Here is a 57,671-nt window from a genome sequence, read left to right as displayed (position 1 = left end):
GGTCGAGAGGCCCTCCTCGGCGCTGCCGGAGATGTCCACGAGCATCACGATGTTCGTCCGGCCGCCGGTCGCGTTGCCCATCCTGACCGGGAGCATCGCGGCGATGGGCGACTCACCGTAGCCGCCCTCCTGGTAGGCGTTCTCGCCGCCGACGGTCACGAGCCCGCCGCCGTCGATGACGTGTTCCTGCAGGGCGCTGACGTTCCCGAGCTGCCCCGCGGGCGTGTCCTGGACCACGACGGCCGCGTAGTCGTCGAGGTCGGCGGGCACCGAGGTGGCGTTGGTCACGTCGTACAGCGACGCGAGGTAGCCCCGCAGCGGGTACTCGCCCTGGGCGACGTACAGCAGCCGCGGCTTCTCGACGACGCGCACGTCGTGGTAGAAGGCGTCGTTGCGCTCGTAGATGTCTTGCCCGTCCACCCTGGCGGTCACCCGGTGGGCGCCGACCGCGTCGAAGGTGTGGTTGACCGCCAGCGACTCCCCCTCGGCAAGCCGCCCCGTCTGAACTTCCTCGCCGTCGATCTCGACGGTGACCGGGACGGCGTCGTCGGCCTCGACGCCCGAGAGCGAGACGACGAACTCCGTCGGGAGGCCGACGCTCGCCGTCGACGGGCCGGCCACCGAGACGGCCCGCTCGGTCCGGTCGGGCGAGAATTCGACGGCGCTGACGGTCGCGTTGAGCGCCCGGGCGTCCTCGGCGGCGACCGCGAGGCTGCGCCCGCCGGTCACCTGGCCGTCCGAGGCGACGACAACGGTACCGTTCTCCTGCAGGTTGGCGGCGATGCCGTCGCCGAGCCGCGAATCCGCCCCGCTGCCGACGGTCGCGCTCGTCACCGGGACCCCCGCCGCCTCGATGTCGTCGACGAGGTCGTCGGTCGCGTTCGGGAACACCCCCATGCTCGCCGACTCGTCGGTCAACAGCGTCACGCGCGGCTCGCCCGGCGTCTCCCGCGTCTGAACCGTGTACGGCCCCATCGCCCCGACGACCAGCAGGAGGACGACGAGCAGCCGACTGGCAAAGAGCAGGCGCCGGCTCCGTGCGGAGGCCGACCGGGCCCCTGCCTCGCCGCGGAAGATCAGGTACGCGAGCAGGGCCGCGGCGACCGGCAGCGCCGCGACCGGCCAGAGGTGCTCGACGCCGACCGTCAGTCCGTCCAGCGAGTAGGAGACCGCACCCGGGAGCGAGGCGACTTCGATCATCACAGCTCACCCCGCCGGCGCAGGTAGCCGATCTCCAGGAGGACCACGAGCAAGGCCCCGAGCGCGACGAACTCGGTGACCCGCTGCGGGACCGTTCTGGTCTCGGTGCGCGTGACGTTGCCGGTCGGCCCGGACCGCTCGGTCAGGGCGGCCGCGTCGACGGTCGACTCCCGCTCGGACAGCAGCGCCGCGCTCTCGGCGGTCCCGCCGGCGGTGTAGACCCCCGCCTCGCGGACGGTGACCGTCGGTCCCCGCAGTTGTCCGGACGGCCCCTCGACCCGCTCGGCGCCGAACTGGACGGTGTCGCCCGTCTCGTGGTTCAGCGCCGACAGCGGCTCCCGCCCCGCGAGGTGGAAGACCGCGCGCTTCCAGAAGACGGGGTACTGGTAGTTGTACTTGAAACTGGAGCGCTCTTCGATGTAGCCGTAGTACAGCAGCCGGCCGCCGTCGCGGCTGTCGGTCGCGATCAGCGGCGTCCCGTCGCGCAGCTCGACGAGCGCCTCGCCCGACCGCAGCGACCCGGTCAGGTACTCGTCGGGCGCCTGGAAGTCGATGCCCGCGGTCAGGTCTGTCTCGGTCGTCTGCCTGACCGTCGGCGCCGACCCGATCGACCCCGGGTCGATCAGCATGAGGTCCCGCAGTCGCTCGGGCGGGCTCTCCTGGGCCTGGACGGCGACGCCGCCGCCCGCGGCGAGCGTGTCCCGGCCCGCCTGGACGTTGCCGGGCAGCAGCGAGTCACTGTCGACGTTGCTGTAGACGATCACGTCGTAGTCGCCCTCGACGGTCGTCGGGGGACTGTCGACCGTCAGGTCGACCTGGTCGACCAGCGAGAGCGCCGTCGTCAGGTAGCGGTTGCGGTCGTTGGTGAGCACGAGCGTGTCGACGGTCGGGTCCGCGGGCGCGACGACGGGGACGGCGTCGTCGGTCGCGAAGTCGTCTCCGGGCGAGAGCCGCGCCTCGCTCGCCCCCGCGGGCACCGGGAACGTCACCGTCGCCACGTCGCCGCCAGCCAGTTCGAGTTCGCGCTCGCGGTCGCCAAGCGAGACGGTCCGCGCCACCGACTCCTCGCCGAAGTTCTTCACCGAGAGGGTCACCTCCGAGCCGCCGAACCGGCGGTCGACGAACCCCACGTTGTCCGCCCCGCCGCCGGCGAACTGCCGGAGGCTGACGCTCACGTCGCGGGCCCGCAGGCCCCGGACGGCGTCGACCCACTCCTCGCCCTGGAAGTCGCTCAGGACGACCACGCGCACGTCCTCGTCGGCGAGCGCCCGCGCCTGGGCGACGGCGCCCCGGAGGTCGCCGGGCGCGTCCGTCGCCGCGAGGTCGCCGAGCGCGTCGCGGGCGGCGCTCGGTGGTTCGCGCCGGACAGTCACACGTCCGCCGCCGGCGGTCGTCACCACGGAGGTCCGGGTCGTCACCTCCTCGCGGGCGGCTGCGACGGCCCGGTCCAGCCGCGTCCGGTCGCCGTCGGTCGTCGCCATGCTCGCGCTCGTGTCGACGACCAGCACCGTCTCCTCGACGACTGCCCGCTCCTGGACGGGGACGTACGGCGCGGCGAGCGACCCCGCCAGCAGCAGGACGGCGAGGATCTGGATCAGCAACAGGAGGCTGCGGGAGATCCGCTCCAGTAGCGGCGTGACCGAGCGCTGGCGCTGTTCGTCGGCGACGAAGCGGAACGTGGGGAGCTCGACGCGCTCGGGGTCGGGCCGGATCAGGTACAGGAGGACGATGGGAACCGCGACCAGGGCGGCGGCGAGCCCGAGCGGTGCGAGGAACACGTCGGAGAGGGCCATTCGTGTGAGGGGCACACCCGGAAACCCTATCCGTCTTTTGCCGGGGGTCCGGCCGGACCCAGCCCGACCCGACGCGCTCGGGCGACCACCCCGCTCAAAACTCCGTGACGACCTCGACGCCGACGGTGTCGAACTCGCTCATCGCCGCCAGCCGGTCGGGCACGTCGGCGAGGGCGACGCGGTCGGTCACCAGGGCTCCGGGGTCGACCTGCCCGGCGGCGACCATCGCGAAGATGTCGTCGTAGCGGCGCGGGGGCATCCCGCGCGAGCCGGCGACGGTCAGGTCCGCCTGGACGATCCTGTCGACCGGCAGCGGGACCTCGCCGCGGTCGTCGTCGCCGGTCAGCCCCACCTGGACGTGCGTGGCGCCGCTCCCCAGCGAGTCGACGGCCGTCCGGAACGTCTCCGCGGATCCGAGCGCGTCGACCGACACGTCGGCACCGCCGAACCGCTCGCGGACCCGCGCGGGCACGTCGACCTCCTCGGCGTTCAGCGTCGCCGCGGCGCCCGTCTTGGCGGCCAGCTCCAGCGGTGCCTCGCGCACGTCGATGGCGACGGGCGTCGCCCCGAGCGCCGCGGCTATCTGGACGGCCGAGAGCCCGACGCCGCCGCAGCCGACGACGGCGACCACGTCGCCACCGCCGGCGTCGGCGGTCGCGTCCAGCGCCTCGAAGGCGGTGACGAACCGACAGCCCATGCTCGCGGCGGCGACCGCCGAGACGCCGTCGGGGAGCGGGACCGCGTTCACGTCCGCCGCGGGGACGTGGAACCGCTCGGCGAACGCGCCCGGCGCCTCGGGGCCGAACCCCAGCGCGGTCGCGCCCTCGCAGTAGTTCTGTCGCCCCGCCCGGCAGGCCGGGCAGGTGCCGTCGGCGAGGCTGAACGGGACGACCACGCGGTCGCCGACCGCGACCGTCTCCACGTCCGCGCCGACCTCGCGGACCGTTCCCACGGGCTCGTGCCCGAGGACCTGTCCCGTCGGCACGCGGTCGTCGACCCAGTCGCCGTGGCCCTGCCAGGCGTGCCAGTCGCTCCGGCAGATCCCGCAGGCCTCCGTCTCGACGACGGCGCCGTCGGGGTCGACATCGGGTTCCGGTACGTCGCGGAGTTCGAGCGGTTCGCCGTGCTCGGCGAGGACGACTGCGCGCATGGTCACTCGGGGTACAGTTCCCGCTCGCGGTCGATGTCGTCGATGCGTTCGACCTCCGCGGGCGAAAGCTCCAGCGACCGCGCCGCCAGGTTCGCCCGCAGGTGCTCCGCCGAGGAGGCCTTCGGGATAGTCACGACGCTCTCGTGGGCGAGCGCCCACGCGATGGCCACCGCCGCCGGCGAGGTGTCGTGGCGCTCGGCGATCTCGGTCAGCACGGGGTCGTCGAACGCCTCGCCGCCGATCAGCGGCGAGTAGGCAACTACCGGGTAGCCGTGTTCCTGTGCGTCCGCCAGTAGGTCGCGGTTCCCGAAGTAGGGGTGAAACTCGATCTGGTGGGCGGCGACCGGCGCGTCGAGCACCTCGCGGGCGCGCTGCAGCTGGTCGGGCTCGAAGTTCGAGAGGCCGACGCCCTCGACGAGGCCGTCGTCGACGAGTTCGTCCAGCGCGGGCAGGGTCCGTTCGGGGTCGTAGTCGCCGCGGGGCCGGTGGACGTACAGCAGGTCGACCGCGTCGACGCCGAGCCGGTCCAGGCTCGCCGCCGCGCTGGGCCGCACGTCTTCGGCCCCCAGCGAATCGACCCAGAGTTTCGTCGCGACCGTGAGGTCCTCGCGGGGGGTATCGCTCGCCGCGATCCCGTCGCCGACGACCGTCTCGTTGCCGTAGATCTGTGCCGTGTCGAGGTGGCGATAGCCCTCGTCGACCGCCGTCTCGACCGTCCCGGGGTCGTCGATCCCCATTGTGCCGAGTCCGACCGGTGGGAGGTCCATAGCGAACCCTGCGGCGGGACACAGTTGGCTTTAGCGATGACACGCGTCGGGACAGCCGATCCGCGCCGTTCAACCGTACGCGTACCGCAGGACCGTCTCGCCGTCGCGCGTGACGACCACCGTGTCGCCGCCGTTGTTCCAGACCGCCGAGTCGCTGCCCCAGTAGAGGGTGTCTGCGGTGTCGCTGCCCGAGCCGGTGCGGAGCGTCACCGTCTCGCCCGGGGCGAGCGAGAAACCGTCGGGGAACGTGTAGGTGTGGTCGGCCTCGTCGCTGACCGTCCAGCCGCCCAGGTCCAGCGCCGCTTCGCCGTCGTTGCCGAAGACCACGAACTCGTCGTTCAGGTTCTCGTGGTCGTTGCCCGCCGCGTCGGCGTGGACCCGCTCGACGGCCAGCCCCGCCGAGGAGGTGGCGACCGGGCCGCCGGTGTCGGCGGTCACGTTCGCGTCCGGGTCCCGGCAGCGCCACAGCCCGCGCCGTTCGGCCTGCGCGTCGTCCTCGGCGGTGTAGTACCGGTCGGACCGCTGGAACGTGCTGTCGTAGACGCGGGCGTGACCGGTCGCGACCAGCCGGTAATTGAAGTCCGTGCTGTTGACCGTGGTCGTGGTACTCGTCGTCGCGGTGGCGTTCGTCGTGGTTGTCCCGGCGAGTGACCCATTCATACCGCCCGTGTCCCTGCCGCTCGCGTTTACGTGGACGTACGCGAGCAGCCGGCCGTAGCTGCCCCGCCGGTCGGCCGCCGGGTCGGTGACCAGGGTCACTCGCTCACCGGCCAGCCACCGCTCGGCGAACGCTGTGGCGTCCTCGCCCGCGGATTCGAGGCAGGCGCGGCCCGTCTCGTTGTTCGGTACCCCCTCGAACTCGGCGGGGTCGTTGTCGGCGTACACCTCCGGCGTGTCCACGCCCAGCAGCCGCACCGTGTCCGTCGACCCGTTGGCGTACCGCACGTCGATGGTGTCCCCGTCGACCACCCCGACCACGGTTGCCGCCGTCCCGTTCGCGACCTCGGGCGCCGCGGCGGTCGGTCCCGTGGCGGTCTCCTCGCCCACCGACAGCGAGAACCCGGCGCAGCCGCTCAGGACTGCCAGAAGGGCCACTGTGAGGACTACGGTGAGGCGGGCGTGTCGACCGCTCATATCCCCTGTCGGGCCGCCAGTCGCAAGAGCGTTGGCACCTCGAACGTGAGCGTGTTCTGTGGGTGTTGCTCGTTGAGTAGTGGTTTCTGTTCTAGTGTGGAAGAGACCGGCACGACAGCGATTGGAGTGGACAGCAGGTGATGAAAGCCCTCGGCGCGCTCGGGGTCGCTGAGGCGGGATATCCGCGCTCTCGGCACCGCCCGCTCACGGCACAGCCGTTCGCTTCGAGGCGCACAGCGCCTCGCACCGCGCGGACACGTTGCCCGCTCAGGTGACTCTCGGCGCGAGCGCACTTCGCCCGTTCAGTCCACCGGGAGAGCGTGCTCTCCCGGGCCCGCGCTCACACGTTCGCGCGGACGCCAGGACAGCACCGCGACCGCACCCGCCCTGCACAGCACCGCAGACGGCCACGACCCTCCCCAGCCGATTCGCTCCTGTCGTCGCTCATCCACCGTCGGAGCAAGCTCCGACGAGCCTTCACACAGTTCACGAAGACCTCGCGCGGCCCTCGTCGCGCGCATGAAAGCGCGTGACAGCACGCGCCGACCACACCGCGACCGCTCACCGCAACAGCTACTGCCCGTACTGAGCATCCGGAGCGGAGCGCCGGTTCGCTGCCAGAGCTTGCTCTGACGAGCGTGCGGTCGTTCGCGGTACTCACTCCCGCAGATGCCGGACGCGAGCGAACGGAGTGAGCGAGTCGGCCGACAGTTCTTCCGGGTTTTGCGAGAGGGGCTCCTCGCAGTCGGGCAGGCGACCGAGGAAGTCCCTCCGCAAAAAAGGGGGCTCTACTGGAACCCGATGCGGCCGCCCGAGCGGGGGCCCTGCCGGCTCTGGCCGCCGCTCTGGAACTCGTCTTCCATCTGCTCGTAGTAGTCGCGGATGTCGTCAGTGATGGTCGGCCGGACGTTGTCCAGCGCCTGCCGGAAGTGGCCCATGTCGACGACGTCGGCGTCCTCGTCCTCCCGCAGCGCCTCGATGGCCGCCTCGCGGCCGATCGATTCGAGGTCCGAGCCGACGTAGCCGTCGGTGATCTCCGCGATCTCCCGGAGGCTCACGTCCGCGGCGAGGGGCTGGTCCTCGGTGTGGATGCGGAGGATCTGCTCGCGGCCCTCGGTGTCGGGTTCGCCGATCATCACGAGGCGGTCGAACCGGCCCGAGCGGATGAGCGCGGGGTCGATCATGTCCGGGCGGTTGGTCGCGCCGATGACCATCACGTCCTCCATGTCCTCCAGCCCGTCGAGCTCCGTGAGGAGCTGGTTGACGACGCGCTCGGAGACGTTACTGCCCACGTCGCCGCCGCGGCCGGGCGCCAGCGAGTCCAGCTCGTCGAAGAAGATGACGGTGGGCGCGACCTGCTTGGCTTTCCGGAACGTCTGGCGGATGGCTTTCTCGGACTCGCCGACCCACTTGCTGAGCAGTTGCGGGCCACGCACCGAGATGAAGTTGGCGTCGGTCTCGTTGGCGACGGCCTTGGCCATCAGCGTCTTCCCGGTGCCCGGCGGGCCGTACAGCAGGACGCCGCTGGGCGGGTCGATGCCCATCCGCTGGAACTTCTCGGGCTTGTTCAGCGGCCACTCGACGGACTCCTGGACCTTGCCTTTCGCCTCTTCGAGGCCGCCCACGTCGTCCCACGACACCTTGGGCAACTCGACGAGGACCTCCCGCATGGCGCTCGGACTCACCTCGTTGAGGGCGCCGCGGAAGTCCTCCCGTTTGATGATCATCCGGTCGATGAGGCTCGGCGGGATGTCCTCCTCGTCCAGGTCGATCTCGGGGAGGTACCGCCGCAGGGCCTTCATCGCGGCCTCCTTCGTGAGGCTCTCGATGTCGGCACCGACGAAGCCGTGGGTCTCGTCGGCCAGGCGACCGAGCGCCACGTCGTCGGACAGCGGCATGCCGCGGGTGTGGATCTGGAGGATCTCTTCTCGACCCATCTCGTCGGGGACGCCGATCTCGATCTCGCGGTCGAACCGACCCGGCCGCCGAAGGGCGGGGTCGACGCTGTCGACGCGGTTGGTCGCGGCGATGACGATGACCTGGCCGCGGGATTCGAGGCCGTCCATCATCGTCAGCAGCTGAGCGACGACGCGCCGCTCGACCTCGCCGGTCACGTCCTCGCGCTTCGGTGCGATGGAGTCGAGTTCGTCGATGAAGATGATCGAGGGCGCCTCCTCGCTGGCGTCCTCGAAGATCTCGCGTAACTGCTGTTCGGACTCGCCGTAGTACTTCGAGATGATCTCCGGGCCGGCAATAGAGAAGAAACTGGCGGAGGTCTCGTTGGCGACGGCCTTGGCGAGCAGCGTCTTCCCGGTGCCCGGCGGGCCGTGCAGCAGGACCCCCTGGGGCGGCTCGATGCCCAGTTTCTTGAAGATCTGGGGGTGTTTCATCGGGAGCTCGACCATCTCCCGGACGCGCTGGATCTCGTTTTGCAGGCCACCGATGTCCTCGTAGGTGATCCCGCCGCCGGTCTTCTCGAAGCCGGAGATGGGCTCCTCGCGGAGTTCGACCTCGGTGTCCTCGGTGATGAGACAGACGCCCTCGGGTTCGGTCTCGACGGCGATCAGCGGGATCGCCTGGCCGGGCGAGCGCATGAAGGGGTGGTTCGTCGAGGACATCACCGGGACGATGTCGCGCTCGACGACCGGCCGCTTGAGGATCTGCCGCTTGACCATGCCGGCGGCGTCGGAGCCGAACTGGACCGAGGCCTCCTCCGGCGGCGCCAGCACCAGCTTGTCGGCCTTCTCGGCCTCGGCCTTCCGTATCTCGACGCGCTCGCCGATGCCCACGTCGGCGTTCTGGCGCGTGAACCCGTCGATGCGGACGGTGTCGGTGTTCCAGTCCTGGCGGTCCGCGCGCCAGACCTTCGCGGCGGTCACCTCGCTGCCCTCGATCTCGATGATGTCGCCGGGAGAGAGCTTGAGGTGGAGGAGCGTGTCGGGATCCAGCCGGGCGATGCCGCGCCCCGAGTCGTTCGGGTACGCTTTCGCCACTTCTAGTTGCACTTCGTTCATAGGTGGGTGGGAGTGTGTCTCACTCGGGTACCCCCGCGGATATGCTTTTTGCTCCCGGCGGTCCCCTCGGTCGATCGACACCGATTCAGGGGTCGCTTCGCGGCCGACGACCCGTTCGCGATCGGGCGATTAGGGGAGATCGCTGCCGAGCACCGAACGCCGGTCACTGGCGATCCCGCCGCACCGCCGCGGGAGCCGCGCTCGCGCACCGGGCGACCGGACCGTTTTTGCCGCCGCCGCGCGCCCGTTGTGGTGTATGCGAACCCTCGCGTTCGACGGTCGGCTGGGCGCCAGCGGCGACATGCTCCTGGGCGCGCTCGTGGCTGCCGGCGCCGACCCGGCGGCCCTGGACCGCGTCGAGGAGGCCCTGCCGGTCCGCTACGAGGTCCGGTCGGTCACGAAGAACGGCATCGCCGCCACCGCCGTCGACGTGCGCCACGCCGACGCGGCCGGGGAGAGTGACGACCGCAACCACGGCGAGTGCGACGACGACGGGGAGGACGACCACGGCGATGCGGACAGTACCGGACACGGTCACGACGGACACAGCCACAGCCACGACGACCAGGGACACGGCGATCAGGAACACGGTGACGACCAGAGCCACGACCACGAGCACACCCACGCGGAGGGCGCGGGGCCGAACCGGACCTACGCGGAGGTCGTCGACCTCGTCGAGTCGATGGACCTCCCGTCGGGGGTCGAGCGGGACGCGCTCGACGTGTTCGAGTTGCTCGGCGAGGCGGAGGCGAGCGTCCACGGCACCGACATCGACGACACGCACTTCCACGAGGTGGGCGCCGACGACGCCATCGCCGACGTGGTCGGCGTCGCCCTCCTGGTGGACGACCTGGGCGTCGAGCGGGTGGTGACGACACCGCTCGCGGCGGGCGGCGGCGAGGTAGAGATGAGCCACGGCACGTACCCGGTCCCCGCGCCGGCGGTCGTCGAACTCGCCGAGCGCGCCGACTGGTCGCTGACGGGCGGCCCGGTCGAGCGGGAACTGCTGACCCCCACGGGCGCGGCGCTGCTGGCCCACTACGCCGACGGCGTCGAGGCGCTGCCGGACTTGGACGTGTCGGCCTCGGGCTACGGCGCCGGCGGCTACGACCTCGCCGAGTACCCCAACGTCCTCCGGGCCATCGTCGGCGAGTCCCGGGGCGGCCTCTCGCGGGACGCGATCACCGTACTGGAGACGAACCTCGACGACGCGACGCCGGAGGTGCTCGGGGGCCTCCAGGAGTCGCTGGCCGAGGCGGGCGCGCGGGACGTGTCGATACTGCCGGCGACGATGAAGAAGTCCCGGCCGGGCCACCTCGTGAAGGTCGTCACCAAGCCGGAGGACGCCCAGCGGGTCGCGCGGCGGCTGGCCGAGGAGACAGGCACCCTGGGCGTCCGCGAGCACGGCGCCGGCCACCGCTGGATCGCCGACCGCGAGGTCCGCACGGTCGAGGTCGAGGTCGACGGGGCGACCCACGAGGTGGCGGTCAAGATCGGCACGGACAGCGAAGGGGAGATATTCGACGTGAGCGCCGAGTACGACGACGCCGCGGCGGTCGCCCGTGAGACGGACCTGCCGGTGCGCGAGATCGCCCGCCGCGCGGAGGCGGCGGCCCGCGAATGACCGAGACCGTCCTCGTCGTCGGCGCGAGCGGCTACCTCGGCCGGTCGGTCGTCTACCGGCTCCGGCATCCGCGCGACGACCGTGAGAACGAGGGCGACCGGACGGACACGGCCGGCCGGGATGCACCGGACGACCGGGAGGATCGCCGCGTCCTCGGGACCTACTGCTCGGAGCCGGGGCCGACCGCCGGGGTCCAGTTCGACTTCTGGACGGACGACGTGGGGGAACTGGTCGACGAGCACGACGTGGACACGGTGGTCTTCGCCGCGGCCGTCGAGTACGGCGGCGACGCGGACACGGGCGAGTCGGGGGCCGACGCGACCTTCGCCGAGCGCGCCGAGCGGTTCGCCGCAGGGGTCGCCGACACGCGTATCGTCTACGTCTCCAGCGCGTCGGTGTTCGACGGGACAGGCTCGCGGTACACGGAGTCGGACCCGCGCGCTCCCCGGGACGACTACGGCCGACGACTCGTCACGTTCGAGGACGCCGTCGACGCCCACTGCGACGACGCGGCGGTGTTGCGGACGAGCTACCTGTTCGGCTTCTCGACGGGGCGACTCGACGACCGGCTGGCGCGGACCCGCGACCACCTCGACCGCGGCGAGTCGGTCGCGTACTTCACGGACATGTACAAGAGCCCGGTGCTCGTCACCGAGGCCGCCGACGCGGTCGCCGCGCTGGTCGACGGCGACGCGACCGGCGTCGTCCACGTCCCGACCCCGCGGATCAGCGTCTACGACTTCCACTGCGAGGCGATGGCAGCGCTCGGGTACGACCCCTCCCCCGTCGAGCGCGACGCGATCCCCGAGGCGATGGACGTGGCCCCCGACACCTCCCTGGCCTCCGAGCGGTTCGACTCGCTGGTCGACTTCGAGCCGTCCGCAGTCGGCGAGGGACTGCGTTCGCAGGTCGACGCCGGCGAGGCCGAGTAGGCGGTCGGGGCGCCGGCCACGGGACTGTCACTCCTCGTCCTCGCGGTGTTCGGCGAGCGCCTCGTCCATCGTCAACTCGCCGACGGCGACGCGCCGCGCGAGGTTCTCGTCGATGGCGCGGTTGGCATCGCCCGCCTCCCGGGACCGTTCCTTGATCCGCTGGAGTTCGCCCGTCGTCGGTTCGATCGTCCGTGACTCGACGCGCTCGCCGGAGAGCCGCGCGATGTTGACGGCGGCGAGCACGTCGCCCATGCCGCGGGCGCCGGTGCCGAGGTAGGGGGTCGTCCCCGTCTCGTCGACGAGTTCGACCGGCACGTCCTCCAGGTCGTCGATGATCTTCGCGCCCTGGAGGCGGGCGCCGTCGCCGATGCGGACCACGGGGTCGACGGCGTCGTCGACCTCCTCGCGGACGACCTCTGCGGCGTCGGCCAGCGGGACGTGGAACGTGGCGACGACCATCTCCCCCGAGAGGACCGCGATCCCCGGTCGCTCGCCGGGGTCGACGCCGACGACGGTGCGGCCGCTGCCCCCGCGGAGGATGGCGACCACCTCGTCGACGGCGTGGCGGGGGTCGTCGGGGTCGGCGCGGACCACCGGCACGTCGTCGGGGTTGGGCGGCTCCTCGCCCGCCGCGCTGACGACGACCGTCGCCCGCTCGGGGAGGTCGTCGTCGAGTTCGATCGTTGTGAACGTGACGCCGCGGTCGCGCAGTTCGTTGACGACGCCGTGGTAGACCTCGAAGTCCGCCGTCGCGACGACTATCACGGTCGCACTTCGCGGCCCTCCCACCTAAGTGTTCGACGTATGGCCGGGTGCAGGCCGGGCACGGGCGTCACCCCGCCCCGTCCAGCCGGACGAGCCGGCGACACCGGGCGCGCCCGTTTGCGAGCGTTTTTGTCGGGAGCCGACCAACTCCCGGGCGTGAGCGAGCGTATCCCGACCGGCTGCGAGGCCATCGACGACCTGCTGGGCGGCGGGTTCGAGCGCGGCGCGGTCACGCAGGTCTACGGCCCGCCCGCCGCCGGCAAGACGAACATCGTCCTCTCGGCCGCGACGGAACTGGCCGCCGCCGGCGACTCGGCGCTGCTCGTCGACACCGAGGGCCTCTCCGTCGACCGCATGGAGCAACTCGCCGGCGCCGGCGGCCGCGACGCCGACGACGTGGCCTCACGGCTCATCATCACCGAGGCGTACACCTTCGAGGAACAGGAGGAGGCCGTCCGCGACGTCGAGGAGTTCGTCGACGCCGTCGATCTCGTCGCCGTCGACAGCGCGACCGGTTTCTACCGGCTCCAGCGCACCGAACAGGAGGAGGGCGAGGCGCTGCGCGCAGTCGGACGACAGCTCGCCCATCTGCTCTCGCTCGCCCGGAAACACGACATCGCCGTCGCGTTCACCAACCAGGTGTACACCGACCCCGACTCCGAGCAGGCCCGCGCGCTTGGCGGCCACACGCTCAACCACTGGTCGGCGACCATCCTCCGGGTCGACCGCTTCCGGGGCGGGAATCGGCGTGCGACCCTGGAGAAACACCGGGCGAAGGCGGCCGGCGAGAAGGCCCAGTTCAAGATCACCGACGAGGGGCTCGTCGGTGGGGAATCGCGGTAGTCGACAGGCAAAGCGCAGTCTCTCCGTTCAGTGTGCTGCTCGCTTATCCGTGAGTTCTGTTTGAATCGATGTGAAACGAGGGCGAGTGACCGCGACCGTGCTCATCGGTGAGCGCTGAACGTCCTCGCCGCGCTCGCGGTCGCTGGCACCGGAAATCGGGAGTTTCCGGGATCGGGCGAGAGCACAGCTCTCGCAGCCCTCGCGAATCTCCGATTCGCTCAGTGACGCGAGAGCTTCGCCCTCTCGAACCGAGCGGGATATCCGCGCTCTCGACACCGCCCGCTCACGGCAGAGCCGTTCGCTTCGAGGCGCCCAGCGCCTCGCACCGCGCGGATAGGGATCGCTCAGGCGACTGCACAAGCGCGAGCGCGCCTCGCCCGTTCAGTTCACCAGGACCGCAACCACCCCGCACAGCACCGCAACGGGCCACAAGCCTCCCCAGCCGATTGCGCTGTCTGCGGGCGACCCGAGCGTCGCCCGCATGGCCGAGGGGCCTCCGGTCCCTCGCTGCTCGCAGGCTGCGATACTCATCCACCGTCAGAGCACACTCTGACGAGCTTTCGTCGCACGTTTACGAAGGCCTCGCGCGGCTACGGTCGCACGCATGAACGCGCGCTCCAGCGCGCGCCGACCGCATCGCGACCGCTCACTGCAACAGCAACCGTCTGTACTGAGCGTGTGCAGCGGGGAACCACTCCACTCGGCGAAAACCCGGTTCAGGTGCCTTCTACAACTCGACGCGCTCGCCGGTCTCGGCGGCCTCGTAGATGGCGTCGATGGCGCGCTGGTCGACGAGGCCGTGCTCGCCGTCGCCGTGGATGGGGGTGTCCGTCAGGACGTGGTCGCCGAAGTAGCCGAGCGAGCGGCGGGTCTCCTCGATGCCGTCGAACTCGGTAGTGATCGTCGTCTCGCCGCGGGTGATCGTCAGCTCGCGGTCGCCCGAGAGGAAGGCGTCTTCGAGCAGGAGTTCCCCCTCGGTGCCGATGATGCGGAGGTTGCTCGTCTCCTGGGTGTTCTGGCTGGCCGTGCAGGCGGCGACGACGCCGTCGGGGAACTCGACGGTGAAGGCGGCCCGCTCGTCGGGCACCTCGTCGAAGGCCTCGTGGCCCGACCAGTCCGTCGCGGTGACGGCGACAGGGTCCTCGTCGATGACGAACCGCGTCGTGTTGATGGAGTAGATGCCCAGGTCCGTCACGGAAGCGCCCGGGCCGGCCATGTCGGGGTTGAGCCGCCACTGGTCGTAGTTGTCGTTGATGTCCAGCAGGGGCTGGGACATATTTCCGTGGACCATCGCCACGTCGCCGATGAACCCGGCGTCGACGAGCTTGCGCATCATCCGGACGGCGGGCTGGACGTGCATCCGGTACTCGACGCCCAGGGTCACGTCCTCGGCGGCCGCGACGAGTTGCTCGGCGCGCTCGGTGTTGGCCTCCAGGGGCTTCTCGCAGAGGATGTCCTTGCCGAACTCGGCGGCGCTCTCGACGTAGGGCAGGTGCAGGGCGTTGGGCGTCGCGATGTAGACGGCGTCGTAGGCGTCGGTCGCCGCGCCCTCCTGGAACTCGTCGTAGGTGAGCCCGTGCTCGATGGTCTCGTGGTCCTCGGCGACGCCCTCGGCCTTCTCGGTCGTCGAGGAGACGACGACGGTCGTCTCCAGGTGGTCGAGTTCCTCGGTGGCGGGGATGGCGAACTCCATCGTCCACCAGCCCAGCCCGACCATCGCGAACCGCACCGTTCCGTCCTCCGCCTGGGGCCAGTCCCGCTCCGTGAAGTCGTCGAGGTACGCCTGTAGTTCCATGGGCGAGTCCGCGCACGCGACCGGCATAAGTGATGCGAAGGCGGCCGAGACCGGCCGTGTGAGCCGTTCGGGTTCGGTAATTCCGGACGGCCGGACGAGTCGTTCGGCGCGGTTAGCCCCGCCACTCCAGGGCCGTCGCCGCCCAGGTGTAGCCGGTGCCTGCGGCGAGATACAGGACCGTGTCGCCGGGCGAGAGCCACCCGCGCGACCGGGCTTCGGCGGTCGCCAGCGCCTGGTCGACGCTCTGGACGTGCCCGTAGTCGTCGAGGTAGTACTGCTCGCGCTCGCCGAGGCCGAGTTCGTCACAGAGGTGGGCGTGGAACGACCGCTTCATGTGGGTGATCGCCGCGAAGTTCAGGTCCGAGCGGTCGAGCCCGGACCGCCCCAGCGCGGTGTCGGCGACTTCCAGGAAGTTCGGGAGGCTCACCTCGCCCAGCCGCTCTTTCATCGACTCGTGGTCGGGCACCCGCAGCGAGTGCATCCCGGCGTCGACGGTGTCGTGGGAGGGCGGGTGGCGGGTGCCACCGCCGGGCATCACCACGTCGCGTGAGAACGAGCCGTCGGTCAGCGCGGCGCTCTCGCGGACGGTCGCGAGCGCGCGGTCGGCCGCGTCGCGTTCGAGCACCATCGCCGAGGCGCCGCTCCCGAAGTTGAACGTGAAGGAGGTGTCGGGGTCGTCGTAGTCGACCAGGTCCTCCTCGCGGCTGGCCGCGACCAGCAGCACCCGGTCGACGGCGTCGGCCTCGAGTTGCGCTTTCGTCTCCCGGAGGGCGATCGGCGCGCCGGCACAGAGCGCGTAGCTCTCGGCGGCGTAGGCGTCGGTCGCGCCGACCCGCTCGGCCACGTCGGCCGCGAGGCTCCAGACGACGTGGTCCTTGAACTCGCTGCCGTGGTAGCGGACGGCGTCGAGTTCCGCGGGGTCGCAGTCGGCGTCGGCCAGCGCGTCTTCCGCGGCCGCGACGCACAGATCGCTGGGCTGCTCGTCACCGTTCCGGCAGACGTGCTTGCGGCGGACGCCCATCTTCTCGACGACCACCTCGCGGGGGATCCCCGAGCGCTCGGCGATGTCGGCTCCGCCGACCGTCTCCTCGGGCAGCGCCGTCCCGATCCCGGTGAGGTGGACCGTCATCGCTCACCCCCCGCGGTCGGGGACGGTCGCGCCACGCGGCCGTCCGCGCTCATCGCTCGCCCCACAGTTTCGCGGGCAGTCGCTCGGCGACGGGGCCGCCGAGGTAGCTCCGCAGCGTGCCGACGAGGCCGCTGGGGACGTAGAGGACGAACAGGACGAAGACGATCCCGACGTAGAGGCTGGCGTGGCCGTTCAGCGCCGCGCCGATGAACCCCTCGACCGTGAGGCCGCCGAGCAGTTCCGCCGAGAGGACGCCCTCGGACAGCGTCTCCCGGAGGAACGGGAGCAGGCCGCCGCCCTGGCCGGTGTTCGAGAGGAACTCCCGGATCGAGTGGTCGAACAGGTGGCCGTACAGCGGGCCGGCGAGCGTGCCGAACCCGCCGATGATGCTCGCCAGCAGCGCGTCGCCGGTCGTCAGGAAGTAGAACGTGCTCTCGGGCGTGACCGACCGGGCGAAGCCGGCGTACAGCGCCCCCGCGACGCCGCCGAAGAAGCCGCTGATGACGAACGCCCCGAGCTTGTAGCGGAACGTGTCGTAGCCGATCGCCCTCGCGCGCTCCTCGTTCTCGCGGATGGCGATCATCACCCGGCCGAACGGGGAGTGGACGATCCGCTGCATCGCGAAGTAGGAGACCAGCGCGACCAGCCCGACCATGTAGAACGAGACGGTGTAGGTGCCCAGTTCGTGGCCCAGCAGCGTCACCGTGTCGCCGGAGAACGTGCCGATCGCGAGGCTCAACTGGTCGATAAAGGGGATCCCGATCTCGAATCCCTCGGGGTGGGTCGAGCCGACCGCGGGGCCGTCGCGGGGGTTGCTCGCCACGTAGTCCCAGCCGCGGACGAACACGTACAGCACCTGCGCGAACCCGAGGGTGATCATCGCGAAGTAGACGCCCGACAGGCGGAAGGAGACCAGCCCGATGGCGACCGCCAGCAGCCCGGCGAGGACGGCCGCGACCAGCAGTGAGACCATGAACGGCGTCCCCGCGGGCAGCAGCGGGACCTTGTCGTTGGCGATCAGGATGACCGTGTACGCTCCCGTCCCGTAGAAGGCGGCGTGGCCGAAGGAAAGGTAGCCGGTGTAGCCGCTGATGAAGTCGAACGACATGGCAAAGAGCGCGAAGTAGAGGACCGCCACCATCGAGTCGACCCGGGGCAGGACGGCGATAGCGAAGCTGTGGATCACCGAGCGGAAGACGGGGAACGGGAAGGTCGTCAGCAGGTGGTAGATCCCGGGATAGGCGACGAGGGCGAGGATCACCAGCAGGTGGACCTGCTGGCTGCGGAGGTGTTCGACGGGCCAGGCGAACTCGCGGTCGCCGACCCAGCGGGTGACGGAGCTAATGGCCGCCCACCTCCTCGACGCCGAACAGCCCCTGCGGTTTGACGATCAGCATGCCGACGAGGATGAGGAAGACGGTGATCTCGGGCAGCCAGGTCCACGTGACGACGACGTTCTGGAACCACCAGGTCGTCGTCGCGTCGGCCATCCCGACGACGACCGCGCCGGCGACTGTCCCGCGGAAGGTGCCCAGACCGCCGATGATGACGACGACGAACGCCGGCAGCAGCGTCTCGGCCGCGAGCGGCACGTTCGCGCCCCAGACGGGGTCCCACATCAGCAGCGCGCCGGCGGCGCCGGCCACCCCGGCGCCGAGCGCGAAGACGACGGTGAACACGCGGCGCACGTCGATCCCCAGCGCCTCGGCCATCTCGGCGTCCTCGCTGCCCGCGCGGATGTACAGTCCGTAGCGGGTCCGCGTGAGGAAGGCCCAGATGCCCACCACGGTCGCCGCGCCGAGCGCGATCTCGAAGAGGGCCAGCCCGCGGACCGACAGCGGCCCGAGCGAGTGCTCGGCCGAGAGCATCGCCGGCCGCGTGCCGAGCGCGGCCCGCCACTCCGAGATGGGCTGGAGCCCGTAGAACAGGACGACGATCCGGACGATCTCCTCAAGCACGAGCGTCAGCCCGAAGGTGAGCAGTATCTGGTAGATCGGCGGCCGGTCGTACAGCTGGCGGATCAGCCCGACCTCCATGACGCCGCCCAGCAGCGCGAGTGCGGCGAAGACGGCGACGAGCGCGACGAAGAAGAGGGCGAGCCGCGTCCACGCGCCCGTTGCGCTCCCGACGAGCGTGACCATGACGAGGCCGGCGAGGTAGGCGCCGATCATCGTCAGCGAGCCGTGCGCGAAGTTGAGCACGCCCATCAGCCCGAAGATGAGCGTCAGCCCGCTGGCGATCATCACGTAGATGGCCGACTTCGCCAGTCCCTCGACGACCACGCTCGCCAGCGTGTCCGGCCCGAGGAACTGCCCCAGGCCCTCGCCGAAGCCCATCTGCATGGCGACGGCCGCCGCGTCGGGGACGCCGGGGACGGCCGCGGGCTGGGTGGCCCCGGCGACGGCCGGAAGGAGTGCCCCCCCGGTCATGCCGAGAGGTACCTCCTGAGCCGTTCGTCGTCGGCGGACACGTCGGCGGTGTCGCCGTCGTCGACGACCCGTCCCTTGTCGAGGACGTAGAAGCGGTCGGCGAGATCGAGCGCCAGCGGGAGGTTCTGCTCGACGAGCAGCAGCGTGGTCTCGGTCGCTGCGTCGGCCAGCGCCTCGGCCACGTCGGCGACGATCTGCGGCGCCAGCCCCTCGCTGGGCTCGTCGACCAGCAGGAGGTCGTTGTCGCCGACGAGCCCGCGGGCGAGCGCGAGCATCTGCTGCTGGCCGCCCGAGAGCGTCCCCGCCTCCTGGTCGCGTCGTTCCTCGAGGATCGGGAACGTGTCGTAGACGCGGGCGACCCGTTCGCCGGCGTCGGCGCCGTCGGGCACCGCGACGCGGACGTTCTCGGCGACGGTGAGCTGCGAGAAGACCCGCCGGTCCTCGGGGATCCAGCCGACGCCGCGCTCGGCCACCTCGTGAGTCTCGAGGCCGACCAGCTCCTCGCCGCGGTACTGGATCGTCCCCTCGCGGGGCGGGGTCAGCTGGAGGACCGACCGCAGCGTCGTCGTCTTGCCGACGCCGTTGCGCCCGACGAGCGCGACTACCTCGCCCTCCTCGACAGAGAGCGTGACGCCCTCCAGCACGTGGCTCTCACCGTAGTACGTCTCCACGTCGGCGAGTTCGAGCAGTGTCACGCGGCCCACCTCCCGAGCGGTCGGAGCGCGCTCACGCGACTCCCTCCGTGTCGTCGGAGTCGGTCGCGGTCCCGTCCCCGCGGCGGTCCAGGTCGCCGGGCTCGTAGCCGCCGAGGTAGGCCTCCTGGACGGCGGGGTCCTCGCGGACCGCCTCGGGCTCGCCGTCGGCGATGACCGCGCCCTGGTTGAGGACGACCACCCGGTCGGAGACCTCCATCACGATGTCCATGTTGTGTTCGACCAGCAGGACGGCGTGGTCCGCGGCCACGTCCTCGATGAGCGCGACGATGTCGTCGACGCTCTCCGAGGAGACCCCGGCGTTGGGCTCGTCCAGCAGGAGCACGTCGGGGTCGCCCGCCAGCGCGACCGCCACTTCCAGTTGCCGACTGGCGCCGTGGCTGAGGTTCTCCGCCAGGTCGTCGGCCCGGCCCGCCAGCCCTACCCGGTCGAGGATCTCGCGGGCCTCCGCGACGTACTCGTCGTAGGCGTCGACGTTCCGCCAGAACGTCGCGGCGTCGTCGCCGGCCGCCTGCGCGGCGATCCGGACGTTCTCCAGCACCGACAGCGTCGGGAAGACGTTCGTGATCTGGTACGAGCGGTGGACCCCCATCGCCGCCGTCTCGTCGGGCGAGGCGTCGGTCACGTCGACCCACTCGTCGGCGCCGTCGGCTGCGGCGCTCCCGCCGGCGTCGGCTCCGCCCGCGCCGTCGCTCCCTCCGCGGCGCAACTCGATGGTTCCCCGGGTCGGTTCGAGCGCGCCCGTCAGCAGGTCGAAAAAGGTCGTCTTCCCGGCGCCGTTGGGGCCGATGAGCGAGCACAGCTCGTCGCCCAGCTCGAAGTCCACGTCGTCGACGGCTGTGAGGCCGCCGAACTCCTTCGTGAGGCCGTTCGTCCGCAGCATGCTCACAGCGAGCAGTTCATGTCCGGGCTGTCGGCCGGGATGGTGGCGTTCTCGCCGGAGATGCGGGCCTGGGGCTCGCCGGGCATGATCGAGGCGCCCCAGCTGTCGGCGTACTCGTCGCTCGTCGGGACCGGGCTCGCCACGGTCATCTCCGAGCGGGCCTGGTTGTTGTACTCCTGGAACGTGTAGCCGTCCTCGCCTTTCGGCGTGTCGGCGACGGTCATCCCCTTCAGCGCGCCCGCGATGTCGGCGCCCTCGGTCGAGCCCGACGACTGAACGGCCTGGTGAATGGCCGAGGCGGCCGTGAACGTCCCCGAGGTGAAGAGGTCGGGGACGACCTCGTAGGCGCTCGTGTAGTTGTCGACGAACCAGTCGTTGATCTCGTTGTCGTACTGGTTCCAGTGGTACCGCGTGGTGAACGGACCCAGTTGCGAACCCTCGATCTTCTCCGCCGTCAGCGGCGACCCGAGGACCGACTCCATCGTGTTGCCGACGACCTGGTTTGTGATCTGGGTCGCGAACCCGCCGAACGCCCGGAACGAGTAGTCCCCCGAGAGGAACGAACTGAACAGGTTCGGGAGCGTCGTGACGGTGAACCCGCCGACGATGCCCTCGGCGCCGGCCTCCTCGGCGTTGTCGAGCAGGCCGTCCCACTCGGCGTAGCCCCGCTCGACGAAGCGCTTGTTGATGATCTCGACGCCGTTGTCCCGCAGGACCGTCTCGTAGTTGTTGACGACGGCGCGGCCGAAGCTGTAGTCGGCACCGAACAGGTACACCCGGGACACGTCCGTCTCGTTGGCGACGTAGCGGCCGCCCGAGCGGGCGTCCATCGCCGTGTTCTCGCTGGCCCGGAAGACCAGGTCGCTGCAGTAGTCGCCGTTCGACGTGATCGCCGCCGAGGCGGCGGGACCGGCCACGAACGGCACCTGCGCCTGGGTGACGACCTGGCCGATGACCCGCTCGGCCGCCGACGACGACGAACAGCCGACGAGCATGTCGACGCCGTCGTCCCGGACGAGCGACGTGGCCGCCGACTGGGCTGCGTCCGCCGCGAACTCCGTGTCGCGGACGAGCAGCCGGTAATCCACGTCGCCGACGGTCACGGTCGTCTCGCCGGTGCCGACCTGTCCGGCCGGGTCCGCCCCGGCCTTGTAAGCCAGCCCGGAGAGGAACCCCCACAGGCCCTGCTGGCCGTAGTACGCCAGGTTGCCCGACATCGGCTGGAGGACGCCGATCGTCACCTCGCCCGATACGCTGCTCGCCGTGCCCGTCGCCGTTCCGTTCATGCCTGAGTCGGTCGCCGCGTCGCCGCCGTCTCCGTCGTTGCCGCCACCGTTCCCGTCGCCGCCGGTGTCGCCGTCACCGTCGGTCGGTGTGCCGCCGCCGTCGGAACAGCCGGCCAGCGCCGCGGCACCGGCGACACCCAGCGACTTCAGCGCCCGTCTCCGCGTGATATGCTCTCGCATGATAGTTTGTGATACTCCCCTCACGGCCATATCCACCCGGGTTCACATGTTAACGAGCGAGTTCGGGCGAGCGAAACAGGGGTTCCACGGCCCGACCGGCGTGAGAATCCGTGGTTCGGAGAGCGGGTTCACTCCGCGTCGTCGATCTCGTCGAGCGCGTCGACGACCCGTTCGATCATCTTGCGCTGGCCCCGCCGGAGGTTCTTGGAGACGGCGGGCTTGGAGACGTCGAACTCGTCGGCCAGCGTCCCGAGGGTGGCGTCGCGGGGCGACTCGAAGTAGCCCGAGGAGACGGCCGTCTCCAGGGTCTCCCGCTCGGTCTCCGACAGTTCCTCGCAGCCCTGGACGAGCGTCATCGCGGCGCCGGCGTTCTGGACCAGCTGCTGGAGGTCCGGCAGCGTCGTGTCCGAGCGCTCGAGCACGTCGAACTCGTTGTCCCGTTCGAGCTCGGCGAGCGTGTCGTCGGCCTGGCGCGCGCGGTCGAAGCCGACGTGCCACACCTCGCTGCCGTCCTCGATGTAGAACGGGCCGGTGATGTAGCCGTCGTTGTCCCGGATGGTCTCCATCGCCGCCGTCTCGTCGATGACCGTCCGGATGTGGGCCACGTCGTCGCGCCGGCGCAACAGCGTGTAGTCGTTCATGTTGCCGTGCTCGCGGAGCGCGTCGAGCCCGTTCGTGAGCTGGTCGCGGTCGCCCCCCTCGACGACCATCCGCGTCTCCAGCGCACGCCGGGACTGGTCGAACTCCCAGTGGACCGCCGAGAACGCGACCCCGTGGTCCGCCGTCGTGTCGATGAACGGGCAGTCGTACTGCTCCATGTCCATCGAGATGTCGATCACGTGCGAAACACCCCTTCTTCGAACCGACTTCCCTCACGAACATAAATGATTCTACCCTCGAAGGCAGCGTTCGGGGTAGGCGAATCCTAGTCGGGGAACCGCGGACCGTGAACCGGGGCGCGGTCCGATGCGGAATGACCGCTACTCGCCGAACTCGGCGGCGACGGCCTCGCGGTCGATCTTGTCCGGGCCGCTCGTCGGGAGTTCGTCGACGAACGCGAGGTGTCTGGGGTGTTTGAATCGGGCCAGCCGGCCGTCGAGGAACCCCCGGAGGTCGTCGAGGGCCAGTTCCCGCTCGCCGTCCGCGGGTTCGACGACGGCCTTCCCGACCTGGCCCCACTGCTCGTCGGGGACGGGGATCACGACGGCGTCAGCGACGGCGGGGTGGTCGACGACGGCGTCCTCGACTTCGGCGGGGTAGACGTTCTCGCCGCCGCTGACGAACATGTTCTTCTTGCGGCCCTCGATGGAGACGTAGCCCGCGTCGTCGACGCGGGCCAGGTCGCCGGTCGACACCCACTCGCCGAAGGTCTCGGCGCTCTCCTCCGGCGACGACCAGTAGCCGTCCGCCGCGTGGGGCGACCGCAACTGGAGTTCGCCGATCTCCCCCGCCGAGAGTTCCTCGCCGTCGTCGTCGACGACGCGCGCGTCGACGTGGATGTTCGCCACGCCGACGGTGTGTGCCTTCTCTCGCGGCCAGTCGTCCGGCATCGCGAAGTTGTTGGGGCCACACTCCGTCAGCCCGTACCCCTGCGAGAGGTCGACACCGCGGTCCCACCACGCCTCCATGACCGACTCGCGGCAGGGTCCGCCCCCGGACTTGACGAACCGCAGCGAGGACAGATCCGTCTCCGCCCAGCGGTCGTGTTCGGTCATCATCCGGAGCACGGCGGGGACGGCCACGAGGACGGTCGCCGACCGCTCCTCGACGATCCCGAGGATCTGGCCGGGGTCGAACTCGCGGTCGATCACCACCGTCCCGCCCATGTGGAACAGGGGCAGTGTCAGAACGTTCCAGCCGCCGGTGTGGAACATCGGGAACACCATCGGCGTCACGTCGTCGTCCCGCAGGCCCCACGCGGTGATCGTGTTCACCGAGTTCCAGACGAGCGCCTCGTGGGAGACGACCGTCTCCTTCGGCGTCCCAGTCGACCCGCCGGTGTGGAGGAACAGGTGGGGGTCGGCGGCGTCGACGGCGGGACCGTCGAACGGCGCATCGTCCTCCGGCAGGGCGGACTCGTAGGACTTCCAGGTCGCTTCGCCGTCGACTGCCAATGACAGGATCGGCGCGTCGGCGTCCCAGGCCACCTCGTCGGCCGCGTCGCCGACGAGGTCTGCGAACGGCTCCTCGACGACCACGAGTTCGGGGTCGACGTTCGCCAGGAGTTCCGCGAGTTCCGGCGCGGCCAGCCGGTGGGACAGCGGGGCGAGGACGCCGCCGGTCTTGCCCGTCGCGAAGAACAGGTCGACGAACTCCGGGCGGTTCCGGGAGACGACCGCGACGCGACCACCCGCGTCGGTGGGCGTGTCGCTCGATTCTGCCGTGACCCCCTGGTCTGCGAGGAGCCGCGCACAGCGGTTGGCCCGGCTGTCGAGGTCGGCGTAGGTGTACTCGGTCCCCGTCGCGGCGTCGACGAGCCCGACCCTGTCGGGCGAGAGCGCGGCGCGCTTCTCGCTCCAGGCGCCGACCCAGTCAGACATTCTCGACGAACTCCCGGAGCTCGTCGGTTACCCGATCGGCACGCTCGACGAAGAACAGGTGCGAGCCGCCCTCGATCTCCACCAGCTCCGCGCCGGGGATCCGTTCCGCCAGGAGCCTCCCGTTCTCGGGCGGCAGCACGCGGTCGGCGGTGCCGTGGAGGACGAGCGTCGGCACGTCGATCGCCGCCAGTTCGTCGCTCGCGTCGAAGCCCACCGCGGCCGCGCTCTGCCACTCGTAGGCGTCCTCGGAGGGGTCGGTCTCCAGCCGCCAGTCGACGATCTGTTCGACGACATCCTGATTCTCCGCCCAGAACTCGTCGGTGAACGCCGGTTCCATCTTGTGGCGGATCCGCTCGGCGGGGCCGTACTCCTCGGGGACGGAGAGCATCCGCGCCTGCGTCTCCTCGGGGATCGGGACCGACTCCTCGCCCCCGTGGGTCGTACAGAGCAGCGCGACCGACTCGGCGCGGTCGTAGTCGATCGCGTAGCGCTGGGCGATCATCCCGCCGAGGCTGGCGCCGACCAGGTGCGTCCGCTCGATCCCCGCGTCGTCGAGGACCGCTTCCAGGTCGGCGGCCATCTCCGCGGCGGTGTACGGCCCCTCCGGCGCGTCTGAGTCGCCGGTCCCCCGGTTGTCCATGACGACCGTGCGGTAGTCGTCGAGCCCCTCGCGCTGCCAGTTCCACATCCAGGTCCCGTAAGCCAGCCCCTCGAGGAAGGTCACCGTCTCGGCGTCGGCAGGCCCCGCCACGTCGTAGGCGATCCGGGTCCCGTCGTTCGTCGCGTACGCCATGGCGGAGTCATCGAAGCCCTCGTCCTTCAACCCGGACGTTCACGTGTGAACCCCGCGACAGCCTCCCGAACGCCAGCGGGCCGGAATCGATGCCCTCGAACGCCGCGACGGACGCACTTCGGCGCTCGTTAGCCCTTGAACGGAACTTTCGTCAGAGCCGAACCGTTTCCGACTCGGTTCCAGAAACCTGGCCGACCCGTCAAGCCGGTTTCGGGAGGGGGGTCCGATTCCGAATACACGACCCTGAGAGATTCCGAGTTCCGCTAGAGTTTTACGAGTGGCCCTGAGACGGACTGTTATGGAATTACATGCCAGAGAGGTCAACCGCGACGTGCGGGAGCTGGGCGAGCTGCTCGGGGAGATAATCCGGGAACAGCGCTCCGACTCCGCGTTCGAGATAGTCGAACGGATCCGGACGGCGGCGGTCGACTACCGCCGGGGCGACGCCGAGGACCGCGCGGCGATCCACGAGACGCTCGACGGGCTCTCGCCGGAGGAGAGCGACGTGGTCGCGCGGGCGTTCACGACGTACTTCGAGCTGATCAACCTCGCCGAGGAGCGCCAGCGGGTCCGGGAGATCCGCGAGGGGAGCCACGAGGGGACGCTGGAGGACAGCGTCCGCGCGGCCGTCGAGGAACTGGCCGAGCGGGGCCTCGACGCCGAGACCGTCGAGCAGGTGCTCGACGACGTACTCATCCAGCCGACGTTCACCGCCCACCCGACCGAGGCCCGGCGGAAGACCGTCAAGGCGAAGCTCCGGTCGGTCGCGAACGACCTCGAACGGCTCGACGAGGTGCGGCTGACCCGCGACGAGCAGGCCGCGGTCGAGCGGGACCTGGAGCCCGAGGTGACGAGTCTCTGGCAGACCGCGCAGGTCCGCGAGCGCCGGCCCGACGTGACCGACGAGGCGCTGAACGTCCAGTGGTACCTGGAGAACGTCCTCTTCGAGGTCATCAGCGAGGTGTACGACGCCCTGGAACGTGCCGTCGACGACGAGTTCGACGGCGAGGTCGACGTGCCGAAGCTCTACGAGTTCCGCTCGTGGGCCGGGTCGGACCGCGACGGCAACCCCTTCGTCACGCCCGAGGTGACCGAGGAGACGCTCGACCGCCAGCAGTCGGTCGCGGTCCCGCTGTACCGCGACCGGCTGAAGACCCTGTCGGGGGTGCTCAGCCAGGACGCGGGGCAGCTCGACACCGGCGGGCGCCTCGAGGAGCGGCTGACCGACAACCGCGAACGGTTGCCCGCCGTGGCCGAGACGGCTCGCGAGCGCTACCCCGACGAACCCTACCGGCAGCTGCTGAAGCTGATGCGCGAGCGCGTCCTCCGCGTCGACGACGTGCGCCCCGGCGGCTACGGCGACGAGAGCGAGTTCCTCGAAGACATCGAAGCTATCGCCGAGAGCCTGCGAGCCAACGGGGGCGAGGCCATCGCCGAGGCCCACGTCGACCCCCTCTACCGGACCGTCGACACCTTCGGGTTCAACCTCGCCAGCCTCGACCTGCGCGACCACCGCGCGAAACACACCAACGCCATCGCCGAGGCCGTCGACCGCGACGGGATCGACTACGAGTCGATGGACGAGGACGAGCGCGTCGACTTCCTCACCGAAGCCATCCTCCAGGACCAGCCCGTCGTCGACCTCGAAGACCGCGCGGACCTCTCCGACGAGGCCGCCCGCGTGCTCCGCCGCTTCGAGAAGACCGCCGAGTGGCAGGACGACTACGGCGTCGACGCCATCGACACCTACGCGATCAGCTGGTGCGAGGAGCCGTCTCACGTCCTCGAAGTCCTCTTCCTCGCCGACCAGGCCGGGGTCGTCGACCTGCCGGGCTACTGCGGGCTGGACGTGGTGCCGCTCCTGGAGTCGAAGTACGCGCTCGACGGCGCCCGCCGGATCATGGGGACGCTGTTCGAGAACGAGGCCTACCAGCAGGCTCTCGAAGCGCGTGACGGCATTCAGGAGATCATGCTCGGCTACTCCGACTCCAACAAGGAGAACGGCTTCCTCGCGGCGAACTGGAGCCTCTTCCGCAACCAGCGCCGGCTGGCCGCGATCACCGACGACTACGACGTGGAGATGCGGCTGTTCCACGGTCGCGGCGGCTCCATCTCCCGGGGCGGCGGCCCGATGAACGACGCCATGCTCGCCCTGCCCAACGAGACGGTCTCCGGGCAGATCAAGTTCACCGAGCAGGGCGAGACCATCTCCGAGAAGTACGCCAACCGCCGTATCGCCGAGCGCAACCTCGAACAGATGCTCGACGCCCAGATCCGCGCCCGGCACAACGCGATGGAGAACCCGGTCGAAGAGGTGCCCGAAAAGTGGGCCGAGGCGATGGAGACGGCCGCCGAGGCCGCCCGCCAGGAGTACGTCGACCTGCTCGAATCCGACGGGTTCGTCGAGTTCTTCGAGACCGCCACCCCCATCACCGTCATCGAGGACCTGAACCTCGGGTCGCGGCCGGCCTCGCGCTCGGAGGACCGCAGCGTCGACGACCTGCGCGCCATCCCGTGGGTGTTCTCGTGGACCCAGGCCCGCTGTATCCTCCCCGGCTGGTACTCGCTTGCGACCGGCATCGAGGCGTACCTCGATTCGGGCGGCGACGTGGGGACGCTGCGGGAGATGTACGACGAGTGGCTGTTCTTCCAGACGACGCTGGACAACGCGGCGCTGGCGCTGGCCCGCTCGGAGATGGAGATCGCCGAGCGCTACGCCGACCTCGCGCCCGACGAACTCCGCGCGGAGTTCTTCCCGCGAATCCGCGAGGAGTACGAATCCGCCGTCGAGCTGGTGAAGACGATCACCGACCGCGACAGTCTCCTGCGCCGCGAGTGGCTGGCCGAGAACCTCGCCCGACGCAACCCCTACGTCGACCCGCTGAACCTCCTGCAGGTGCGGCTGCTCGACCAGTCGCACCTCACCGAGGCCGAGGAGCGCACCCTGCGGCTCACGGTTCAGGGCATCGCCGCGGGGATGAAGAACACCGGGTAGGAACCCCTTACTCGCCGTTCACGGGTTCCTCCGCGGATGAACCGACGAAAGGCGCTTGCGGCGAGGGGCCGAACCGCCGCCCATGGCACTCGACACCGTCCTCGTCGCGGTCGGGCCCGGCGACGAGGAACGAACGGACCCGATCGTGACCGCCGTCAGCGACGTGGCGGGGCCGGCCGACGCCACGGTCGTCCTCGGGCACGTCTTCTCCCGCGAGCGATTCGCCGAGGTGAGCGACCGGCTGGGTTTCGGGGACGACGCCGAACCCGACGCGGTCGCCGCCCGGCAGACCACCGTCCAGTCGTTCCGGGACCGGCTCTCGGAGGCTGGGCTCGACGTGCGGATCCGAGGTCGCGTCGGCGAGGTGGGCGAGGAAGTCGTCGGGCTCGCGGAGTCCACCGACGCGGATCTCGTGTTCGTGGGCGGCCGCAAGCGCCGCCCGTCCGGGAAAGCGGTGTTCGGGTCGACGGCCCAGAAGGTCCTGCTGGAAGCGCCCTGCCCCGTGACGTTCGTCCGGGGCGGGTGACCCGACGGCGACGCTCCGGGTGCGGCACCGCACGGTCACTCCGCGACGTGGTCCACGGGTCGCTTCACCCACACGAGCGCGGCCAGCACGGGGACCCCGTAGAGGACTGCGTAGACGACCGGTTCGGCCCCGGCGAAGCCGGCCGCGACGGTGACGGTGAGAAGCGCGAGCAGGGCGTTCGTTCCCGTACGGCTCGCGTAGACGGGGGTCGACCGGTCGGGTGGAGTACGCTCTGGCATGCCCGCGGGTGGTGCGCCAGCCGACAAGAAAGTGGTGAGAGCGCCGCAGTCTCACTCGACCAGGGCGGCTTCGAGCAGTTCCAGCGGGTGGCGGATCTCGTAGCCCGTGCCGTGTTCCATCTGCATCGCGCAGGTGGGACACTCCGTCATGCCGGTCTGGCCCTCCGCATCCTCCATGTGGTCGAACATCTCCTCGCCGATCTCCATCGAGTAGTCGTACTTCTCCTCCTTCCACCCGTAGGTGCCCGAGATACCGGAACAGGAGTCGCCAACGTCCTCGATATCGACGCCGTCCAGGTCCCGGAACAGTTCGACGGCCTGGCGGTCGAGCCCCTGGTTGCGGGCGTGACACGGCGCGTGGTAGGCGAACTCCTCGGCGAGTTCGCCGTCCACGTCCGCGTCGGCGACCGCACCGGACAGGTCCTCGTGGATCCGCAGGTACTCGACGGCCTCGTAGGTGTGGGCGGCCACCTCCGCCGTGCCCTCGAAGTCGAACAGCTCGGGGTACTCCTGGCGGAGGCTCATCGAACAGGAGGTGCAGGAACAGACGGCGTCGTAGCCCTCCTCGACCAGCGCCGACAGCGACGCGACGTTGGTCTCGGCGTCGCGGCGGGCGTCGTCCAACATCCCGTTGGCGAACATCGGCGTGCCCGAACAGCCCTGTTCGGGGACCGCCACCTGGTAGCCGAAGTGCTCGAACAGCCGGACGAGCGCCTTGGCCACCTCGGGGGTGTTGTACTCGGCGTAGCAACCGTGGAAGTACGCGACCCGCTTGTCGTCGGACTGGACCTGCGCGCCGCCGCGGGCCTGCCACCAGTCGGTGAACGTCTCGGTCGCGAACTCCGGGAAGTCGCGTTCGCTGGTGACGCCGAGCGTCTTCTCCATGACCCAGCGGGCCGGGCCGAAGTTCATCGCGAAGCTGGCGAGCCGGGGGACCTTGCTCGCGAGGGCGGCCGACGTGCGGTAGTTGGCCAGAATGCGGTTGCGCCAGTACTCGACGGAGAGCTTGCTCATCTGCTCGTCGACGTACCGGCCCCGGGTGGTGTTGTGCATCTGGCTGAGGGGGACGCCCGACGGGCAGGCGTCGTCGCAGCGCATACAGTTCGAGCAGGACATCACCGACTCGTCGACCTCGTAGTCCTCGTCGGTCTGTGTGAGCCGCCACTGCTCGGGCCCCTGGAACTTCGGCCCGGGGAAGTCGTCGTCGACCTCCGCGACCGGGCAACTGGTGTCGCAGGACGAGCACTTGTAACAGGAGTCGGCGCCCGGCCGCAGGTCGAACTCCTCGGCCTCGCCGAAGACCTGCGTCGGCTCGTGGTTCTCGTCGGGGTTCGGTGCCGCCGGTTCGAAGTCGCTGGTGTGGTCCGTGTCGCTCATAGGTCCCGTCGTGTCGCTCGCGCCGCCGCTCGCCGTCCCGCCGTCCGGGACCCGCGGCGGTCCGGAATCGGAGTCGTCTCCCGCGCTGTCGTCCGTACCGTCCGCTACACCGCCCGTATCGTCCACGCCGTCCGTATCGTCCACGCCGTCCGTATCGTCCACGCCGTCCGTCTCGTCCGCGCCGGCCGGCCCGTCCGCCGCTCGCTCGTCGGTCATCGGACCGCCTCCGCGGCGGCCCCACCGGCCGCGTGTCCGGTCGCGATGGAGACGCCGCTGCCCGACTTCTCGGCCGCGAAGTCGTAGCCGCCCAGCACCGAGCCGGCGGCCCGGAGGTTCCCGAACTCGGGGTCGCCGCCGGCGTCGAGGGGCCGCAGGCCCCCGTCGGTCGGGACGCCGAAGCGGGCGAAGTCGTGGTCGCCGAAGGCGTCCGTGTCGAACCACTCGTAGCGGTCCGAGGGGTGTGGGACGTGGCAGTCGAAGACCGACTCCTCGACGCCCTCGCGGTCCGATCCGACCCCCTTCCCGACCAGCCCGCCCGTCGCGAGGACGAACTGGTCGGCGGAGAACGGAATGCTCGCCCCGTTGCGGTCGACGTGGACTTCTTCGAGCCGGTCTTCCCCGTCGTAGTCGACGACCGGGTTGCCCGTCTCCATGCTGACGCCCGCGGCGTCCAGCGCCGCGTAGAGGTCGTCCTCCAGGCGGAGTCCCGGCAGCGACGGCGGCCCCATCGGCACCTCGAAGACGGGGACACCCAGCGTCGATTCGAGTGACTCGCGGACCGCGCCGGGGTCGTCGTCGCCCAGCACCGCGGGGAAGCCGACCCGCTCTGCACCGTCGAGGTGGGGTTCGACCGCGGCCGCGAGCGCGTCGCGGGCCCGGCGCTGCCCGCCCGACCGGGTCTCGACCGGCGCGTCCTCGTCGAGCAGTTTCGCGTAGCGGGTCACCTTCGCGTCGGCGGCCAGATCGCCGGGGAAGGCGATGGTCGCGCCCTCGACCTCGAACGGGACGCCCGCGTTTTCGAGGTGGGTGGCCGCGTGTGGCGCGTCGAAGTCGACCAGCCGTTCGAAGCCGACCAGCAGGGCGTCGCGGTCGTCGCTGGCGACGCCCGCCGCGGCGCCGGCTGGGTATCGCGCGGTAGGCTTGACCGTCCCGCCGTGGGTCGGCAGGAGTGCGTTGCGGTCGGTGTGTTCGCCGCGGTAGCGGTCGGCCACCGCGTCGAAGACCGCCATGGCCTCGCGGACCCCGTCGACGCCGACCGTCCGGTAGGGGTGGTCGTCCGGAAGGTCCGGGATCGCCGCGTACGGGTCGACGACGGGGCCGTCGGCGGCCGCTCCGTTCGCGGCTCCGTCCGGCACGTACCCCAGCACGTCGACGAGCCCGGATGCCTGCGCGAGCGTGCTCTGTTTGTAGGAGAGCAGCCGCACGTCGGCGCCCGCACGGGCGGCCCCGAGCGCGGCGAACCCGCCGGCGAGCCCGCCGCCGACCACGACGACTTCCGAGTCAATCGCCATCGCGCCCTCCGTCGGTCGCGACGCCGGTATCGCCCGCGCTCCCGTCCGTCGGGCCGTCGACCGCTCCGGTCGGCCCGGCGTCGAACGCCGCGAAGTCGACCGGTTCGTCGGCGTCAGCGGGGTCGCGGTCGCGGTTCTGGGTCGTGGCGTGCAGCGCGTAGTTGAGCATCGCCTGGGAGAGCTGCTGGCCCCACAGCGCGTGCCGTTGGCCCTTCCAGCGCTCCTGCAGGAGCTCGTCCCAGGCCTCCCGGACGGTCGGTTCGCCGTAGCTGTCCTCCAGTTCCCCCGCGAGGCGGTGGGCGCAGAAGCCGCCCTGGCAGTTGCCCATCGTGGCTCGGGTCCGGATGCGGACGGCGTTGAGGTCCGAACCCGATCCCTCGATGGCGTCCTGGACCTCCGCGCGCGTGACGCCCTCGCAGTTGCAGACGACGGGGTTCGGCCCGTCGGTGTCGAGCACCTCCTCGGCCCGCGACCCCAGCCGTTCGACACTGCGGCGGCCGATCGGCGACTGGAGGCCGAACTCGTCCATGTAATCGCGGAGCACGTCGAAGTCCTCGCTACCCGGAAGCGGTACGTCGGCGGTGCGGCAGGCGGCGTCGACCCCGAAGCGGTCGCAGACGTGGTCCGAAATCCCCTCCGCCATCATCCGGTAGGTGGTGAACTTCCCGCCGACGATGCTGGTCATCCCCGGCAGGTCGTCGCGGTCGTCGTGGTTGAGCAGGAAGAAGTCGCGCGTGATGTCGGTGGGGTCCTCGCTGCCCACGTCCGGCGGCTCGTACAGCGGGCGGACGCCCCAGAACGAGCGGATCGTCCGGGCGTCTTCGAGCATGGGGATCAGCTCCGAGAGGGTGTCGATCATCATGTCGACCTCCCACTGTTCCTCGGGGTAGTCCTCGGGGTCGGAGACCTCCTCGTCGGTCGTCCCGAGGATCGCCGTCGTCTCGTGGGGGACGACGATGTCGGCGTCGCCCTTCGGCCGGCAGCGGTTGATCACCGTATCGACCTGCCGGACGTTCATGATCGTCATCACGCCCTTCGAGGGGCGGACCTCGATGTCGACGCCGGCCATGTCGCCGATCTGGCCCGCCCACGCGCCGGTCGCGTTGACGACGTGGTCGGCGCGGATCTCCTCGCGACCGCCCTCGGTGCCGTGGACGCGCAGGCCCGGCCCGGAGGCGTGTTCGACCTCGACGCCGACGACCTGTCCGTCCTCGACGAGCAGGTCGGTGACCTCGGAGTGGGTCTCGACGCGCGCGCCGTGTTCGACGGCGCTGGCGGCGTTGGCGACGACCAGCCGGAACGGGTCGACCGCGCCGTCCGGGACGTGGATCGCCCTGTCGATATCCTCGGCGAGGTGGGGTTCCATCGCGCGGGCCTCCCGTCCGGAGAGCACCTCGGCGGGGATCCCGCAGGCCTCGCAGCCCTCGAGCTTCTCCCTGAAGTACGCCTCGGAGTCCTCGGGGCGCTTGACGAACAGGCCGCCGGTCTCCTCGACGCAGTGGGCGGCGATGTCCCGGAGGACGCGGTTCTCCTCGATGCACTCCCGGGCGCTGGACTGGTCGGAGACCGCGTAGCGGCCGCCGCTGTGGAGCAACCCGTGCATCCGCCCGGTCGTCCCGTGCGTGAGGTTGCCCTGCTCGACGAGCGTCACGTCGAACCCGCGCATCGCCAGGTCGCGCGCGACGCCGCTGCCCGTCGAACCGCCCCCGAGCACCGCGATGTGGGGTGTCGATGCCATCTCTCCGGACCTTCGGCGTCCACCCACTTTACTTCACCGGCGAACCGATACCCTCGATAAATAAAATGGTTTTATTACCTCGTCGGGTCGACAAATTCTCGGTCTGCCCCGGATTATCCGCTCGAACGAACGCAATACTCGCCGGAGGGTCGACCCCAGCAGCCCGTAGACGGTCCGTACTCCCCGACCGGACGGTGAGGGATCCGCAGTCCGCGGGTGTCGACCCGCGAACGTGACGCGCGCGACCCCGGACGCGGGCTCACAGGCGCGCGAGCGAGCGGTATCACGGGCTTACTATATCCGGAGCCGCCCGACCGTCAGTAACATTTATAATGATTCCCAATATTGTTTATCGATAGGGCGGCGACAGGCGTAAACATCCCGCCACATGGTGACAGACAATGGCAGACACGTACATCGGCGCGATCGACCAGGGGACGACCGGCACCCGATTCATGGTGTTCGACCACGAGGGCCAGGTCGTCGCGAACGCATACGAACAGCACGAACAGATCTACCCCGAGCCGGGGTGGGTCGAGCACGACCCCATCGAGATCTGGGAGAACACCCAGGAGGTCGTCACGCGGGGCCTCCGTGACGGCGGGCTCGACGCGAGCCAGCTCGAGGCGCTGGGGATCACGAACCAGCGCGAGACGACCGTCGTGTGGGACGCCGAGACGGGCAAGCCGGTCCACAACGCCATCGTCTGGCAGGACCGCCGCACCACCGACCGCGTCGAACAGCTCGAAAAGGAGGACAAGGTCGGGTGGATCCGCGAGAAGACTGGCCTCGAAGCCGACGCCTACTTCGCCGCTACGAAGGCCGAGTGGATCCTCGACAACGCCGAGCCGCTGAAGCTCCAGAGCTCCCGCGGCGAGAGCGTCCGCGACCGCGCCGAGCAGGGCGAACTCAGGATGGGCACCATCGACACCTGGCTCATCTACAACCTCACCGGCGAGCACATCACCGACGTGACCAACGCCTCCCGGACGATGCTCTACGACATCGAGGGGCTCAACTGGGATCCGGACCTCTTAGAGGAGTTCGGCGTCCCCGAGTCGATGCTCCCCGAGGTCCGCCCCTCCTCCGACGAGGCGACCTACGGCTCGACCGACCCGGACGGCTTCCTCGGCGCCGAGGTGCCCGTCGCCGGGGCCCTGGGCGACCAGCAGGCCGCGCTGTTCGGCCAGACCTGCTTCGACGCCGGCGACGCCAAGAACACCTACGGGACCGGCTCGTTCTACCTCATGAACACCGGCGACGAGGCCGTCTCCTCGGAACACGGCTTGCTTACGACCATCGGCTTCCAGATGTCGGGCGAACCCGTCCAGTACGCCCTGGAAGGGTCGATCTTCATCACCGGCGCCGCCATCGAGTGGCTCGAGGACGTGGACCTGATCAACAACGCCGCCCAGACCGCCGAACTGGCCCGCTCCGTGGAGTCGACGGACGGGGTGTACATGGTCCCGGCGTTCACCGGGCTGGGCGCCCCCCACTGGGACGGCCGCGCCCGCGGCACCATCGTCGGGATGACCCGCGGCACCCGAAAGGAGCACATCGTCCGGGCGACGCTGGAATCGATCGCCTACCAGACCCGCGACATCGCCGAGGCGATGGAGGCCGACTCCGGCGTCGAGACGACGAGCCTCCGGGTCGACGGCGGCGCGGTCAAGAACAACTTCCTCTGTCAGCTCCAGTCGGACATCATCCAGACGGAGATCGCCCGACCGGAGGTCGACGAGACGACCGCACTCGGGTCGGCCTACGCCGCCGGTCTCGCCGTCGGTTACTGGGACTCGGTCGACGAGTTGCGCGACAACTGGCAGGTCGACCGCGAGTTCTCGCCGGAGATGGACAGCGAAGAGGCCGACCGGATGTACAGCCGCTGGGACGACGCCGTCGAGCGCTCGCTCGACTGGGCGCGGGAGGAGTAATCCATGTACGAGACGGTCCTCCAGGTGCCGCTCATCGGCATGGAGTGGGAACAGTTCATCCTGCTGTTGATCACCGCGATGGCGGGCGGCGCGTTCGGCGCGGCGCTGGGCGCGCTCCCGGCGTTCATCTTCACCGGCTTCGTCGTCTTCCTCGGCGAGGGGCTTGCGATCATCCAGCGCGAGGTCATGGACCTCCCGGCCATCGGTCAGGGCGAACTCGCCGCCGGCGTCACCGGCGTCATCGGCTTCGGCGCCGTCACCGGCCCGCACATTGCCTTCGCCGGCGGTGTCGCGGCCTCCGCGTACGCGGGCAAGAAGTACCCCGAGATGGAACCCGAGGGGTGGGACTACCACTTCGGGAAGAACATCCTCTACGCGTTCGGCACGAAGCCGGACATCCTCGCAGTCGGCGCCGTCTTCGGCGTCATCGGCGTGGTCATCAACCAGCTCTCGGCGGCGGTGCTGGTCGTCGGCGGGACGGGCGTCACCGACTCCATCGCGCTGACGGTCGTCGCCAGCGCGTTCATCGCGCGGATCGTCTTCGGTTACCCGATCGTCGGCCGCTCGGCCGGCGGGAGCCTGCTGGATATGTCGCCATTCGAGCGCGAGGAACCGCGGATGGCGACCGACGGCGGCGAGGTGGACGAGGAGCACGCCGGCCGGCTGGCGACCGAGCCGTGGCTCCCCCACCAGTACAAGTGGTCGGGCGTCACCGCCATCGGCCTCGTCGGCGGGATCCTCGGCGGCTACATCTGGATCCAGACGGGCAGCATCTTCATGGGCTACGCCATCTCGGCGATGAGCCTGCTGTTCCTGAATCTCGGCGTCGAGAAGATCCCCGTGACCCACCACATCACGCTCGTCGGCGCGGTCGGCGCAGTCGTCTTCGCCCCCGTCGCCGGGAGCGTCGTCGCGCTGCTGGCCGCCGGCGTCTTCGGCGCCGTCAGCGGCCTGCTCGGCGAGGTCACCCAGCGGATCTTCTACGCCCACTCGGACACGCACGTCGACCCGCCGGCGATGGCCATCGCCATCGCGATGCTGGTCGTCGGCATCCTGGCCATCCTGGGCGTGCTGCCCAACGCGGGGTACCTCTGAGCGGTCCCCGCCGCGGCGGCCCCACCCGGCCGTTCGCCACTCCCGACCGATTTATATACTGAGACGGAACTGATTCACAACCGTTCGCCCGGACTCCCATGGACATCGACGCGCGCATCAAACGGCGACAGCGACGGACGGACGGCCGCCGCCTCGTCGAGGACTACGAGTCGCTCTCGCCGGTCGCCCACGTCGAGGAGCCGTCGGACCGCGGGCCGACCTTCGAGCGCCTGCTCGACCACCTCGACCCGGTCTTCGACGGCAAGCTCCCGCCGAACGCCTACGTCTCCGGCCCGTTCGGCGCCGGCAAGTCCGCCGTCGTCACCGCACTGTTCACCCACCTCGACCGGCTGTCGACCGAGACCCGGTCGATCATCCACACGAGCACGCGCGCGGCCACGCCCACCTCGCCGGCGTTCGCCTACCTCGACCTGCGCGAGACGACCAGCGAGTTCGCCTTCTACCACGCGGTCCTCGACGCGCTGGTCGAGGAGTCGGTGCCCGACCACGGGATCTCCACCGCGGAGCTGCGCGAACGGCTCCACGCCCTGCTGGGCGACGCCGGCACGGGCGTCGTCGTCGCCGTCGACCACGTCGGCGAGCCCGACGGCACCGGCGACGAGGAGCTGGTCGACCTGTTCGCCGGTCTCCCGAGCAACGTGAGCTGGCTCGCCGTCGGCCGCCGCGACCCCGAGGAGACGGTGTTGACCGAGTACACCGCGACCGAGATCCGCGTCGACCGTTACCGCCGCGAGACGCTCGTCGACCTGCTGATGACCCGCGCCTCGCTCGGGCTCAGTCGGCAGGGTCTCGACCACGACCTGGCCCGCCGGATCGCCGAGTGGGCCGAGGGCAACGCCCACGACGCGATGGCCGCGCTGTTCGTCGCCGTGGTCCGCGCCACGGAGGACGAACGGACCCGCCTCACCGAGGCGGACGTGACCGCCGCGACCGAGGAGGTCCCCCGCGGGGCGGCCTCGCTCGCCCGCGTACTCGCGCTCCCGGCGAACAAACAGCTCGTCCTCCGCGAGCTCGTCGACCTCCCCGCCGAGGACCGCGCCTCCGTCACCGCGACCACCGAGGCGATCGGCGCCGTCCCCGCCGTGGACCTCTCGCCGGGCACCGTCAAGCGCTACCTCTACGAGATGGCCGAGGTCGGCGTCGTCGAGCGCGTCCAGGCGGAGGCCACCGACGGCCAGGGCCGCCCGCCGAGCCGCGTCGAACTGCGATTCCCCCCGACGGCGTTCCGACGGCTGTACGACCTGCGGGGGTGAGCGGCCGCGAGCGAGCGGGTGTCGTACGATAGTTCGGACATCCGTTCCGGCGTCGACTTTTGCTCAGTACAGACTGTAGGCATAACAATCAGTGCGGACCCGGCTATTCTGGGATGATTAGGTCGGGAGCGGGCCCATCGCGGCGTACTGCTCGTTGTCGAGAGACAGTAAGCCGAATAATCCGGCATAGACCAGACAGATAGCGCCGCCGACCGGAACGTAGAACGTCCACGTGAAGGTCCAAAATGCATCTGTCCAGAGCGCAGTAATACTGAATATCCACAGGAACGTACAGAGGCCGGTCACGAGAGAGATCAGGGCTCTACCCAGCCCGCCTCCGGAGCGCGTGACACTGAGACCAGCCACTATCGCCAGTGCCACCAGTGGAAGGTCAAAGAACTGGTATCCTCTTTCGATACTCTCTCCAAGTAGTGTTAGTACTACCGAGGGATCAAACGGGCCCGTTACAGGCCATTCCATCCACGAACCAGCGATAATAAGTGCACTTCCGAGGAGTGTCGTACCCACTACAATAGTGCGTTGGCGCCTATCCGACAGCGTGCCACGGTGCACAAGTCCCCACCCGAGAGGGAATATCGCCCACCAGACGACCGGCGGATATAATCCGTGGTTCGGGGCGAAATACGCCACAAAACCCACAACCATTGTCCAGAGTCCGGTAAGTACAGTAACAACAGTGCGGGCCGAAAATCGTCGGCGGAAATCCATCTATCATACAAGCAATTATGCTATTATGACTATCTGACGGTTAGTCTCAACGCTTTTTTGGAGAACATTGTTACTGAGACCTCTCTGGCGATCATATAGTGGTTGTCTCCATCGTTTTGTATCGAGGGATGAGACTGAGAGCGGATAAACGGACCGGGTCTGTCAGAGTTCAGTCTCACACAGCCACACGATCTGACGTTCAACTCGCAACATAAACTGAACGGGCAATCACCGAAGTCCAGCCGGAGACTGCCACCTCGTGGGTCCTACTCGATGTCCTCGCCTGAGCAGAATTTGCGCTACCGAACTCGCGAGCGGTCGCCCGTCCCGCCGGTCATGGCGCTTGCGAGCGCGCCCTTGACGACCACGTCGTCGCCGAGCGTGGTCAGTTGCACGTCGGGGACGTTCCCGAACACAACGTCGTCGAGCCGGTCGCGGATCGGGTCGAGGGTCCGCTCGGGGTTGTTGAGCGTGACGGCGCCGCCGACGTAGATGACCAGCGGGGCGTAGGCGTCGACGATGTTGGCGATGGCGATGACGTTCCACCGGGTCACCTGGTCCAGGACGTGCTCGGCGAACGCGTCGCCCTCCGCGGCGTGGGCGAACACGTCCGCCGAGGAGAAGTCGGCGCTGTCCAGTGGCATCGACGTGTCGACGGGGTCCTCGTCGTGGAGCCACCGGGCGTAGCGGAAGATGTTGTTGCCCGAGCAGTAGGCCTCCCAGTGGCCGTCGACGCCGCAGCCACAGGTCATGAAGCCGTTGGGGTCGACGGTCATGTGGCCGACCTCGCCGGCGTTGCCGTCCCAGCCCTGGATGACTTCGCCGTCGACGCAGACGCCGGCGCCGATGCCGCTGGAGATGGTGAGATAGACCATGTCGTCGGGGTTGCGCTCCGAGTAGAACCGCTCGCCGATGACGCCGGCGGTGGTGTCGTTGTGCAGGTAGACCTCGTCGCTGTCGACGAGTTCACCGATGGGGCCGGTCAGCGGGATGCGGTCGATGGAGTCCGGGAGGTTCGCGGGGTTGTCGATCGCCCCCTCCGCGAGGTCGAGCGGGCCGATGGAACCGATGCCGACGGCGGCGATCCGCGTCGGGTCGACGCCCGCCTCGTCGGCGGCGCCGCGGAGCGCGTCGAGGACCGCCTCCGTGACCGCGATCCCGTTCGGTCCCTGGGGCGTCTCCGTCCGCCGGGACGCGACGACGGTCCCCGACTCGTCCCCCACGACGGCGCGGATGTTCGTCGCGCCGAGGTCGACCCCTGCGTAGGTGGCCATGGTACCTCTACGGTGTACCCTCCGCTACTTAACTGCACATATTCACCCGCCTCCGAGTACCTCCTTCGAACGTCGGGAGCGGCGTCCTCGCGGCCTCCGGGCGTTCGAACGGCCGTCCGCCGCGGCGCTACAGGTTTCGTTCGGCCGTGCGCTCGCGCGCGCGACTCTGGATCGCCTCGTCGTAGACGATGCCGCGCTCGGCGTCCAGCGTCACGACGGTCCCCGACTCCACGTCGCGTGGCAGCGACGCGTTGGAGATCATCGGTACGTCGAGTTCGCGAGCGACGATGGCCGCGTAGCTGGTCATGCCGCCGTGACGGTCGACGATCCCCGCGAGCTTCTCGATGTCGCCGGTGAACTCCCCGTCGAAATCCTCGGGAACCGCCAGGATCGCGTCCTCGGGGAGCTCGGCGAGGTCGCCGTCGTCGGTCCAGTGGAGTTGCCCGGAGACCAGTCCCTCGACGACCGACCGCCCGGAGGCGATGGTCTCGGAGGCGACGTGGACCTTCAGCATGTTCGCCGTGTTCACCCCCTCCAGCTCGGTCATCATGCCCGAGAGGACGACCACGGTGTCGCCGCTGTCGGCCGCGCCGGTGTCCAGCGCCGACTGGACGGCGTTGTTGATGACCGCGTCGGCGCCGTCGGCGGTGTAGGGCGAACTCTTCGGGATGATGCCCCACGACAGCGCGAGCCGGCGGCGGATCCGTTCGCTGGGCGTCGAGGCGACGATAGGGATCGACGGGCGGAACTTCGCCGCCTTCAGCGCGGTGTAGCCGGACTCGCTGGCCGCGACGATGGCCGCCGCGTCGATGTCACGGGCGAGAAAGCGGGCCGAGCGAGCGAGCGCGTCCGTCCGCGTCTCGTCGGCCGTGGGGACGCGCTGCTCGCGGTTCTCGGCGTACTCCGGGGATTCCTCCACGTCGCGGACGATCCGGTTCATCGTCTCGACCACCCGGACGGGGTGGTCGCCGATGGCCGTCTCGCCCGACAGCATCACCGCGTCGGTGCCGTCGAGGACGGCGTTTGCCACGTCCGACGCCTCCGCGCGGGTGGGTCGCCGGGCCGTCACCATCGAGTCGAGCATCTCCGTCGCGGTGATGACGGGCACCCCTTCCTCGTGGCACTTCCGGATGATCCGCTTCTGGATCATCGGCACGTCCTCCAGCGGGCACTCCACGCCCAGATCCCCGCGGGCGACCATCACGCCGTAGGCGGCGTCGATGATCCCCTCCAGGTTCTCGACGGCCACGTCCCGCTCGATCTTCGCGATGACGGGGATGTCCGCGCCGAGTTCGTCCAGCGCGTCGGTGATCTCGTAGACGTCCTCGCCGTCGCGGACGAAACTCGCCGCCACGAAGTCGACCTCCTTGTCGGCCGCGACCTGCAACTCCTCGCGGTCCTGGTCGGTGATGACCGGCAGCCCCAGGTCGACGCCGGGGACGTTGACGCCCTTGCGGGCCCCCAGGTCGCCGCCGCTCTCGACGGTCGCGGTCACGACGCCGTCGTCGACCGACTCGACGGTCGTCTCGATGCGCCCGTCGTCGAGCAGGACCACGTCGCCCGGCTCGACCGCGGAGATGTCGTGGGAGACCCCGATCTCCTCGGGCGTCGCCTCGTCGCCCTCGACGAACCGGACCGTCGACCCGCCTTCGAGCGTTATCTCGTCGCGGACCGGCGCTGTCCGGACCTCCGGGCCGGGCAGGTCGAGCATCGCCGCGACCGGGCGGTCGGTCCGGCGGTCGACCGTTCGGATGCGGTCGACGAGTTCGCGCCTGTGTTCGGGCGAGCCGTGGCTCGCGTTCATCCGCGCGACGGACATCCCCTCTTCGGCGAGCGCCTCGATCGTCTCCTCGGACTCGCTGGCGGGCCCCAGCGTGCAGACTATCTTCGCGCTGCGCATCTCAGATCGATACCCCCCGCGGCGTCGGTGTTCGGTTCATGTGAACGGCTTCCCGCGGCAGGAATAAAGGGTTTGTCTACCGTTCTTTACCGGCGGTCCTCGCATCCCGGAGTGGTGCCGCGTATCGGCGCTCGCCGACGCGTCAGGATCGCCAGTAGGCCCGCGTGAGCAGGACGAGCACTGGGAAGACCTCCAGGCGGCCGATCCACATCAGGAAGACCATCAGCAGCTTCGAGACGGCGGGGAACCCCTCGAAGTTCGCCATCGGGCCGACGACGCCGACGCCGGGGCCGACGTTGCCGAGCGTCGCGGCGACGGCGCTGGTCCCCTCGAACACCGACAGCGACGCCTCGGTGTGGCCGACGAGGACGACGACCACCGTCGCGAGGGCGAAGATGACCAGATAGAGGAGCGTGAAGGCGTAGACGCCGCGGATCGTCGACTCGTCGATGGCCGTGTCCCCCAGCCGGACGGGCTCGACGGCCTCGGGGTGGACCGTGGTGAACAGCTCCCGGAACAGCGACTTGACGATCACGACCCAGCGGATGACCTTGATCGACCCGCCGGTACTGCCGGCCGAGCCGCCGACGAACATGGCGAACAGGAGCACGAACTTGGCCTGTTCCCCCCAGAGGTCGAAGTTCATGCTCGCGTACCCCGTCGTGGTGACGATGGACGTGACCTGGAAGGCGGCGTGGCGCAGCGACGGTTCGAGGGCGCCCGTGAGCGCGTCGTGGCCGGGGGCGGTGAAGAGGAGGCCGGCGACCAGCGCCGACAGCACCCCGATGATCCCCAGATACGAGCCGAACTCCACGTCCTCGACGACGGTCCGCAGGTCGCGGTTCCAGCAGTGCCAGAACAGCGCGAAGTTCGTCCCCGCGGCGACCATGAACGGGATCACGAACCACTGGACCACGGCGGAGAACGCCTCGATCGAGCGCGCCTCGGGGGAGAACCCGCCGGTCGGCATCGTCGTGAACCCGTGGGCGACGGCGTTGTACAGCGTCATCTCGGGGGCGACGCCGACCCGGTGGAAGGCGTAGAGGCCGACGATCTCCAGGGCGGTCAGGCCGAGGTACAGCCCCCAGAGCGTCCGGGCGGTCTCGGCGATCCGGGGAGTGAGTTTCTCGATGCCCGGGCCCGGGGCCTCGGCGTCCATCAGCTGGGCGCCGCCGACCGACAGCTCCGGGAGGATGGCGATAGCGAGGACGACGATGCCCATGCCGCCGAGCCACTGGGAGAGCTGGCGCCACATCAGCAGCGCCCGGGAGTGCCCCTCGAAGGAGATGGTGCCCATCACGGTCGACCCCGTGGTGGTGAACCCGCTCATCGACTCGAACAGGGCGTTGACCGGCCACCGCAGCGTCGAGGCCGACCCGTAGGCGGTCAGCCACCCCTCCGCGACGTACGGGACGGCGCCGACGAGGCTGACCAGCAGCCACGTCAGCGCGACCATCAGGAACCCCTCGCGGGCGCCCAGCGCCTCGCCGGGGTCGTCGTGGAGCCGCTCCAGCGACCAGCCGACCGCGAGCGCGAGCGGGACGGTCACCACGAACGCCTCGATGCCCCGGCCGTAGTACAGCGCCAGGGCGACGGGGAACAGCATCGGTACCGCGAGCCACTTGACGACGCTCCCGGTGAGGCTGACGCTCGCCCGCCAGTCGACGCGTATGTCGGTGTTCATCGCTGAGCCCGCCCGGGACGTGTCGCTCGTTCGGACGCCGTCGCCCGTCCCCCACACGGCCTGTATCCGCGCTCTCGCGGCACCACGGCCGGTCGAGACCGGGTCCCTGTGCGGTCGACGACCCCTCTCATCGTTCTCCGTTCATCGCGGCCGGTCGTGTAACAGTGTCGATCAGGGCCGAACGCCGCTCGGCGGGTCGCGCCCCACACTCACTCGTCGCCGACCTCCAGCGTGTGTTCCCTGACGGCCCCGCACTCTGGACACTCGTGGGTGTACTCGACCACTTCCCCGTCGGTTTCGCTGTCCCAGCTACCGCCCTCGTCCTCGTACCCGCAGTCCGGACAGACGAGCTCCTCGTGGTCGTAGTAGTCCCGCAACTTCTCCAGTGCCGAACCCGGTCCGTCACTGGTCATGCCAGTGTGTTTTCGACACCGGCACAAAAAATTGTCGAATGTATTTCCGGTACAAAAATTTGAACGATTTCAATTATCGCTACGAAAGATATCTCCTACAATAAACGGCACCGACGAGATAGTATCGAACGGATCGCACAACTCCTTTTGCCGATCCGAAACAACGGCCGGTATGAGTTACCGGATCGACGAGATCGACGAGCGCATCCTCTACTACCTCGCGGGCGACGCGCGGAACACGTCGGCACCGACGATCGCGGAGGAGGTCGACGTGACGCCGGCGACGGTCCGCAACCGGATCCGCCAGCTGGAGGAGGCGGGGATCATCCGCGGCTACCACGCCGACATCGACTACGAGGCGACCGACGGGAAGATGACGACGCAGTTCACCTGTACGGCGCCGGTGGGCGAGCGCTCGGCCATCGCGAACGAGGCCCTCGGAACGCCCGGCGTCGTCGGCGTGCGCGAACTGCTCGCCGGGCAGGAGAACGTCGTCGTCACGGCCGTCGGTTCGGACACGGGCGACATCAACCGGATCGCCCAGCAGCTGTCGGCGGCCGGGTTGACGATCGAACGGGAGGACATCGTCCGCGAGGAGACGACCCAGCCCTACGGGTCGTTCGCGCCCGAGGTCGACTCCCCGCGGTCGGCGGTCACCGACTTCCAGAGCGTGGTCGGCGGCGCCGAGGTCGTCGAGTTCACCGTCCAGGAGGACGCCGCGATCACCGGGAGGACGCTCGAAAGTGCCAACAGTGACGGGCTCCTTCCCGACGAGGCGCTGGTCGTCAGCATCGAGCGGGGCGACGACCGCATCACGCCCGACGGGGACACCCGGATCGAGACCGGCGACGTCGTGTCGATATTCTCGCCCGAGACGTTCCCCGAGGAACTCGTACGGGCGTTCGAGGCGAGCGAGTGAGGGCGAACCGCCCGGCTACCGCGAGATACCGCTCTGTTCGCCGGACTCGACGACGCGCTCGACCTCTTCGGGAGTGACCAGGGCGATGTCGCCGGGGATGGTCCGCTTGAGCGAGGCCGCGGCGGCGCCGTACTCCAGGGCGTCGGGCACCGACCCCCCGTCGAGCCACGAGGCGAGGAACCCGCCGACGAAGGCGTCGCCGGTGCCGACGGTGTCGTACTCGTCGGCCTCGAAGACGCCCTGTTCGTGTACCTCGCCGTCCGCGAGCGCGAGCGACCCCTCGCCGCCCCGGGTCACCAGCGTCACCCCGAAGTCGAACTCCTCGGCGAGTCCGCGGGCGATTTCCTCGGCGTCGCCCTCGCGGTCGAGGACCGACCGGGCGTCGCGGACGGCGACGACGAGCACGTCGACGTCGGGGAACAGGTCCTCCAGGGTGTCGCGGGCCTCGGCGGGCGACCAGAGCTTCGAGCGGTAGTTCACGTCGAAGACCGTCGTCGTGTCGTGGTCGCCGGCGAGTTCGAGCAGGTCCGCCGTCGTCTCCCGCAGCGTCTCGGAGAGGGCGGGGGTGATCCCGGTGGTGTGGAAGGCGTCGGCCTCGGCGATCCGGTCGGTGGCGAGTTCGTCGGCGGTGGCGGTGGTGACCGCGGAGTCGGCGCGGTCGTAGATGACGTTCGTCCCGCGGGGCTTGCCGGCCATCTCGACGTAGTAGGTGCCCATCCGGGCGTCGTCGTCCCAGACTACATCGGTATCGACGCCGTGGGTGCCCAGGGCGCTGGTCACTCGCCGGCCCAGGGGGGAGTCGGGTAGTTTCGACACCCAGGCGGCGTCGAGGCCGAGTCGCCCGGCGGCGACGGCGACGTTGCTCTCGGCGCCCGCGACGTGCACGTCGAGTTCGTCCATCGCCTCGAGGCGCTGGTGGTCCGGCGGCGAGAGCCTGAGCATCGACTCGCCGACGGTCACGAGGTCGGTCATACCCGTCGCTGGGAGGGCGTTCGGCTTAAATCCGCAGGGATCCCGGGCGGGCGTCGCCGTTCACCGTTCGGGCCAGTTACGTATCCCGTTGTCACATCTGCGGCCACCTTACTCCAAAGCTATATATGAGATAGTCGGACATGGGACTCCATGGGCAAGGGGCACAGCCGAGCAGTCGAGTCAGGGTTCCGGGGGCGCTCCCCGGTCGACGCTGACTCGGGCACGGGGTATCGACCGACGACCGAACGGAGACAGGACACATGAGCGGCGAAGACAGCGACAGCGGCAGTGGTGGAGCCATGGGCGTCGTCCGGACGGTGGTGCCGGACTTCGTCAGGAAACGATTCGCGCTGAAGTTCCTCATCGTGCTGCTGGTGATGGGCCTGGCGATCGGTGCGGTCGGGCTCGTCGGCACCCAGCAGTTCGTCGACCACACCCGCGACCAGGTCGAAAGCGAGTACCGCGGGCTCGCAGTTCAGGAGTCGAACCTCGTCGGCCAGTGGCTGGAGAGCAACCGGCTCTCGACCCGGCTCGCGTCCGGCGACCCCGCCTACAGGGGCAACGACGGGGACTCCATGTCGCGGACGCTGCGCGAACGCCAGCGGAGCCAGATGCCGAGCGACGTGAGTTCGATGCATCTCATCCAGGGCGGGGCCGGCCAGACCACGTTCGTCGCCAGCCAGACGGTCGCGCCCGGGTCGGAGGTCGACGGGACGGTCCGCGACTGGGTCACCGAACGGAGCTTCGAGGAGACGAACGAGGTGAAGGTATCGAGCGTCTACCAGAGCCCCAACGGCGTCCCCGTCGTCGGCTTCGCGAGCCTGGTCAACGGGACGACCGAGCGTGTCCTGCTCGTCGAGGTCGCCACGACCGACATCGGGAGTCGGCTTCAGGGGACTGACCGCGCCCAGGGCGGTTTCACGACCGTCGTCAACGCGAGCGGGACCATCCTGATCGACGAACGCGCGAGCGATCCGGAGATTGACACGGACGAGACGCTGACCACCTACGGCGACCAGGCGACGGTCGAGAAGGCGATCGGGCTGTCCGAGGCGGGCGGCGTCGACCCGAGCCAGATGAACGACCAGGTCATGGGCGAGGAGTACGCCGTCGGGTACGCGCCGGTCCTGGTCCCCGGGAACTCCGAGGTTTGGGCGGTGCTCGTCCACGCGCCGACCGACGTGCTCTTCGGCGACGTCCAGCAGGTCCAGCAGTTCGGCATGATCGCGACCGCCGGCGCCGTGCTCGTGATGCTGCTCATCGGCGCGGTGCTGGGGTACAACACCTCCTCGTCGATCGACCGCCTGAAGGGCAAGGCCCAGGAGATGGAGGAGGGCAACCTCGACGTGGACATCCAGTCGGGCCGCATCGACAGCATCGGCCAGCTCTACACCGGGTTCGCGTCGATGCGCGACTCGCTGCGCGAGCAGATCGACGAGGCCGAGCGCGCCCGCAAGGAGGCGGAGGTCTCCCGGGCCGAGGCGATGGAGCTGTCGAATTACCTTCAGGACCGCGCCGAGGAGTACTCGGATATCATGCAGGCCTGCGCCCGCGGCGACCTCACCCAGCGCATGGAGCCCGAGGGTGAGAACGAGGCGATGGACCAGATCGCGGAGGACTTCAACGAGATGCTCACCGAGCTGGAGATGACGACCGGCCAGCTCAAGACCTTCGCGAGCGAGGTTGAGGAGAGCGGTCAGTCGGTCCAGCAGAGCGCCGAGACGGTCCGCGACGCCAGCGAACAGGTCGCCGACTCCATCCAGAAGATCTCCGACGACGCCTACGACCAGAAGGAGCGCCTGCAGAACATCTCCGAGGAGATGGACGGCGTCGCCGCACAGCTCGAGGACTTCGCGGCGGACAACCCCAACGTCGACTTCGGCGACTCGCTCGACAGCATCCGCGAGGTCGCGAGTATGATCGAGCAGGCCGCCGACCTCGCCGAGGACACGATGTCCGAGAGCGAGAACGTCGCCGGCGCCGCCGAGGAACAGGCCGCCGAGCTCAACGAGGTCTCCTCGCGCGCCGAGGAGCTCACCCGCTACGCCCAGTACCTGGGCGACGGGCTGGGTAACTTCGAGACCGAGGAGGAACACGAGTTCGTCTTCCAGACCGGCGCCGGCTCGCCCGGCCCCGGCGGTCCCGAGGACGCCGGCGACGCCGACGAACCGGCCGAAGAGTAACGGCTCCGGACCCGGTTCGTCCGGGTGCACCCGATTCCGCGCGTTCTTCCAGTTCTCCCGCTCTCCGGACGGTTTCCCCGAACAGTGTGCCCGCTCCCTTCGGCGGGAGCGTCTGGACGACGGTCGCGGTCGGAGGTCACGCCGGCCCGAACCACTTCGGGAGAACCACTACGGCTCTGCCAGTATCGACTTTCTATCCGTGCAGTTAGGCAGACCTAAAAGAGGGTGGGCCCGCCGGAGGCGGCGGTGCGAAAGGTGTCGGTCCCGACAGCGTGGGCGGACCGGTCCGTCGAGCCTGACCGCCGTCCGTGGGCGTAATTCGGGGTGGAACCGGTGCCACTGAAACCCCGGGTCGTGGTCTGTACGCTCTTCGGCGCCTCGGCGGTCGGCGTGGCGCTCACCTGGTTCGGCACCGGTGTTTCGATCGCCGTCCCCGCTGCGTCGTGGGCGGCCATCGTGTCGCTGGGGACGCTCCTGACGACCGGCATCCTGTGGGCCACGTACCCCTCGAAGCCCGGGCGACCTCCGGAGTGGCTGGCTCGCCGCTGGTCGCGGGTCGGAACCCTCGCAGTTGCGGGGGCGGTCGCCGGGCTCGCGATCAGGGCCGTCCACGCCGTGACCGCCGTTGGGCCTTCCCTCGCGACGGGCGTCGGTCTCGCAGCTGGCACGGTGTCGGTGGCCGCGATAGCCGCCGCAGGTCGACAGTTCGATAGCCCGTTCCGCCCGCAGGCGGTCGCGCTCGTCGCGGGCACGGCCGCGGGAGGCGGTCTCCTCGCGATCGCGTGGCTGGACGTGGGAACGAGAGGCGGGTCGCTCACCGCGACCGCCGTCAGGTCCGTCCACCTCGTCGCCGCGGGGGCGTGGATCGGCGGTGCCGTCTGGCACAACACCGTGGTCGTTCCGGCACTGGCGGCCGACGGCGACGCCGGCATCCGACCGGTCGTCCGACAGTTCCGGCGAGCCGTCCCCCTGTTCGTCGCCGCCGTCGCGGTTAGCGGTCTCCATCAGGCGGTCACCCTCCTGGGAGCGAATCCGGAGGCGTACGTCGCGACCGCGCTCGGTCGTCTCGTGGCCCTGAAGATCGCCGCACTCGCCCTCCTGTCGGGACTCGTGGTTCACGGGCTCGCCCGGAGCCGTTCCGCCGATCCCCCGGACCACTGACTGGGGAGGCGACTCCGTCGCCACCGACGGATCCCCGGCCCCGCCCAAACGACCCGCTGACGGCCGCTCAGCGACTAGATTCCCGTTCGGGGAGTCGGATGTCGCGCTCGTCCGGCACGAGGTATTGTGTATAGCGGCATGTGGTTTACGCGCAGGCTGACGAACAACCCTCCCCGACCATATCATAATTTTTGTTATAAATCCCGCCTGGCGAGACCGATACATTCCCGTGCAGTCCTGGCCGGAGACCGGTTCGAACCCGTCACCGTTCGACGACTGGTCCCGCTGTCGAACGGAGTCGGGCCCACGTCTCGGGGACGGCCTGCCGTCTCTGGGCCCTGAGCGTGTGGGCGACACGGGAGAGCGGGCGCTCACCGGTAGCAGAGTGTGGGTCGTCGGGGGCTCTGGGCAGTGGAGCTGCCTTCGGACTGGCTGACCACGGGCGACTGTTGCGGGTCTGTCCGGTGAAGGCTGACGGACCGGTGAGTGGACGCGTACGAACCGGGGGTGTCCGTCGTCGCCCACCGAAACGGACGCATCGGACCCGTGCCGCCGTGTCGAGACTGGTTCCCTCCCGCCTTCGACTTGGGAGAGGGGCACTGTGACGAGCTCACCGCGCGAACTGCAGAGCCGCGAGTCCCCTGGGAGAACCCGACCTGAGCCGACCGGAATATCACGAGGGCCGTGTCGCCCTCGCGTGGGCGCGCCGACGACTCGAACCGGTCCACGTCCCGAAAGCACGTCCAAGCCGAAACGAAGCATCTCCGGGACGAGAACTGTGCGGTGCTCTGGCGCCCCGACACGATTGTCGCCGGGCCGCGGGTACCGGGTAGCTTCGGACCCGTCCCCAGTCACGACGGTTCGTGGAAAGTCGCTGGTCGCCGCCGTGGCGTGGAATCGCAATCCGCAGACGGGCCGATGCCACGGCGAACGAACCACCGACCGTTCGGAGAGTCGGCACAGAAGTCGGCCTCCCCGGGCCGGGATCGACCGAGTAGCCCGAGGACACGACTGGAGCGGGCAGGGGATGTCTGCATCGTTCTCACCGGCTGTCGTGGCTAACTGATGTCGTCTGGGAAGGAAAGCGCTTGCCACGCCACAGCGGCCAGAGAGAGCGCTCTGGAAAGGGTTGAACGGGCCGCAGCCAGCGCCGAGAACAGACTGTCCTGAAGACCTGTATCGCCCTCCGCTACGACCGCGGACCCCGATAGTCGGCCCCGACGCGAATTCTGTTTCCGTCTACCCAACAGATATTAGTTGTGTACCTGGATAACCGCATAATCTAGGTCTAAATTTACGCATAAAATATCCGCTGGCCGGCGGAAACAGGCCCTAGGAACACAAATAAGGGTCTTTATCCGTGAGTCTGGCGACAGATTGATTGTGGTGGCGTGAGACTCGCCTATCGATGGGAGAGTCGGATCTCGACACCGAGCGCGTATCGGTGCGGACGTACGTCCCCGCCTACCAGCGCGAGGAGTGGGACGACCACGCGGCGGAGCTGGACATGAGTCGAAGCGAGTTCGTCCGGACGATGGTCCAGGCGGGTCGGCGCGGGTTCGGAGACACGGATTCGGCGGTAGAAGTGTCCGAACCCGCCGATCCCGAGCAGGGCCCCGAAGAATCCGGTGGAGGGCCGTCTTCCGACGCTGACCCCCAGGGTTCGGGCATGGAAGAACGGGTCGCGGCCGCGCTCCGTTCGGCGGAGTATCTCTCCTGGGACGAACTGCTGGAGGCGGTGGCCGACGACATCGAGGCGGAGCTGGAGGACGCCCTCCAGCGGCTCCAGTCGGAAGGGCGGGTCACCTACAGCGGCCGCAACGGGGGATACACGATCGATGAGTAGGGCCGAGCGCGGGTCGGCGGACGCCGAGGACCCGGTCGCGTACTTCCTCGACGACATCACGTTCCAGGGCAAGAGCCAGCGAACGCGGGACGCCTACGAGCGCGTCCTCCGGGAGTTCGAGGCCTACCTCTCCGAACGAGGACTCGACCTCGACGAGGCGAACCACCGTGACTGCATGGCGTGGATCCACCAGCTGCGGGGCTCGGTCGGCGAGAGCACGGTCGCGACGTACGCCTCGTATCTCCACCGGTTCTACGGCTACATGACGGAGGTCGGGACCTTCGAGGAGAACCCGATGGCGCTGGTCCTGGAGGAGATCGACGAGTCGATCACCGTCGACCCGGAGCGTCGCGACATCACAGTCCCCGCGATGCGGTCGTTCGTGGCGGAGGTGACCCATCCGCTCGACAGGGCGGTCGTCGTGACCCTGCTGAAGACGGGGATGCGCGCCGGTGAACTGTGCAACCTCGATCGGCGGGACCTCTCGCTGTCGGACTCGCCGTTCGAGTGGTCGCATCGACCGCAACTCGACGGGAAACCCGACTCGGTCTACGTCGACGACGCGCCGAGCGCGGGCCAGGCGTACAACGGACAGGTCCGGACCGCGTCGAACAAACGAAAACGCGCGACGACGATCCCCGTCGACGACGAACTCGCCGCCGTCCTCGACGAGTGGTTGGCCGTCCGACCGGATCCCCGTTCGGATGCCGACCCGCTGTTCGTCAGCACGGCCGACGAGTGGGGCAAACGGCTCACTCCGGACATGGTCCACCACATCGTCGAAACGCACGCCCGCGACCAGGGCTGGTACCGCGAAGGTGGCGGCGCCGAGGAGAACGTCACGCCCCACTATTTCCGGCACTTCTTCACCACGCACCTCCGGGACCGGACCGGCGACCGCGGCATCGTCAAGTACCTCCGCGGCGACGTGGCCCAGGATATCATCGACACCTACACCCACGACTGGGGCGACCGCGTCCGGGAGGTGTACGCGGACAATATCTACAAGCTTTGCTGATACATCTCCGCTTCCGTGGACGGAACACTCGACCGAAACCGTACTGATAAACTATATTCCGCTATACGGAATCTACCGGTCGAGCCCCCGGTCGGAACACTGGTCGAAGGGATTCCAGCCAGTCACCAGTAGCAGGGCTACACCCGCGCTCAGGCCTCGAAGCGCGCGAGTGCGGACCCGTCCAGTTCGACGCCGAGGCCGGGGCCGTCCGGTACGGCTACCCGGCCGTCGTCGGCTACGTCGAATCCGTCGGCGGCCAGGGACTCCCGGAGCGGGTTCGAGGAGTTGTCGTACTCCAGCCAGGGGCGCCCGTCGAGCGTGGCGATCAACTGGAGGGTCGCGGCGATAGCGACAGGCGTTCCCCAGACGTGAGGCACCACGGGGACTCCGTGTGCGTCGGCGGCGTCCGCCACCCGGCGAGCGGCCGTGAGCCCCCCGACGTTGCACACGTCGGGTTGGGCAACGTCGACGGCCCCGGCCTCGAAGAGACGAGTGAACTCCGCCGGTGTGTGACACTCCCCGCCGGCGACGCGTACGTCCAGCGCGTCGCGGAGGTGGGCGTAGCCGTCGACCCGTTCGGGCGGGACGGGCTCCTCGAACCAGGACACGTCGAACTCCTCCAGCGACCGACCGACACGGCGGGCGGTCGCGGTGTCGTAGGCGTAGTTCGCGTCGACGAACAGCGTCGTGTCGTCACCGATCGCCTCCCGTATCCGCTCGACGAGGCGCACGTCGGCATCGGGGCCGTGTCCCAACAGTGAGAGTCCGATCTTGGCCTTCACAGCGCCGAACTGGTCGGCGTTACGCCGGGCCTCCGCCGCGATGCGGTCGAACTGCTCGTCGAGGTCCGCGCCGTGTTTGAAGTAGTGGCCGGTGGCGTACGCGCGGACGGCGTCCCGTCGTCGGCCGCCGAGCAGCGACGCGACGGACTCGTCGGCGAGTTTGCCCTTCAGGTCCCACAGCGCGAGGTCGACGCCGCTGATGGCCGGCAGCGGGACGACCGTCTGGTAGGCCGCGCGCGCACTGTCGTACATCTCCTCGTGGACGCGCTCGACGTTCCTCGGGTCGCGTCCTTCGACGATCGGCGCGAGCAGGTCCTCGACGGTTTCCCGCGAGCCCGCTATCGGTCCCCAGCACTCGCCCCAGCCGACGGTGCCGTCCGTTGCTTCGATCCGGACCAGCAGCGCCGACCGCTCGTCGACCCACGCCTGGGCGTATCCGAACGGCTCGTCGAGTTCGGACCGGAGCGCGACCGTCTCGACGGACTCGACGACCGTCCCCGACGTTCCCTCACTCCCCATCCCGCCGACCCCCTGCAGACCTGCGTGGTGTCGCCATCAGCTGCCCTCCGAGACCAGGTACCGATCCCCGTCGAACGAGATGCCGTGACCGGGCCGGTCGGGCGGGGTGACCCGGCCGTCATCCGGAGTGAGGGGCTCTTCGACCAGTTCGTCCAGGACCGTCGAGTGGTGTTCGATGTAGGGGACGTTGTCGTAGAGGGCGGCGAGGTGGGCGTGGAGCGGTTCGATGTAGTGGGGAGAGACGGCGACGCCGCTGTTTGCCGCCAGCTCGGCCACGCGCAGCCACGGCGTGACCCCGCCGACCCGACAGACATCCGGCTGGAGGAAATCGACCGCGTCGCGGGAGAGGACCTGCCGGAACTGCGTCTCGTTGTAGAAGTTCTCACCGGTGGCGATCGGAACGTCGACCCGCCGGCGGAGGTCCGCGTAGGCGGCGTAGTCGCCCTTCGGGAGTGGCTCCTCGAGCCACGTCACGTCCAGCCCTTCGATCCGCGACGCGAGGCGACGGGCCTCCGGAACCGTGTACGAGCAGTTGGCGTCGAGCATCAGGTCCAACTCGTCCGGAAGCGTCTCCCTGACCGCGCTGACCCGTTCGATGTCGCGGTCGACCGACGACCCGACCTTCATTTTCATGCCGGCGAACCCATCCGCCGCGACGGTCTCGGCGTTGGCGACGAGTTCCTCGGCGTCGTACTGGAGCCACCCCCCGTCGGTCTCGTACATATCGACGGAGCGGCGACTCCCGCCGAGCAGGGCGTACAGCGGTTGACCCGTCTCTTTCCCGAGGAGGTCCCAGGCGGCGATGTCGGCAGCCGCGACGGCGAACTCGCTGATCCCCTCCCGGCCGACGAACGTCGTCGACTCGCGCATCGTCGACCGGACCGACCGCGGGGCGACGGGGTGGCCCTCCAGCCGAGGCGCGATCTCGTCGTCGAGGAAGCGCTGTATCGCCGGTCCGCCCCGGCCGATCGTGTAGGTGAACCCGAGCCCCTCGCGGCCCTCGTCGTCGCGTGCCAGAAGGGCGACGACCTCGAGCGTGTCGAACGACTGGGTGGCGTCTTCGAGCGATTCCTCGTTGGGAACCCGGTAGAGGCGCGTCTCGACGTCGCGGACGCTGGCCGTACCGGACGGTGCGTCGACCATGGTCCAATTCGACAGACCGACCGTATATACGTTATGTAACCGGGAGTAAGATCTGTTCAGGATATAAAAAATTATATTAGTCCCGAAAGTGGGGGAAACACGTGCCACTCGAGTACACACACCGACCGGTGACGGTAGCCGACAAGACGGCGGTCGTCATCGGCGGCACGAGCGGTATCGGTCGCGCCATCGCGCTCGGGTTCGCGGCCGAGGGCGCGGACGTCGTCGCGAGTTCGCGCACAGAGGAGAACGTGGAACGGACGGCGGCGGAGATCCGCGACCGCGGCGCGGAGACGGTCGAGGTCACCTGCGACATCACCGACCGGTCGTCGGTCGAAACACTCCGCGACGAGACCATCGAGGCGTTCGGTGACGTGGATATCCTGGTCAACTCACCCAGTTACATCGCGCGGACGACCGTCGCCGACGTGACCGACGAGGAGTGGGACGACGTGTTCGGCGTCCAGTTGCGCGGTCCGGTCCGCGCCACCCAGGCCTTCACCGAGAAGATGGACACGGGGTCGGTCATCAACATCTCCTCGGCGTCGGTCGAGTCCGCGATCCCGAACCTCGCCGCCTACTCGATGGCGAAAGGCGGGATCGACGCGTTCACTCGCGTCGCGGCCGAGGAGTTCGGTCCCGAGATCCGAGTAAACGCCATCCGGCCTGGGTTCGTCGTCACGGAACAGACCAAGGGGACCTACACCAGCGGCGAACCGCGGTTCGAGACGATCAAGTCCCGGACGACGAACGGCCGGCTCGCCGAACCGGAGGAGATGGCCGGGGCGGCCATCTACCTCGCCAGCGACGCCGCCTCGTACACGACCGGTGAGATCATCACCGTCGACGACGGCTTCCTCGACGCGACCTTCGAGGAGTAGCGACCCGGAACCGCCGGTTCCCCATAACCGTCGCGGGGACCGGTGTGACGACTCTTTTTGCGCCGACGACCGTATCGAACGTGCTACCGCTCCGGGTCGAGCAACTGGACGGGGTGTTCGTTGGGCGATTCCAGCAGCGCGTCGAGTTGCTCCATACAGGAGGTGCCGCTGGCGACGATCCGGCGTCCCTGCCGGTCGGCGTCGGCGAACTGGTCCGCGAGTTGCTCGCCCACGTCCATGCTCAGCTCGTAGTACTCCGACTTGTAGCCGAAGCTCCCGGCCATCCCGCAACACTCCACGTCGGAGGTGACCACGTCGTAGCCGAGGCGCTCCAGCACGTGCTCGGTGTACGGCTCGAGGCCGAGCGTGCGCTGCTGGCAGTGGCTGTGATAGGCCACTCCTTCGCCGTCGCCGGCGGGGAGCGCGCTCTCGGCGGCGCCGTTCTCCAGCAGCCCGTAGACGTACTCGAGGACCTCGTAACTGTTGTCACGGAGCCGTTCGAAGCCGTCGTCGAGCAGGCGCTCGTACTCGCGGTGGAACATCGCGAGGTCGCTGGGCTCGACCACGACCACGTCGCGGCCGTCGTCGAGATGGGGGCCGAGCCCGTCTGCGACGGACTCCGCCTTCGCGCGGGCTGTGTCGATCATCCCCTGAGAGAGCGGCGCGCGGCCGGACCCGCCGACCGACGGGACCTCGACGGAACAGCCGAGCGCCTCCAGCACGCGGACGGCCGCTTTCCCCCGCTCGGGCTGGACGTAGTTCGTGTACACGTCCGGGTACAGCGCTACCGTCCGCTCGGGGTCGGCGACCGCCGATGGCCGGTCGGCCGCCCACTCGCGGAACGTCGTCCGCGCGAACGTCGGGAGGTCGCGGCGGGCGTCGATCCCGAGCGTCGACTCCATGACCCGCCGAACCGGCCCGAGCGAGGCGACCGCGCTGGACAGCGGCGCGGTCGCGCTCCCGAGCTTCGCGACCGTCTCGAAGTTCCCGAAGAACCGCTTGCGGAGCGGTGTCCCCTCGGACTCCTCGTCGGGGACCAGGCCGTCGACGAGGATGTCCTCGTAGTCTGGCTCGTGACTGCGGTTGCGACGGTCGCGGACGACGGTGTTGATCCACGGGATGTCGATCTTGACAGGGCAGGCGTTCACGCAGCGACTACAGCCGGTACAGAGGTCGTTGAACGACTCCGTGGCCTCCAGACCCTCGACGCCGGCCTCCCAGCCGGTGGCGATCCCACCGGTGTACGTCTCCCCGCCGAAGGCGTGGCCGCCGACCGACTGGAAGTTCGCGCAGGAGTTGGCACAGGCGCCACAGCGGATGCAGTACAGCGTCTCCCTGAGGTCGTCGTCCCGCCGCATCTCCCGCCGGCCGTTGTCGACGAGCACGAGGTGGAACTCCCGGTCGTCGTCGGAGCCGCCGAAGCCTGGAGCCTCGCTCGCTTCGAAGTCGACGGTGGGGGTGTCGACCGGCGGCGTCAGTACCGAAAAGTACTGCGGGATGTCCTGCCCGGTCGCGGATCGGGAGATCAACTCGGCGAAGGGATGCAGGTCCGAGACGCTGGGAACGATCTTCTCGATCCCCGCGACCGCGATGTGCGTGTCGGGTACGGACGCGCACTTGCGGGCGTTGCCCTCGTTGGTCACGAGCGCGATCGACCCGCTGTCGGCGGTCACGAAGTTCGCGCCCGTGATACCCACGTCGGCGGTCTCGATGCGTTCGCCGAGGTACTCGCGCGCGAACGCCGTGAGCGCCTCCGGCGAGTCGAGCGCCCGGTCCGTCTCGAAGACCCGCTCGAAGAGACGCGTGATGTCCTCCCGCGAGCGGTGGAGCGACGGACCGACGATGTGGGAGGGGGCTTCGTCGGCCACCTGGATGACGAACTCCCCCAGATCCGTCTCCCACACGTCGAGGTCGGCGACCTCCAGCGCCTCGTTCAGGTCGATCTCCTCCGTCGTCATCGACTTCGACTTGACGACCGACTCCGCGTCGCGGTCGTCGAGGACCTCCGTGATGTAGCGGTTGGCGTCGGCAGGGTCGTCGGCGACGTAGACCGACCCGCCGTTGGCCTCGACGGCCTGTTCCGTCCGGTGGATCAGGGTGGGGAGCCGCTCGATGGCGTCCTCTTTGATCTCCCTGGCCCGGGTCCGGTAGTGTTCGTGCGTCTCCGAGCCAACCGCGTCGATGGCATCGTAGCGCTCGTCGTTCAACCGGCGGATGTTGTCCTTGATCCCGTCGCTCTCACGTTCGAGTAGCGTTCGGATGCGCTCCGCGTCCAGGTCTGTCTCACTCATCGTCACGGACGAGCAGTACGTGAACGGTTTCGGGTCCGTGGACACCCTGGACGAGCGCGCCCATGTCGCCCGTCGCGCTCGGGCCCGTCGCGAGCACGACTGACGGGGAGCCCCCGTCGAACTCGTCGTCCAGCCACTCGAAGGCGGACGCCAGGTCCGGCCGCAACTGCGACGCCTTGACGACGACGACGTGGCGCTGAGGGAACAGCGACACCAGTTCGTCACCGCCCGGACGGGATTCGAGTGCGACCGTCCCCAGCGAGGCGACCGCCATCCGCGCCCCCGTCACGCCCGTCT

At 69.4% G+C, this 57,671-nt stretch carries 45 protein-coding genes (2 of these 45 cut by a window edge); 14 read left to right on the top strand and 31 right to left on the bottom strand.

Translation table 11 applies throughout. The annotated features are described in order from the left end of the window. The 6 genes from ACMGFG_RS03850 to ACMGFG_RS03825 form a co-directional block, all read right to left on the bottom strand. Window positions 1–1,200, bottom strand: the 5' portion of a protein-coding gene (locus ACMGFG_RS03850) for a VWA domain-containing protein (RefSeq protein ID WP_436929034.1). Its footprint begins 1,191 nt before the window's first position; 1,200 of the gene's 2,391 nt are visible here — the first part of the coding sequence; it begins with the start codon at window positions 1,198–1,200; its stop codon lies off the left edge, out of view. Beyond that, window positions 1,200–2,993: a DUF7408 domain-containing protein gene (locus ACMGFG_RS03845; protein ID WP_436929211.1), complete on the bottom strand. Its 1,794-nt coding sequence runs from the start codon at window positions 2,991–2,993 to the stop codon at window positions 1,200–1,202. The genes ACMGFG_RS03850 and ACMGFG_RS03845 overlap by 1 nt, the downstream gene beginning before the upstream one ends. A 94-nt stretch (window positions 2,994–3,087) precedes the next feature. Further along, window positions 3,088–4,143, bottom strand: a complete 1,056-nt coding sequence (locus ACMGFG_RS03840) for an alcohol dehydrogenase catalytic domain-containing protein (RefSeq protein WP_436929033.1) — start codon at window positions 4,141–4,143, stop codon at window positions 3,088–3,090. A 2-nt stretch (window positions 4,144–4,145) separates the two neighbouring features. Next, entirely contained in the window at window positions 4,146–4,910 is a 765-nt protein-coding gene (locus ACMGFG_RS03835; RefSeq protein WP_436929032.1) for an aldo/keto reductase, read from the bottom strand. A gap of 69 nt (window positions 4,911–4,979) precedes the next feature. Beyond that, the gene (locus ACMGFG_RS03830; protein ID WP_436929031.1) at window positions 4,980–6,044 is read right to left on the bottom strand and encodes a lamin tail domain-containing protein; all 1,065 of its coding nucleotides are present in this window, start codon (window positions 6,042–6,044) and stop codon (window positions 4,980–4,982) included. Between the two features lie 788 nt (window positions 6,045–6,832). Then, window positions 6,833–9,058 carry a CDC48 family AAA ATPase gene (locus tag ACMGFG_RS03825; RefSeq protein ID WP_436929030.1) on the bottom strand — a complete coding sequence of 742 codons (2,226 nt, stop codon included), beginning with the start codon at window positions 9,056–9,058 and terminating at the stop codon, window positions 6,833–6,835. 256 nt (window positions 9,059–9,314) lie between these two features. On the opposite strand from ACMGFG_RS03825, the gene larC reads away from it, so the two are divergent. Next, window positions 9,315–10,682, top strand: a complete 1,368-nt coding sequence (gene larC, locus ACMGFG_RS03820) for a nickel pincer cofactor biosynthesis protein LarC (protein ID WP_436929029.1) — start codon at window positions 9,315–9,317, stop codon at window positions 10,680–10,682. Then, complete coding sequence (locus ACMGFG_RS03815; protein WP_436929028.1) at window positions 10,679–11,614, top strand: sugar nucleotide-binding protein; 936 nt, start codon at window positions 10,679–10,681, stop codon at window positions 11,612–11,614. The genes larC and ACMGFG_RS03815 overlap by 4 nt, the downstream gene beginning before the upstream one ends. Window positions 11,615–11,641: 27 nt before the next feature. On the opposite strand, the gene ACMGFG_RS03810 is transcribed toward ACMGFG_RS03815, so the two are convergent. Continuing rightward, on the bottom strand, window positions 11,642–12,379 hold the full coding sequence (locus ACMGFG_RS03810) for a hypothetical protein (RefSeq protein WP_436929027.1): 738 nt from the start codon (window positions 12,377–12,379) through the stop codon (window positions 11,642–11,644). A gap of 156 nt (window positions 12,380–12,535) precedes the next feature. Between ACMGFG_RS03810 and radB the strand changes: the two genes are divergently transcribed. Next, entirely contained in the window at window positions 12,536–13,222 is a 687-nt protein-coding gene (gene radB / locus ACMGFG_RS03805) for a DNA repair and recombination protein RadB (RefSeq protein WP_436929026.1), read from the top strand. A 727-nt stretch (window positions 13,223–13,949) separates the two neighbouring features. Here the strand turns inward: radB and gfo6 are convergent. The 10 genes from gfo6 to ACMGFG_RS03755 form a co-directional block, all read right to left on the bottom strand. Beyond that, entirely contained in the window at window positions 13,950–15,017 is a 1,068-nt protein-coding gene (gfo6, locus tag ACMGFG_RS03800; RefSeq protein ID WP_436929025.1) for a D-xylose 1-dehydrogenase Gfo6, read from the bottom strand. Window positions 15,018–15,129: 112 nt separating this feature from the next. Next, window positions 15,130–16,146: a 3-oxoacyl-ACP synthase gene (locus ACMGFG_RS03795; RefSeq protein ID WP_436929024.1), complete on the bottom strand. Its 1,017-nt coding sequence runs from the start codon at window positions 16,144–16,146 to the stop codon at window positions 15,130–15,132. 49 nt (window positions 16,147–16,195) lie between these two features. Beyond that, window positions 16,196–17,377, bottom strand: a complete 1,182-nt coding sequence (locus ACMGFG_RS03790; RefSeq protein WP_436929210.1) for a branched-chain amino acid ABC transporter permease — start codon at window positions 17,375–17,377, stop codon at window positions 16,196–16,198. Between the two features lie 109 nt (window positions 17,378–17,486). Then, complete coding sequence (locus ACMGFG_RS03785) at window positions 17,487–18,488, bottom strand: branched-chain amino acid ABC transporter permease (protein ID WP_436929209.1); 1,002 nt, start codon at window positions 18,486–18,488, stop codon at window positions 17,487–17,489. Window positions 18,489–18,571: 83 nt separating this feature from the next. After that, complete coding sequence (locus tag ACMGFG_RS03780; RefSeq protein WP_436929023.1) at window positions 18,572–19,270, bottom strand: ABC transporter ATP-binding protein; 699 nt, start codon at window positions 19,268–19,270, stop codon at window positions 18,572–18,574. 31 nt (window positions 19,271–19,301) lie between these two features. Further along, window positions 19,302–20,171, bottom strand: a complete 870-nt coding sequence (locus tag ACMGFG_RS03775) for an ABC transporter ATP-binding protein (protein WP_436929208.1) — start codon at window positions 20,169–20,171, stop codon at window positions 19,302–19,304. Window positions 20,172–20,173: 2 nt separating this feature from the next. Further along, window positions 20,174–21,637 (bottom strand): ABC transporter substrate-binding protein, encoded by a 1,464-nt coding sequence (locus ACMGFG_RS03770; RefSeq protein ID WP_436929022.1) that lies wholly within the window; start codon window positions 21,635–21,637, stop codon window positions 20,174–20,176. Window positions 21,638–21,765: 128 nt separating this feature from the next. Continuing rightward, a complete protein-coding gene (locus ACMGFG_RS03765; protein ID WP_436929021.1) occupies window positions 21,766–22,476 on the bottom strand; it encodes a helix-turn-helix domain-containing protein in 711 nt (236 codons plus the stop codon). 141 nt (window positions 22,477–22,617) lie between these two features. Next, a complete protein-coding gene (locus tag ACMGFG_RS03760) occupies window positions 22,618–24,177 on the bottom strand; it encodes an AMP-binding protein (protein ID WP_436929020.1) in 1,560 nt (519 codons plus the stop codon). Then, complete coding sequence (locus tag ACMGFG_RS03755; RefSeq protein ID WP_436929019.1) at window positions 24,170–24,970, bottom strand: alpha/beta fold hydrolase; 801 nt, start codon at window positions 24,968–24,970, stop codon at window positions 24,170–24,172. The genes ACMGFG_RS03760 and ACMGFG_RS03755 overlap by 8 nt, the downstream gene beginning before the upstream one ends. 298 nt (window positions 24,971–25,268) lie before the next feature. On the opposite strand from ACMGFG_RS03755, the gene ppc reads away from it, so the two are divergent. Both ppc and ACMGFG_RS03745 read left to right on the top strand, forming a co-directional pair. Further along, entirely contained in the window at window positions 25,269–27,965 is a 2,697-nt protein-coding gene (gene ppc, locus ACMGFG_RS03750; RefSeq protein ID WP_436929018.1) for a phosphoenolpyruvate carboxylase, read from the top strand. 82 nt (window positions 27,966–28,047) lie between these two features. Then, window positions 28,048–28,491, top strand: a complete 444-nt coding sequence (locus ACMGFG_RS03745) for a universal stress protein (RefSeq protein ID WP_436929017.1) — start codon at window positions 28,048–28,050, stop codon at window positions 28,489–28,491. A gap of 35 nt (window positions 28,492–28,526) precedes the next feature. Here the strand turns inward: ACMGFG_RS03745 and ACMGFG_RS03740 are convergent, their stop codons facing one another. From ACMGFG_RS03740 to glpA, 4 genes are all read right to left on the bottom strand, one after another. Further along, window positions 28,527–28,730, bottom strand: a complete 204-nt coding sequence (locus tag ACMGFG_RS03740) for a hypothetical protein (RefSeq protein ID WP_436929016.1) — start codon at window positions 28,728–28,730, stop codon at window positions 28,527–28,529. Between the two features lie 51 nt (window positions 28,731–28,781). Further along, entirely contained in the window at window positions 28,782–30,107 is a 1,326-nt protein-coding gene (locus tag ACMGFG_RS03735) for an anaerobic glycerol-3-phosphate dehydrogenase subunit C (RefSeq protein ID WP_436929207.1), read from the bottom strand. Between the two features lie 212 nt (window positions 30,108–30,319). Next, window positions 30,320–31,618, bottom strand: coding sequence for a glycerol-3-phosphate dehydrogenase subunit GlpB (gene glpB / locus ACMGFG_RS03730; protein ID WP_436929015.1), 1,299 nt, complete (start codon window positions 31,616–31,618; stop codon window positions 30,320–30,322). Continuing rightward, entirely contained in the window at window positions 31,608–33,356 is a 1,749-nt protein-coding gene (glpA, locus tag ACMGFG_RS03725; protein WP_436929014.1) for an anaerobic glycerol-3-phosphate dehydrogenase subunit GlpA, read from the bottom strand. Before glpA ends, glpB begins: the two co-directional genes overlap by 11 nt. A 401-nt stretch (window positions 33,357–33,757) precedes the next feature. On the opposite strand from glpA, the gene glpK reads away from it, so the two are divergent. The 3 genes from glpK (at window position 33,758) to ACMGFG_RS03710 (ending at window position 37,659) form a co-directional block, all read left to right on the top strand. Next, window positions 33,758–35,290 (top strand): glycerol kinase GlpK, encoded by a 1,533-nt coding sequence (gene glpK / locus ACMGFG_RS03720; RefSeq protein WP_436929013.1) that lies wholly within the window; start codon window positions 33,758–33,760, stop codon window positions 35,288–35,290. A 3-nt stretch (window positions 35,291–35,293) separates the two neighbouring features. Continuing rightward, on the top strand, window positions 35,294–36,385 hold the full coding sequence (locus ACMGFG_RS03715) for a DUF7973 family transport facilitator (protein ID WP_436929012.1): 1,092 nt from the start codon (window positions 35,294–35,296) through the stop codon (window positions 36,383–36,385). 98 nt (window positions 36,386–36,483) lie between these two features. Next, entirely contained in the window at window positions 36,484–37,659 is a 1,176-nt protein-coding gene (locus ACMGFG_RS03710; protein WP_436929011.1) for a Cdc6/Cdc18 family protein, read from the top strand. A 117-nt stretch (window positions 37,660–37,776) separates the two neighbouring features. Here ACMGFG_RS03710 and ACMGFG_RS03705 read toward each other — a convergent pair whose 3' ends face one another. From ACMGFG_RS03705 to ACMGFG_RS03685, 5 genes are all read right to left on the bottom strand, one after another. After that, the gene (locus tag ACMGFG_RS03705) at window positions 37,777–38,187 is read right to left on the bottom strand and encodes a hypothetical protein (protein ID WP_436929010.1); all 411 of its coding nucleotides are present in this window, start codon (window positions 38,185–38,187) and stop codon (window positions 37,777–37,779) included. Window positions 38,188–38,687: 500 nt separating this feature from the next. After that, window positions 38,688–39,662 carry an ROK family protein gene (locus ACMGFG_RS03700; RefSeq protein WP_436929009.1) on the bottom strand — a complete coding sequence of 325 codons (975 nt, stop codon included), beginning with the start codon at window positions 39,660–39,662 and terminating at the stop codon, window positions 38,688–38,690. A gap of 127 nt (window positions 39,663–39,789) precedes the next feature. After that, window positions 39,790–41,562, bottom strand: coding sequence for a pyruvate kinase (gene pyk, locus ACMGFG_RS03695; RefSeq protein ID WP_436929008.1), 1,773 nt, complete (start codon window positions 41,560–41,562; stop codon window positions 39,790–39,792). A 142-nt stretch (window positions 41,563–41,704) separates the two neighbouring features. Beyond that, complete coding sequence (locus ACMGFG_RS03690; protein WP_436929007.1) at window positions 41,705–43,246, bottom strand: TrkH family potassium uptake protein; 1,542 nt, start codon at window positions 43,244–43,246, stop codon at window positions 41,705–41,707. Window positions 43,247–43,455: 209 nt separating this feature from the next. Continuing rightward, complete coding sequence (locus ACMGFG_RS03685; protein ID WP_436929006.1) at window positions 43,456–43,659, bottom strand: HVO_0649 family zinc finger protein; 204 nt, start codon at window positions 43,657–43,659, stop codon at window positions 43,456–43,458. Window positions 43,660–43,831: 172 nt separating this feature from the next. Here ACMGFG_RS03685 and ACMGFG_RS03680 point away from each other — a divergent pair, with 172 nt between their 5' ends. Further along, window positions 43,832–44,578, top strand: coding sequence for an Lrp/AsnC family transcriptional regulator (locus tag ACMGFG_RS03680; protein WP_436929005.1), 747 nt, complete (start codon window positions 43,832–43,834; stop codon window positions 44,576–44,578). 15 nt (window positions 44,579–44,593) lie between these two features. Here the strand turns inward: ACMGFG_RS03680 and kdgK1 are convergent, their stop codons facing one another. After that, window positions 44,594–45,550, bottom strand: a complete 957-nt coding sequence (gene kdgK1 / locus ACMGFG_RS03675; protein WP_436929004.1) for a bifunctional 2-dehydro-3-deoxygluconokinase/2-dehydro-3-deoxygalactonokinase — start codon at window positions 45,548–45,550, stop codon at window positions 44,594–44,596. A 260-nt stretch (window positions 45,551–45,810) separates the two neighbouring features. On the opposite strand from kdgK1, the gene ACMGFG_RS03670 reads away from it, so the two are divergent. The 4 genes from ACMGFG_RS03670 (at window position 45,811) to ACMGFG_RS03655 (ending at window position 51,758) form a co-directional block, all read left to right on the top strand. Beyond that, entirely contained in the window at window positions 45,811–47,733 is a 1,923-nt protein-coding gene (locus ACMGFG_RS03670) for a HAMP domain-containing protein (RefSeq protein WP_436929003.1), read from the top strand. Window positions 47,734–48,066: 333 nt separating this feature from the next. Next, window positions 48,067–48,894, top strand: coding sequence for a hypothetical protein (locus ACMGFG_RS03665; RefSeq protein WP_436929002.1), 828 nt, complete (start codon window positions 48,067–48,069; stop codon window positions 48,892–48,894). 1,408 nt (window positions 48,895–50,302) lie between these two features. Further along, window positions 50,303–50,740 carry a DUF5805 domain-containing protein gene (locus tag ACMGFG_RS03660; protein ID WP_436929001.1) on the top strand — a complete coding sequence of 146 codons (438 nt, stop codon included), beginning with the start codon at window positions 50,303–50,305 and terminating at the stop codon, window positions 50,738–50,740. Next, entirely contained in the window at window positions 50,733–51,758 is a 1,026-nt protein-coding gene (locus ACMGFG_RS03655; protein WP_436929000.1) for a tyrosine-type recombinase/integrase, read from the top strand. Before ACMGFG_RS03660 ends, ACMGFG_RS03655 begins: the two co-directional genes overlap by 8 nt. A 149-nt stretch (window positions 51,759–51,907) precedes the next feature. Here the strand turns inward: ACMGFG_RS03655 and ACMGFG_RS03650 are convergent, their stop codons facing one another. Next, window positions 51,908–53,059: a mandelate racemase/muconate lactonizing enzyme family protein gene (locus ACMGFG_RS03650; protein WP_436928999.1), complete on the bottom strand. Its 1,152-nt coding sequence runs from the start codon at window positions 53,057–53,059 to the stop codon at window positions 51,908–51,910. 36 nt (window positions 53,060–53,095) lie between these two features. Continuing rightward, complete coding sequence (locus tag ACMGFG_RS03645; protein WP_436928998.1) at window positions 53,096–54,202, bottom strand: mandelate racemase/muconate lactonizing enzyme family protein; 1,107 nt, start codon at window positions 54,200–54,202, stop codon at window positions 53,096–53,098. A 101-nt stretch (window positions 54,203–54,303) separates the two neighbouring features. Here ACMGFG_RS03645 and ACMGFG_RS03640 point away from each other — a divergent pair, with 101 nt between their 5' ends. Continuing rightward, window positions 54,304–55,083 carry an SDR family NAD(P)-dependent oxidoreductase gene (locus ACMGFG_RS03640; RefSeq protein ID WP_436928997.1) on the top strand — a complete coding sequence of 260 codons (780 nt, stop codon included), beginning with the start codon at window positions 54,304–54,306 and terminating at the stop codon, window positions 55,081–55,083. An 83-nt stretch (window positions 55,084–55,166) separates the two neighbouring features. Here the strand turns inward: ACMGFG_RS03640 and ACMGFG_RS03635 are convergent, their stop codons facing one another. Continuing rightward, complete coding sequence (locus ACMGFG_RS03635; RefSeq protein WP_436928996.1) at window positions 55,167–57,374, bottom strand: LUD domain-containing protein; 2,208 nt, start codon at window positions 57,372–57,374, stop codon at window positions 55,167–55,169. Then, window positions 57,367–57,671 carry the 3' portion of an LUD domain-containing protein gene (locus ACMGFG_RS03630; RefSeq protein WP_436928995.1) on the bottom strand. 202 nt of this gene lie beyond the right edge of the window, so 305 of the gene's 507 nt are visible here — the last part of the coding sequence; its start codon lies off the right edge, out of view; it ends in the stop codon at window positions 57,367–57,369. Before ACMGFG_RS03630 ends, ACMGFG_RS03635 begins: the two co-directional genes overlap by 8 nt.

It is taken from the genome of Halosimplex halobium (genome assembly GCF_051414055.1).
Lineage (GTDB): Archaea > Halobacteriota > Halobacteria > Halobacteriales > Haloarculaceae > Halosimplex > Halosimplex halobium.
Note: the sequence above shows the minus strand (reverse complement) of the source record. Positions and strands in the feature narration are given on the sequence as shown.

What these genes read in the sequence shown, in the direction of transcription:
- ACMGFG_RS03685 (WP_436929006.1), bottom strand. Translation starts at nt 43,659, where the DNA reads ATGACCAGTGACGGACCGGGTTCGGCACTGGAGAAGTTGCGGGACTAC.
- ACMGFG_RS03735 (WP_436929207.1), bottom strand. Translation starts at nt 30,107, where the DNA reads ATGAGCGACACGGACCACACCAGCGACTTCGAACCGGCGGCACCGAAC.
- ACMGFG_RS03755 (WP_436929019.1), bottom strand. Translation starts at nt 24,970, where the DNA reads ATGGCGTACGCGACGAACGACGGGACCCGGATCGCCTACGACGTGGCG.
- ACMGFG_RS03840 (WP_436929033.1), bottom strand. Translation starts at nt 4,143, where the DNA reads ATGCGCGCAGTCGTCCTCGCCGAGCACGGCGAACCGCTCGAACTCCGC.
- glpK (WP_436929013.1), top strand. Translation starts at nt 33,758, where the DNA reads ATGGCAGACACGTACATCGGCGCGATCGACCAGGGGACGACCGGCACC.
- ACMGFG_RS03830 (WP_436929031.1), bottom strand. Translation starts at nt 6,044, where the DNA reads ATGAGCGGTCGACACGCCCGCCTCACCGTAGTCCTCACAGTGGCCCTT.
- ACMGFG_RS03715 (WP_436929012.1), top strand. Translation starts at nt 35,294, where the DNA reads ATGTACGAGACGGTCCTCCAGGTGCCGCTCATCGGCATGGAGTGGGAA.
- ACMGFG_RS03670 (WP_436929003.1), top strand. Translation starts at nt 45,811, where the DNA reads ATGAGCGGCGAAGACAGCGACAGCGGCAGTGGTGGAGCCATGGGCGTC.
- ACMGFG_RS03645 (WP_436928998.1), bottom strand. Translation starts at nt 54,202, where the DNA reads ATGGTCGACGCACCGTCCGGTACGGCCAGCGTCCGCGACGTCGAGACG.
- ACMGFG_RS03795 (WP_436929024.1), bottom strand. Translation starts at nt 16,146, where the DNA reads ATGACGGTCCACCTCACCGGGATCGGGACGGCGCTGCCCGAGGAGACG.
- gfo6 (WP_436929025.1), bottom strand. Translation starts at nt 15,017, where the DNA reads ATGGAACTACAGGCGTACCTCGACGACTTCACGGAGCGGGACTGGCCC.
- ACMGFG_RS03660 (WP_436929001.1), top strand. Translation starts at nt 50,303, where the DNA reads ATGGGAGAGTCGGATCTCGACACCGAGCGCGTATCGGTGCGGACGTAC.
- kdgK1 (WP_436929004.1), bottom strand. Translation starts at nt 45,550, where the DNA reads ATGACCGACCTCGTGACCGTCGGCGAGTCGATGCTCAGGCTCTCGCCG.
- glpA (WP_436929014.1), bottom strand. Translation starts at nt 33,356, where the DNA reads ATGGCATCGACACCCCACATCGCGGTGCTCGGGGGCGGTTCGACGGGC.
- ACMGFG_RS03785 (WP_436929209.1), bottom strand. Translation starts at nt 18,488, where the DNA reads ATGCAGATGGGCTTCGGCGAGGGCCTGGGGCAGTTCCTCGGGCCGGAC.
- ACMGFG_RS03655 (WP_436929000.1), top strand. Translation starts at nt 50,733, where the DNA reads ATGAGTAGGGCCGAGCGCGGGTCGGCGGACGCCGAGGACCCGGTCGCG.
- ACMGFG_RS03770 (WP_436929022.1), bottom strand. Translation starts at nt 21,637, where the DNA reads ATGCGAGAGCATATCACGCGGAGACGGGCGCTGAAGTCGCTGGGTGTC.
- ppc (WP_436929018.1), top strand. Translation starts at nt 25,269, where the DNA reads ATGGAATTACATGCCAGAGAGGTCAACCGCGACGTGCGGGAGCTGGGC.
- ACMGFG_RS03690 (WP_436929007.1), bottom strand. Translation starts at nt 43,246, where the DNA reads ATGAACACCGACATACGCGTCGACTGGCGGGCGAGCGTCAGCCTCACC.
- ACMGFG_RS03815 (WP_436929028.1), top strand. Translation starts at nt 10,679, where the DNA reads ATGACCGAGACCGTCCTCGTCGTCGGCGCGAGCGGCTACCTCGGCCGG.
- ACMGFG_RS03650 (WP_436928999.1), bottom strand. Translation starts at nt 53,059, where the DNA reads ATGGGGAGTGAGGGAACGTCGGGGACGGTCGTCGAGTCCGTCGAGACG.
- ACMGFG_RS03845 (WP_436929211.1), bottom strand. Translation starts at nt 2,993, where the DNA reads ATGGCCCTCTCCGACGTGTTCCTCGCACCGCTCGGGCTCGCCGCCGCC.
- ACMGFG_RS03710 (WP_436929011.1), top strand. Translation starts at nt 36,484, where the DNA reads ATGGACATCGACGCGCGCATCAAACGGCGACAGCGACGGACGGACGGC.
- ACMGFG_RS03740 (WP_436929016.1), bottom strand. Translation starts at nt 28,730, where the DNA reads ATGCCAGAGCGTACTCCACCCGACCGGTCGACCCCCGTCTACGCGAGC.
- ACMGFG_RS03775 (WP_436929208.1), bottom strand. Translation starts at nt 20,171, where the DNA reads ATGCTGCGGACGAACGGCCTCACGAAGGAGTTCGGCGGCCTCACAGCC.
- ACMGFG_RS03760 (WP_436929020.1), bottom strand. Translation starts at nt 24,177, where the DNA reads ATGTCTGACTGGGTCGGCGCCTGGAGCGAGAAGCGCGCCGCGCTCTCG.
- ACMGFG_RS03635 (WP_436928996.1), bottom strand. Translation starts at nt 57,374, where the DNA reads ATGAGTGAGACAGACCTGGACGCGGAGCGCATCCGAACGCTACTCGAA.
- ACMGFG_RS03825 (WP_436929030.1), bottom strand. Translation starts at nt 9,058, where the DNA reads ATGAACGAAGTGCAACTAGAAGTGGCGAAAGCGTACCCGAACGACTCG.
- pyk (WP_436929008.1), bottom strand. Translation starts at nt 41,562, where the DNA reads ATGCGCAGCGCGAAGATAGTCTGCACGCTGGGGCCCGCCAGCGAGTCC.
- ACMGFG_RS03680 (WP_436929005.1), top strand. Translation starts at nt 43,832, where the DNA reads ATGAGTTACCGGATCGACGAGATCGACGAGCGCATCCTCTACTACCTC.
- ACMGFG_RS03835 (WP_436929032.1), bottom strand. Translation starts at nt 4,910, where the DNA reads ATGGACCTCCCACCGGTCGGACTCGGCACAATGGGGATCGACGACCCC.
- ACMGFG_RS03700 (WP_436929009.1), bottom strand. Translation starts at nt 39,662, where the DNA reads ATGGCCACCTACGCAGGGGTCGACCTCGGCGCGACGAACATCCGCGCC.
- larC (WP_436929029.1), top strand. Translation starts at nt 9,315, where the DNA reads ATGCGAACCCTCGCGTTCGACGGTCGGCTGGGCGCCAGCGGCGACATG.
- ACMGFG_RS03745 (WP_436929017.1), top strand. Translation starts at nt 28,048, where the DNA reads ATGGCACTCGACACCGTCCTCGTCGCGGTCGGGCCCGGCGACGAGGAA.
- glpB (WP_436929015.1), bottom strand. Translation starts at nt 31,618, where the DNA reads ATGGCGATTGACTCGGAAGTCGTCGTGGTCGGCGGCGGGCTCGCCGGC.